Origin of the sequence: Streptomyces sp. NPDC019890, assembly GCF_044903445.1 — a bacterium.
In the GTDB taxonomy this organism is placed as follows: Bacteria; Actinomycetota; Actinomycetes; order Streptomycetales; family Streptomycetaceae; genus Streptomyces.
On sequence record NZ_JBJDQK010000005.1, the window covers coordinates 1 to 55023 of the forward strand.

Sequence of the window (55023 nt, forward strand, 5' to 3'; positions counted from 1 at the left end):
GCCCGGTCCCACGAAGCCGCCGTGCAGCGGCTCGTGCCCGGAGCCGCCGCCGGAGATGAGGGCGACCTTGCCCGTCCTGGTGCCGCCCGCGCGGGTGATCACCTTGTTCTCCGCGTCGACGCGGAGACCGGGGTGGGCGGCGGCGATCCCCGCCAGGGCCTCATCCAGCACCGCCTCGGGAGCGTTGATGAGCTTCTTCACGACAGGACTCCTTCGGCGGCCGCGACCGGCTTGGCCGGTCCCTCGGCCACGGTGGCGACGGGGCGGCGGGCGTTCAAGGCGGCGTAGAGCAGACCACCCGCGACCGCGCCGACGGCCTCGGCGATCAGGTACACGGGCAGTTGGTCCCAGTGGACCGTTCCGCCGAACAGCTGACCGATCGTCATGGGGCCGATGGCACGGGCAGGGTTGATGGCGGCGGCGGTGGAGGGCGCGACCGGGATGATGATCGCGAACACGGCCAGACCGATGGCGAGGCCGGCGAAGCCACCGGACGAGCGACGGTCGATGGCGCCGAAGACGACGAAGGCCAGGATGAGCGTGCCGACGGCTTCGGCGAAGAAGGCCTGGCCCGTACTGATGTCAGGGCCGTACGAGGCGATGCCCAGGCCGACGTCCACGGCCTTGTGGCCCAGTACGCCGACGATCGCCAGGGATCCCAGGAGTGCACCGATCACCTGGGCCGCGATGTAGCCGGGGACGTCCCGCCAGGGCATCTTCTTCGTGGCGGCCAGCGCCAGCGTGATGGCCGGATTGATCTGACAGCCGGATATGTGACCGATCGCGTAGACCAAGGCAATGACGGCCGTGGCGAACGCGAGCGAGATCATCCCCAGCTGCGCCATGGTGAACGGGGCGTCACCGCCGACGATGAGCGTTGCGGGGACCGAACCGACACCGATGAACACCAGCACCGCGGTGCCCAGCATCTCGGCGAGAAGCTTCTGAGGGTAAGTGTTCTCTTCCATGATGGCGCCCAGCGCCGGGCGGCGCGTTGGGCGTCTCACCTCCTCCGCGTGGAGCGGGCTGTGAAGGGAGGTGGCCGCCAGGCTGTGTCGGGGGCAGGGAGCCTGATGGCCGGCTCAGGGGAAACCGGAGAGGAACGTCCGGCGTATGTATTCATCATTGATGAACGTTGTTCGGACGTTAAACCTGGGTTTCGCGACTGTCAAGAGGTCCGGAACGCGGCCTTCCACCGCAGCGAAAAGGCCCACGGCGGGTGCCGTGGGCCTTTGTCGGGGGCGTGAGCGGGCTGCTCGGGCAGTCGTGGGCCGACTGCGGAGGGGTTCTCCAGGGTGCAAGGGATGCCCGCAGGGCGGGGCGCTTGCGCCCCGGGCGAGTCAGGTGTTCGCGCGGCGGGCGGTTCCCCGGGGCGCGCCCAGGTCACGGGAGAGATTGCGGGCGGTCTCGCGGACCGCGACAGCGAGCTCCTGACGTGCCGTTTCGGCCAGCAAACGCTCGACGGGACCCACAATGCCGATGGCACCGACCACCTCGCCGGAGCGGTCGAAGACGGGGGCCGCAATGCCCGCGTCGCCGATGGCGGACTCCTGGTCCTCCAGCGCGTAACCCGTGTGGAGAACTTCGCCCAGCTGACCTGCCAGCTCCTTCGGGTCGGTGATGCTGGTGCCGGTGAGGACCGCAAGCTCGCCGGCGAGCAGCCGCTCACGCTCGGCCGCCGGAGCGAAGGCCACGATGGCCTTGCCGAGGGCGCAGGTGCTCCACGGGATGCTGGCTCCCACTTCGAGGATCTGTACGGCGCCCTCCGGCCGGAAGGCGTGGTGCACCACCAGGACGTGGTCACTGGTGAGCACGGCCACCCAGACCGCCTCGTTGGTCCGGTTCGCGAGCTGGTCCGCCCAGGTCAGCGAGCGGGTCCGCAGCTCCTGGGTGTCCAGGTAGGCGTTGCCCAGCCAGACCAGGCCGGGGCCGAGCTGGTACTTGGAACTGTCGCGGTCCTGGACCACCATCCCCTCGGCCTCCAGCGTGCGGAGCAAGGCATGCACGGTCGGCTTGGCCACGCCCAGGCGGTCGGCCAGCTCGGTCACACCCAGCCGGGGGCCTGTGGTCGCGAGCTCCCGCAGGATCTGGGCCGCCCGCTGCACCGCCTGCACCATGAAGAAACTCCTTGTTCAGTATTGCTGAATCGTATTCCGAGATTTAACGTATACGTTCATGAGCACACTCGTCGGCATCGTACTCGTCTCCCACAGCGCCGAGCTCGCCGCGGGCCTTCGCCTGCTGGTGGAGCAGATCGGCTCCGATAATGTCCCCGTGGCCACGGCCGGGGGGACCGCCGAAGGCCGGATCGGCACCAGCTACGACCTCGTTCTCGCCGCGATCCGGGATGCCGATCGCGGAGGCGGCGTTGTCGTACTTCCCGACCTCGGCAGTTCGGTCCTCACCGCCCGCACCGTTCTGGAAGACCATCCCCGCTCCGACGTGCTGATCGTCGACGCGCCCTTCGTCGAGGGGGCTGTCGCAGCCGTGGTCACCGCCGCATCCGGCGCCGACCTGGAGACCGTTTCCAAGGCCGCCAAGGAGGCCCGCAATGTCCCCAAGCTCTGAGTCCACCGCAGACACCGCGACCACTGCCTACGGCGCGACCACCGCAACCACTGCGCCTGCCGCGGGACACGAGATCACCATCGTCCTGCCCGCCAACCTGCACGCCCGCCCGGCGGGCCGGCTCGCCCGCGCTGCTGCCGGCTTCACCAGTGCCGTACAGCTCGAGCACGCGGGCCGGACGGTCAACCCGACGGGCGTCCTTGCCGTGATGAGCCTGGGCGCCACCGCCGGAACCACGGTGACCGTGCGTGCCGAAGGCCCCGACGCGGACCAGGCGGTCACCGCCCTGGCGGATATCCTCGCCAACGCCGAATAGCCCGGCCCACCCGCCACCGCACCGGAAGAGCCGCCGACCATGCCCATGTCCCCCGCACGTCCCCAGGCGTCGATCGAACGGATGGGTCTCGGTCTGGCCGCAGTCGGACGGCCCGGCTACATCACCCTCGGACACGAGGGCGATCTGCCGGCCGGGCGCACTGTCGCCGCGATGCGCCGCCACGCGCACGAACTCCTCGACCTCGCCTACGCCCGCGGCATCCGCTACATCGACACCGCGCGCTCCTACGGCCGGGCCGAGGAGTTCCTCGCCGACTGGCTGAAGAGCCGAGGCACCCCCCGAGATCTGCTCGTCGGCAGCAAGTGGGGCTACACGTACACCGCTGACTGGCGCGTCGACGCCCCGACCCACGAGGTCAAGGACCACAGCGCAAGCACCTACGACCGGCAGCTCGCCGAGACCCGATCCCTTCTCGGCGAACGGCTCGACCTCTACCAGGTCCACTCGGTCACCCCCTCCAGCACCGTCCTCACCGACACCGCCTTGCACCACCGACTCGCCGAACTGGCCGCCCAGGGAGTCACCGTGGGCCTGTCCACGAGCGGCCCGAACCAGCGCGACGCCATCCGCGCCGCCCTTGACATCGCCGTCGACGGTGAACCCCTGTTCCGCAGCGTGCAGGCCACCTGGAACCTGCTGGAGCCCTCCGCCGGACCGGCCCTGTCCGATGCGTACGACGCAGGCTGTACGGTCATCGTCAAGGAAGCCCTCGCCAACGGCCGGCTCGCCCAGCCACAGCTCGCCCGTCACCTGGTCCTCGCACCGATCGCGGACGCGACCAACGCCTCCTGCGACGCCATCGCCCTGGCCGCGGCACTCCACCAGCCCTGGGCTCGTATCGTCCTGTCGGGGGCTGCGACAACCCGCCAGCTCACCTCCAACCTGGTGGCGACCACAGTGCACCTCGGCACCGACCAACTTGACGGGCTCACTGCCCTCGCCGAGACCCCGCACGCCTATTGGTCCAACAGGTCCCGGCTCCCCTGGAACTAGCACTGCCGGACCCGTCCGCTCACGCACGAGGCCGAGGAACAACAGAGCACCCCGACCGGCGGACGGCGGCCTGCTGTCCCTCGGCCTCAACCCGCAACGCCGGCAGTACCCGTAACGAAATGCGTAACGCACTGCGCCCCCTCTCACCTTCGGGTGGGAGGGGCGCGTTCGTGCGTCCAAGGTCAGACGTTCTTCTCGCCAAGGGCGGCGCGCAGCCAGTCCAGCGATCCCTGCGAGAGAAGCTCATCGGCGAGACGCTGCCCAGTCTCCGTCACGATTCTGCCGCGGCTGTTGTCGATCCACCGTTGCGCGTTCTCGTAGCCCTGCGCCTTGTATTCGATGCCCTGCAGCATGTAGAGAGACTGACGGCGAAGTAGGAAGTGGTCCCCGCCCCGCGCCTGTTCAGCAGTCCGGCGCATGCAAGGAGGACATGGAGCCGGTCTTCAACTGGACGCAGTACACCGGCCACGGCCCGGGCCCCGAACTGCTGGGCGCGCCGGAGAACGTGCTGGAAATCGGCTGCGGCACCGGCCGCGCCCTGGCCCACCTCGCCCAGCGCGGAGTCAGAGCCACGGGCGTGGATCTCTCGCCGGTCATGGTGAAGAAGACGACGGAACGGTGGGGACCTTCGGGGGTGGAGTTCATCTGTTCCGAGGTCCTCGACCACCTGCGCGAGAGCACCGAGATCTACGAAGCGATCTACTCGATCTTCGGCGCCGCCTGGTTCACCGACCCGGCCAAACTGCTGCCGCTCATCGCCGAGCGCCTGAAGCCTGGCGGCGTTCTCGCTATATCTCACCCGCCAGCCATCCCTGGCGCCTATGGACCGCAGGGCATGTACAAGGGCGGCTTCGCTGGCAAGGCAATGTTCACCTACCGCTACAGCTACACACCCAAGCGCTGGACCAGCATGCTCGAGCGGCACGGCTTCTGCGATGTCGAGGCGCGTGTGCTTGACGCTCCGGAGCCGGGGCACATCGGCACACTCCTGGTCCGCGCCCGCGGATAACGCCCGCCCGCCCCATCCCGCCCCGGTCTGCCTGTACCCCCGTCACGGACAGACCGGGGCTCTTTCATGTCTTGATCGTTTGCACTTCGGCCGAGCGGCGGCCGAGCTAACGATCTCCACGGCCCTTTAAACGCAGTCAGCCCCAGCACAGAGGTCCTCTGAGCTGGGGCTGAGTAGTAGGCCGTGTGGGACTCGAACCCACAACCAACGGATTAAAAGTCCGCTGCTCTGCCAATTGAGCTAACGGCCCTCGGCACAACACCCCTGAGCATAGCCGGACGGTGCCGGTGAGCCGATCGGGTATCGGATCACCGGCCCGTCGCCGTTCAGAAAATCAGTGCAGGTACCTGCCCTCGGCCCTGCCACCCCCGGATCAGAGCAGAGTGTCGTACACCTGTCAGCCGGTCCCGATCTTCACCCGCGCGCCGAACGTCCCGATCCCGGTGCCGTTGTAGCGCCAGAGCACCCCGGCCGTGTCCCGCGCCACCGGGTCCGGCTTGGCGTCGTCGGTGAAGTCGCCGGCAGCCGCGATCGCGTTGTACTGCTGCCACCCCGAGCCGATCTTCACGCGCTGTGCGAAGCTTCCCCGGCCGGTCCCGTTGTAGCGCCACAGCGCACCCGTCGCGTCCCGGGCCAGCAGATCGCCGTGACCGTCTCCGGTCGTGTCGCCTGCGCCGACGAGGGTGTAGCCGTTCCAGCCGGTGCCGATCCTGACCGGCGCCTGGAAGGTGCCGGTGGAGCGTCCCGGGTAAAGCATCAGTTCGCCCGTGGACTTCTTCCGTGCCAGCAGATCGGGCACGCCGTCACTCGTCAGGTCTCCCGGTGAGAGCAGTGCGTTGAACTGGCCCCAGCCCGTGCCGAGCTTCGCCGAGACGCCGTTGCTCGTCCCGTAGCAGTAGTCGTCGCGCCGGTAGAGCGTGCCGAGCTTCACAAAGAGAAGGTCGTTGCAGCCGTCCGCCGCAGGTCGCCCAGAAGATGGCGTGGAGGGACCAAGCACCTGTTCCGGCACCGGAATCTTGTTGAGCTGCCCCCCGGCAGAACCCCCACGCGAGCGGACGGATCGTAACAGCGGCCTCACAGCAGCAAACAGGGCCCGTACGACACCCAAGTGCCGTACGGGCCCTGCCAGTCAGACCGTCAGGTCAGGTCAGCCGTTGCGCTTCCAGCGCGGCTTGTCGTCACGGCGCCCGAAAGAGCCCGTGTTCGTGCCGGTGCTGCCACCACGGTGCTCGTCGCGGCGGCCGTACGGGCGGTCGCCGCCGGAGCGGAAGCCGCTCGAGGGGCGGTCGTCGCGGCGGTCGCGGTTGAAGGGGCGGTCGCTGCCGCGGTGGCCGGAGGGGCGGTCGTCACGGCGGAAGCCGCTCGAGGGGCGGTCGTCGCGGCGCTCGAAGGAACGGCCGCCACGGTCGTCACGGTCACGGTTGAAGCCACCCGACGGGCGGTCGCCGCCGGAGCGGAAGCCGCCGGAAGGACGGTCGTTGTCACGACGGAACCCACCACGGTCGCCGCCACGGTCGTCACGACGCTCGAAGGAACGGCCACCACGGTCATCGCGACGGTCGTTGTCCCGACGGAAACCACCGGAGGGACGGTCGTTGTCACGACGGAACCCACCACGGTCGTCACGACGCTCGAAGGAACGGCCACCACGGTCATCGCGACGGTCGTTGTCCCGACGGAAGCCGCCGGAGGGACGGTCGTTGTCACGGCGGAAACCACCACGGTCGCCGCCACGGCGGTCGAAGTTGCCCCGGTCGTCCCGGCGCTCGTACGCCGGACGCTCGGTCGGCTGCTCGGGCACCGATACCGCCGCCTCGACCTCGGCCTCAGCGGCCTCGGTCACCTCGGCCACCGCCGCCTCCGGGTCCTCGCCCCGCTCGCGCGCCGCGCGCGCCACCAGGCGGTCGGCCTCCTCGCGGAGTTCGGCCGCGCGGCGCTGCACGCGCTCCAGCTGCTTGGTGAGGTCGGCGACCTCGCGCTCGGCCTGCTTCGCGGCGTTGTTCGCGGAGTCGGCCTGGACCTCGGTCAGCGAACGGGCGCCGGTGATCTCGGCGACCTCCGGGTCGAAGGCGCCGGCACCGCCGACGATGTGGCGCGAGGCGTCGACGCCCGCGTCCTCCATCAGGCGGAAGATCTGGCGGCGCTGGTGCGGCAGGGACAGCGACACGACCGTGCCGGACTTGCCGGCGCGGGCGGTGCGGCCCGAGCGGTGCAGATAGTCCTTGTGGTCACCGGCCGGGTCCACGTTCAGGACCAGGTCGATGCCGTCGACGTGGATGCCGCGGGCGGCGACGTCGGTCGCGACGAGCGCGTTGACGTAGCCCTTCTTGAAGTCTTCGAGGACGCGTGTACGGGCGCCCTGCGTCATGCCACCGTGCAGTGCGTCGGCCTTGACGCCCGTGTCCTGCAGCTGCTCGGCGATACGGTCCGCGCCCAGCTGGGTGCGTACGAAGATGATGGTGCGGCCCTTACGGGCGGCGATGGCGGCGGTGACCGGCGCCTTGTCCTTCGGCTTCACGACGAGCACGTGGTGCGTCATGGTCGTGACGTTGCCCTGGGCGCTGTCGACCTCGTGGCTGACCGGGTTGGACAGGTAGCGCTTGACCAGCGTGCCGATCTCGTTCTCCATCGTCGCGGAGAAGAGCATGCGCTGGCCGCCGGCCGGAACCTGGTCGAGCAGCTCGGTGACCTCGGGCAGGAAGCCCAGGTCGGACATCTGGTCGGCCTCGTCGAGGATCGCGACCTGAACGTTCGCCAGGGAGCAGGCGCCGCGGTTGATGATGTCGCGCAGTCGGCCCGGCGTGGCGACGAGGATGTCGACGCCGCGCTCGAGCGCGTAGATCTGGTTGCCCATGGACGTACCGCCGCAGACGACCTTCATCTTGAGGCCGAGCACGTCGCCGTAGGGCTGGAGGGCGTCCGCGACCTGCATCGCGAGCTCACGGGTCGGGGTGAGGATGATGCCGCGGGGCTTCTTCTTCTCGGTGTGGCCGCCGGCCAGGGTGGCGAGCAGCGGGAGGCCGAAGGAGAGGGTCTTGCCGGAGCCGGTGCGGCCGCGGCCCAGGATGTCCTTGCCGGCCAGGGCGTCCGGAATGGTCGCGGCCTGGATCGGGAAGGGGACGGTCACGCCGTTCTGGGCGAGCTTGCGGACGACGCCCTCGGGCAGGCCCAGGTCGCCGAAGGTGACCTCGGGAGCGGTGTCGACAGCGGTCTCGACGGTGGTCTCGGCAGCGGCCTCGACGGTCTCGGGAGACGTCTCGACGACGGCCTCGGCAGACTCGTTCTCGGGCATGACGGCGTGATCAGTACTGAAAGTGGACATGCGAAATGCGAAACCTTCCGGAGTCTCGGCACGCGCCCAAACTCCGTGATTTCGCAATTCGACCGCCTCAATGCGGTCAGCCACGGCTAGGGAGAGTACGCGCCACGCGGCGCTCTTCTGTGTCGGCGCCGGGCAATGGGATCAAACGATCTACCACCATACGCACCCTCCCCCACCGAAGGCAAACCTGGCTCGAGTGACTCCCGTTACACGGGCCCCGCGAGGCCGTCGCGCGACTGATCACATGGGTCCTTGCTGGGGTGACGCGGCCGGTTCCGTACGCATTCCGTACCCCTGCACGTTCGCCGGCATCGCCCCTGCCCGCACCTCGGGCGCGGACGACGCAGGCGGCGGATCGGTCGGCTCGCTCGGCGGTGGTGTGGGACTCACCGGCGGCGGCTCGGACGGCGAAGGCTGCGGTTGCGGCTGCGAGGGCTGCGCGGAAGGGGAAGCTCCGCCTCGCGTCGGCTCGGTCCCCCGGGGCGGCTGCGGCCGCTGCTGTGCGGGGCCCGCGCTGGGGCCCGCCGTGCCGCTCGGGCTCGGCGACGCGCCCGCGCCCGCCGCGCCCCCGGACGCGTCCGAGCCGCCGTGCCCCACGCTGGCGTGCCGGCCGCCCGGCACCCCCTGCCCGCCGTCCGGCTCGGCCACCGTCCCACGCCGGTCCGTCGTCGAACGGGGCGCCGGCTTCCCGCCCTCGTCGTCGCTCACGCTTATACAGCCTGCCGAGGCTGCGACCGCCAGCACAGTGGCGATCCGGACAGCCAAACGACCAGGGGCGGACAACTGGCGCACGAGCGGCACCTCCGGGTCACGGGAGCACAGGTTTCACTGCCCAACTCCCTGTCCCCCACAAGGGTCACGCCCCACGTCGCACAAGGGACCCGGCACGCGCCACCGGAACAACTGCCCCTACTCCGTAAAGCCGCGCGCCAACTCCGCGCCCAGGAACACCGATCCGAGCCCCACCAGCAACGACGCGGCCACGTTCGCCGCCGCCAGGAACCTCCAGCCGCGCTCGGCCAGCCGCAGCGTCTCGTACGAAAACGTCGAGTACGTCGTGAGCGCCCCGCACAGGCCAATACCGAGCAGCGCGTACGTCGCCGAGGACACCGCCGCCCCCGACAGCACGCCCAGGACCAGGCTCCCCGCCGCGTTGACCACGAAGGTCCCCCAGGGGAACACCGAGTCGTGCCGCGCCTGCACCGCACGGTCCGTCAGATACCGCAGCGGCGCACCGACCGCCGCGCCCATCGCCACCAGGAGCCAGTTCACCGCGCTACCGCCCGGGTCAGGACCGCCCTGGTCGCCGAAGCCCCCAGCCACACCGCGCCCATCGCGCCGCCGACCGTCCCGACCGCGTACGTCAGCGCGGTGACGGCCTCCGCACGCTCCAGCAGATCGGTGAAGTCCAGTACATACGTCGAGAAGGTCGTGAACCCGCCGAGCACGCCCACGCCGAGGAACGGCCGCACCAGCGGATGCGCGGGCCTGCCACCCCGGCCGCCCTCGCTGACCAGCACCATCAGCACTCCGATCAGTGCGCAGCCCAGCACATTGACCCAGAGGGTCGCCCATGGGAACCCGTCGTCGGCCACGGGCCACATCCGCGACGCCGCGTACCGCGCCAAGGACCCGGCCACACCTCCCAGCGAGATCACCGCGAGCACCGGCCACTTGTGACGGCCCGCGGTCTCCGCGCGCTGCGCGGGCACATGCAGATCGACGTCCGGATCGATCGCCTCCGGCACGCCGGGGCCGCTCACCCGTACCCCAGCTCGTGCAGCCGCTCGTCGTCGATCCCGAAGTGGTGGGCGATCTCGTGCACCACCGTGATCTCGGTCTCCTCGACCACGTCCGCACGGGTCTCGCAGATCCGCAGCGTCGGCCCCCGGTAGATCGTGATCCGGTCCGGCAGCACGCCCGCGTACCACTCGCCCCGGTCGGTGAGCGGAGTCCCCTCATAGAGCCCGAGCAGCTCGGGGTCGTCGGTGGCGGGTTCGTCCTCGACGAACACCGCGACGTTGTCCATCAGTCGCGTCAGCTCCGGCGGGATCCTGTCCAGGGCCTCGGCGACCAGTTCCTCGAACTCCTCGCGCGTCATCTCCAGCACGTGGCCATTGTCACGTACGGCGCCCGGCCGGTCGCCCCGGCATGGCTGCCCGCCCGGATGGGCATACGGGACCAATGGCCCGCCAAGCCCCGGAACCGAACCGATCGATACCAGCTGCGCTCACCCGGCTCCGGCGCCACTACAGCTCGCGCCGCGCCGGCCCCACCAGCACCCTTGTCCCCACCCCGCACCCCTGGGTCCGTGCGCTGGGCCTCACCGCCGTGGTCCTGCTGGGCGCCTGGCTCGGCCTGCTGATCGTCGGCAGCGTCCGTGCGCCGGTCGGCCCGATGGACACCAGCATGACCCTGCGCCCGTCCCTGTCCGGCGGCACGAAGATCAACGTCTCCCCGCTCGGCGCCCTGGAGTTCGACTCCCATGTCGCGCCGATCCGCCTCGACGTCGACGTCGACCGGCTCGACCCGGCCCGCTCCGAGGCCCTGGTCGAGCATCCCGAGCGGCTCTCCGGGCTCCAGGACGAGGTCGCCCGCGACGTGGCGGACGGCACCACCGAGCTGGCCGTACGCTCCTGCGTCGCCGTCGTCTCCGGCGCGACCGCCCTCGGCCTCGCCGTCTACCGCCGCCCGCGCCGGGCACTCGCCGCCGGCGGTCTGGCGCTCGCGCTGCTCGCGGCCTCCGGCATCTGTGCGTACGCCACCTGGAACCCGAAGTCCGTCCTGGAGCCGAAGTTCTCCGGACTGCTCTCCAGCGCCCCGTCGGTCGTCGGCAACGCGCGCTCCATCGTCACCGAATTCGACGTATACCAGCAGGAGTTGGCGCGCCTGGTCACCAACGTGACCAAGCTGTACGACGCGACATCGACGCTCCCCACGTACCGGCCGGACCCGAGCACGATGCGGGTGCTGCACGTCTCCGACATCCATCTCAACCCGGCGGCGTGGCACATCATCGGCTCGCTCGTCGAGCAGTACGGAATCGACGTGATCATCGACTCCGGCGACACGATGGACCACGGCACCGCCGCCGAGAACGGCTTCCTCGACCCGATCGCCGACCTCGGCGCGCCCTACATCTGGGTGCGCGGCAACCACGACTCCCGCATCACGCAGGCGTATCTGTCGCGCATGAAGAACGTGCATGTGCTCGACGACGGCGGGGCGGTCACGGTGGCGGGCCTGCGCATCGCGGGCTTCGGCGACCCCCAGTTCACACCCGACCGCTCGATCGTCGCCCAGGGCGACCCGGCCGAGCGCATGACGGGCATCCGCTTCGCCTCGGCCCTGCGCGACCAGGCCCGCGCGCATACGCCCGTCGACGTCGCCGTCACCCACAACCCGGTCGCGGCCCGCGAGACCGACGGCGAGGTCCCGCTGGTCCTGGCGGGCCATGTCCACCACCGCGAGACGGAGGTGCTCGCACTCGGCACCCGCCTGAAGATCGAGGGCTCGACGGGCGGCGGAGGCTTGCGCGCGGTCCAGAACCAGAAGCCGGAGAAGGTGCGTGCGTCGGTGCTGTATCTGGACCGTACGACGAGGCGGCTGCAGGCGTGGGACGAGATCACGCTGGGGGGCCTGGGCCTGACGACGGCCGAGGTCAGCCGCCATCTGCCGGAGGAGAACCACCCGGGCGCCACGCCGTCCCCGAGCCCGGGTTCCCCCACCTCCTCGCCCTCCCCCACTGCGTTGTCCTGGGGGCGACCTCCAGACCCCCGTAAACCGTTTTGGCGATAGCTCCCCGCATCCCATATGCTTCTCACGTCCCCGACGCGCTGCGAAGCGCCCAGGTGGGCCCTTAGCCCTCATCGTCTAGTGGCCCAGGACGCCGCCCTTTCAAGGCGGTAGCACGGGTTCGAATCCCGTTGGGGGCACGCATTACCGTGTGCGAGACTTGTGCTCGCACATTGCTTGGTCCTGTGGAGCAGCTTGGAGTGCTCGCCACCCTGTCAAGGTGGAGGCCGCGGGTTCAAATCCCGTCAGGACCGCTGCGGCTCGCGAGAGCCGCGTGGCTGGGTAGCTCAGTTGGTACGAGCGATCGCCTGAAAAGCGATAGGTCGCCGGTTCGACCCCGGCCCCAGCCACCACCCGAAAGCCCCGGCCTCAGCGGACCGGGGCTTTCGTCGTACCTGCCGGGGGCGCGTACCCCCGGCCGCGTAGCCCGGGCCACAGAGGGTGTCCGGTCGGCCGAGGGCCGTATGAGCGTGATTCCTCTTGCTGTCGAAGTTTTTCGGAAGTTGCTTCGGAAGTGGACGGATCTGGTCCACACCGCACCGCTCGGGGGCTAAATGCGTTCGCCAGTGGTTTCCCGGGGGTGCGATCCTGGGGTCCGTATGTCTACTTCCTTCACAGACCTTCAGACCCTGCTGGCCGGGGCGTCACTGCGCGACGCCCACCGGCTCGGCCGCCGTCTCGAAGGCGCCCGCCGCATCCGTAAGCCCGAGGCTCGGCAGGCCGTGCTGGACGAGATCGCCGCCGAGGCCGAGCATTCCGCCGCCCGCACGGCCACGCGCGCCGCCCGGGTGCCGGAGATCACGTACCCCGAGCAGCTGCCCGTCAGCCAGAAGCGGGACGAGATTCTCGAGGCGATACGGGACCACCAGGTCGTGATCGTCGCGGGCGAGACCGGCTCGGGCAAGACGACCCAGATCCCGAAGATCGCTCTGGAGCTCGGCCGGGGCGTACGCGGCATGATCGGCCATACGCAGCCGCGCAGGATCGCCGCCCGCACCGTCGCCGAACGGGTCGCGGAGGAGCTGCGGACCCCCCTCGGCGAGGCCGTCGGCTGGAAGGTCCGCTTCACCGACCAGGTCAGCAACGACACCTTCGTCAAGCTGATGACGGACGGCATCCTGCTCGCCGAGATCCAGACGGACCGCGAGCTGCGCGCGTACGACACGATCATCATCGACGAGGCCCACGAGCGGTCCCTCAACATCGACTTCCTGCTCGGCTATCTCGCCCAGCTGCTGCCCAAGCGCCCCGATCTCAAGGTGATCATCACCTCCGCGACGATCGACCCGGACCGCTTCTCCCGGCACTTCGGCAACGCCCCGATCGTTGAGGTCAGCGGCCGTACGTACCCCGTGGAGGTCCGCTACCGCCCGCTCCTCGAAGAGGACAGCGACGACTCCGACCGGGACCAGATCACCGCGATCTGCGACGCCGTCGAGGAGCTCCAGACCGAGGGCAAGGGCGACATCCTGGTCTTCCTCTCCGGCGAGCGCGAGATCCGCGACACCGCGGACGCGCTCAACAAGAAGCAGTACAGATTCACCGAGGTACTGCCGCTGTACGCGCGGCTCTCGCACGCCGAGCAGCACCGTGTCTTCCAGCCCCACACCGGCCGCAGGATCGTCCTGGCCACCAATGTCGCCGAGACCTCGCTGACCGTCCCCGGCATCAAGTACGTGATCGACCCGGGCACCGCCCGTATCTCCCGCTACAGCCACCGCACCAAGGTCCAGCGCCTGCCCATCGAGCGGATCAGCCAGGCCAGCGCCAACCAGCGCAAGGGCCGCTGCGGCCGTACGTCGGACGGCATCTGCATCCGGCTGTACGACGAGGACGACTTCCTCTCCCGCCCGGAGTTCACGGACGCCGAGATCCTGCGGACGAATCTGGCCTCCGTCATCCTCCAGATGACCGCGGCCGGCCTCGGCGACATCGAGAAGTTCCCCTTCATCGACCCGCCGGACCACCGCAACATCCGTGACGGCGTCCAGCTGCTGCAGGAACTGGGCGCGTTCGACCCGGCGCAGAAGGACCCCAGGAAGAAGCTCACCCAGCTCGGCCGCAAGCTCTCGCAGCTGCCGGTCGACCCGCGGCTGGCCCGGATGGTCATCGAGGCCGACAAGAACGGCTGTGTACGCGAGGTCATGGTGATCGCGGCCGCGCTCTCCATCCAGGACCCGCGCGAGCGGCCCGCCGACAAGCAGACGCAGGCCGACCAGCAGCACGCCCGCTTCAAGGACGAGACCTCCGACTTCCTCGCCTACCTCAACCTGTGGCGGTACATCCGCGAGCAGCAGAAGGAGCGCGGCTCCTCCAGCTTCCGCCGGATGTGCAAGCAGGAGTATCTGAACTTCCTGCGCATCCGCGAGTGGCAGGACATCTACGCCCAGCTGCGTACGGTCGCCAAGCAGATGGGCATGCATCTCGAGGAGCCCTCGGCCGACGCGGCCGCTCCCGAGCAGTCCGTGCACACCTCGCTGCTGGCCGGCCTGCTCTCGCACATCGGCCTCAAGGACACCGACAAGAACGAGTATCTGGGCGCGCGCGGCGCCAAGTTCGCGGTCTTCCCCGGCTCGGCGCTCTTCAAGAAGCCCCCGCGCTTCGTCATGTCGGCGGAGCTGGTCGAGACGTCCCGGCTGTGGGCCCGCGTCAACGCCAAGGTCGAGCCCGAGTGGATCGAGCCGCTCGCCGGGCATCTGATCAAACGCACCTACAGCGAGCCGCACTGGGAGAAGGACGCGGCCGCCGTGATGGCGTACGAGCGGGTCACGCTGTACGGCGTGCCGATCGTCGCCCAGCGCAAGGTGAACTACGGGCGCATCGACCCCGAGACCTCGCGCGATCTCTTCATCCGCAACGCGCTGGTCGAGGGTGACTGGCGTACGCACCACAAGTTCTTCGCGGACAACCGCAAACTCCTCACCGAGGTCGAGGAGTTGGAACACCGCGCCCGCCGCCGCGACATCCTGGTGGACGACGAGACGCTCTTCGACTTCTACGACCAGCGCGTTCCCGAACATGTGGTGTCCGGCGCGCACTTCGACTCCTGGTGGAAGCACAAGCGCAAGGACTCGCCCGAACTTCTCGACTTCGAGCGCGAGATGCTCATCAACGAGAAGGCCGGGTCGGTCACCAAGGACGACTATCCGGACTCCTGGTGGCAGGGGCGGCTGAAGTTCCGTGTGACGTACCAGTTCGAGCCGGGCGCGGACGCGGACGGGGTGACCGTCCACATTCCGTTGCAGGTGCTGAACCAGGTCACTTCCGAAGGCTTCGACTGGCAGATCCCGGGCCTGCGCGAGGACGTGGTGATGGAGCTGATCCGCTCGCTCCCCAAGCCGATCCGCCGGCACTACGTCCCGGCTCCGAACTACGCGAAGGCCTTCCTGGAGCGGGCTGTGCCCCTCCAGGAGCCGCTGCCCACCACGCTCGCCCGTGAGCTGCAGCGCATGGTCGGCGTCCCGGTCACCGCGGACGACTTCGATCTGGGCCGGATCCCGGACCATCTCAAGATCACGTTCCGGATCGTGGACGAGCGCCGTAAGAAGCTCGCCGAGGGCAAGGACCTGGAGGCGCTGAAGCTCCAGCTGAAGCCGAAGGCACGCCAGGCGCTGTCCCAAGCCGCGGCGGCGACCGCGGGGCCCTCGGGCGAGTCCATCGAGCGCTCGGGCCTGAAGGACTGGACGATCGGCACGCTGTCGCGCGTCTTCGAGACCCGGCGCGCCGGCCAGCCGGTCAAGGCATACCCGGCGCTGGTCGACGACGGCGAGAGCGTCTCCGTACGCCTCTTCGACACCGAGGCCGAGCAGCAGCAGGCGATGTGGCGGGGCACGCGGCGGCTGATCCTGCTCAACATCCCGGTGAATCCCGCCAAGTTCGCCTCGGACAAGCTGACCAACCAGCACAAGCTGGCGCTGTCCCGCAATCCGCACGGCTCGATCCAGGCGCTCTTCGACGACTGCGCGATGGCGGCGACGGACAAGCTGATCGCCGACCACGGCGGGCCCGCGTGGGACGAGGAGTCGTTCCGCAAGCTGTTCGACAAGGTCCGGGCGGACCTCGTGGACACGACCGTACGGACGGTGGACCAGGTCCAGCAGATCCTGGCCGCGTGGCAGGCGTGCGAGCGCCGTCTGAAGGCCACGAACAGCCTGGCGCTGGTCAAGAACGTCCAGGACGTACGGGAGCAGCTGGCGGCCCTGATGCCGGCCGGCTTCGTCACCGCGACCGGTCTCCGCCGCCTGCCCGACCTGATGCGCTACCTGGTCGCCGTGGACCGCCGCCTGCAGCAGATGCCGACGGCTGTCCAGCGCGACACGACACGCATGGAGAAGGTGCACGAGATGCAGGACGAGTACGCCTGGCTGCTGGAGCAGATGCCGCAGGGGCGCCCGGTTCCGCAGGAGGTCCTGGACATCCGCTGGATGATCGAGGAGCTGCGGGTGAGCTACTTCGCGCATGCGCTGGGCACGGCGCAGCCGGTCTCGGACAAGCGCATCGTGAAGGCGATCGACGCGGCGGCGCCGTGACGGCGGGGCGGCTTGCATCGGGTTCGACCGCACGACCTGAGCTGCTGTACAGTCTCTCTCGCAGCCAACGCACATGAGGGCTGCGAAACCTGGTCCTGTGGAGCAGTTTGGAGTGCTCGCCACCCTGTCAAGGTGGAGGCCGCGGGTTCAAATCCCGTCAGGACCGCAGTGATGACGAAGGCCCGCATCCAGCGATGGACGCGGGCCTTCGGCGTGTGCGCTGCGCCGGGCCGTGTCCGGCGGCTTTCCCTGCCCCGCCCCTTCCCGCTGTGTCGAGGTTGCGGCTCCGCCGCGTGGTGGGGCAGGCCCCCAGGCCCCCGCGCGCCGGCTTCGCGGCGTGGCCCCCAGGGCTTCACCCCTGGACCCCGGTACGCCCTTCGGGCGTTGTCCTCAATCTCCCCCAGACTTCGCCCGGAGGGACCCCCAGACGGGCTGAATTTCCGCCCGTCCGGCGATTGAGGACCGGGTCCGGGGCGGAGCCCCGGCTCACCCTGCCCACGCGTCACACCCGCCGCAACCGTCGTCCCGCCGTCTTGACGGCGTCATCTGCCACCGGTACCCAATCCATAAGGGACGGCACACACCGGAGGTGACGTGCATGGCGGCGTCCGCAGCGAGGCAGCACGAGACCAAGGCGCTTCTGCGCGCCCATCTGAAGGCCGCATCCGGCTATCGCCACCTCACGCGGCACTGCCCCATCTGCCATCGCCTCCAACGGTTCGCCATGGAACCCTCCGCAAGCACCCCGCAGCCGGAGGACCGAGGCCCAACCCCCTGACTGACGGGCCCTGAGATGGCAAGAGTTGTGCAGTGTGACGGGTGTCACCGAATCCGTTTCCGGAACCGGGTAACTTACCCCCTTCCTACAACCAACCAATTTAATATGTGCAATTGCACCACCTGCTGAGCACCTCCCCGGGCAACCGCGCGCCCCCCTTCCCCACCCATCCAGACGCATCCCCACCCATCCCCGGGCACAAAGAAAAATCGCGCTGGACCCGGCGGAGTCCAGCGCGATCAATGACGAAGTGTCCGTTGGGGCAGACGACCGTCATGTGGAGCTATAGGTGGGCTTGCCGGGATGGGGGTCCCGAAAATGCCCGATCAGTGGGTGTTCAGGCCTCGCTACGCTGCTGCGGAATACCCGCAAGCAGTGCGCGGACCTCTGCCTCGCGGTACCGACGATGTCCACCGAGCGTGCGGATGGACGTGAGCTTGCCTGCCTTGGCCCAGCGGGTGACCGTCTTCGGGTCCACGCGGAACATCGTGGCAACCTCAGCCGGGGTCAGCAGCGGCTCGGCATCAGGGGTGCGAGCGGTCATGAGCGGCCTCCTCGGGAGAACCGAACCTTCTCGGTTCTTTCCTCTAAATTCTGCACCTTGACCCGCGTTGCCCGAAATGGCGGACGCGGGTCGAGTCGGTTATAGGACGAACGGCTTGTCCTCGGCACTACAACTACACCATCCGTCCAGCCACGTCGGCCAAACCGATGGAATTGCCCTCTGAGGTGTCCATCAACGGCGGAAGTCCGATGGACCATGCCATAGCGGACAGTCACGCCACAGTGACGATCAGTCACAGAGCGATCAGGAGTCACCAGACCCCCCACAGTGCGCAATGCCGAGAATTCCGACCATAGTTGGACGGAAGGAGCCTCCCCCGGGCTCCTTGTCCTATTTTGACACGAGGGTAGGTGATGGGCGCAAGGCCCAGGTAAGTGCCGTCCGTCACGCTTGAGACAAAGGCCCGGTACGGGACCTACGTCCCGGGCCGAGGGAGTCAATGATGCTCAATGATCGCCAGAAACGCTCAGTTGGCGAACTGAAGGTCCCTCACAGCGCGCCATCGATCGACCAGACGGGCGTATGCCTCGCCCGCCCCCTCGCCGTCGCCGGCCTGCAGCGCCGCGATCCCCGCGGCCAGATCTGCGGCCGAGTGATCCTCGTCGAGCTGCACTCCGGTCAGAGCGTGCACCAGGCCGCCGTAGTCCAGCTCGACCAGGGAACGGGGATGGAACTCCTCCAGCCACCGCCCCACATCTACCAGGCCCTCGGTCAGCGGGCCCTCGTCGATCGTGTCCCGCAGCGTCTTCAGCGCCCGCGCCACCCGGCGCCTGGCCTGCACCATGGGCGTCCGGTAGCGCATGCGCGGGGCAGCCGTCCCGGCCGGCTCGTACTCCCGCTCGTCGTCCGAGAAGAGCACGAACCAGCGCACCGGCACCTGCCAGACCGCCGTTCTGATCCACGGCCGGGCGTCGGGGTTGCGCTCGCGCCACTGCTCGTAGTCCGCGGCCGCCTGCCCGCGCACCACCGGCGGCAGCACCGCGTCCAGCAGCGGCGCCGGAAGCTGCTCGGAGAGCTCCTCCAGCGCCAGCCAGCCACGCAGCCGGGTCCGCCAGGGGCAGACGCACACCACCCCGTCCACCTCCGCCACAAAGGCGTCGCCGCTCTCGTGGACCGGCACAGGGACCGGCGGGGTCGGCAGCAAGTCGGCCAGCGAGCGTCGCAGTTCGTCCTGCGCGGTGGGGGTGCGCTCCCGGCGGGCGTAGCGGGCCCAGTGGCCCCGTTCCGGCTCGGGAAAGGCCGCCAGCGGCTCGTACACCCGCAGGTAGGCCGCGTACGGGACGAGGACCGAGGACAGCGCTGGCATGCGGCAAATCCTTCCACGCCGGTACTCCGCCAGGGGGTGATCCTCAGCACTGCGTCGGATCTACGCACGCGTAGGACTTACCCTCATCCCCAACTGGGCCTTCCCCACCCGCAGGAGGCCCTTCATCCGCCGCTTCGTACTTGGGAGTCACCACCGTGACCGATCTGACCGACGGCGTCCTGCACACCCTGTTCCGATCCGACCAGGGCGGCCACGAGCAAGTCGTGCTGTGCCAGGACCGCGCCTCCGGCCTGAAAGCCGTCATCGCCATCCACTCGACCGCCCTGGGCCCGGCCCTCGGCGGCACCCGCTTCTACCCGTACGCCACCGAGGAAGAGGCCGTCGCGGACGCGCTGAACCTCTCCCGGGGGATGTCGTACAAGAACGCCATGGCCGGACTCGATCACGGCGGCGGCAAGGCCGTGATCATCGGTGATCCCGAGCGGATCAAGACCGATGAGCTGCTGCTCGCCTACGGCCGCTTCGTGGACTCCCTCGGTGGTCGCTATGTGACGGCCTGCGACGTCGGTACGTACGTCGCCGACATGGACGTCGTGGCCCGCGAGACACGCTGGGCCACCGGTCGCTCCCCCGAGAACGGCGGCGCCGGCGACTCGTCCGTGCTGACCGCCTACGGCGTCTTCCAGGGCATGCGGGCCTCCGCCCAGCAACTGTGGGGCGACCCGACGCTGCACGGCCGCAAGGTCGGCATCGCGGGGGTCGGCAAGGTCGGCCGCCACCTGGTCGAGCATCTGCTGCAGGACGGCGCCGAGGTCGTGATCACGGATGTGCGCGAGGAGTCCGTACGCGGGATTCTCGACAAGCACCCGCAGGTCACAGCGGTCGCGGACACCGCAGCCCTGATCCGTACGGCTGGTCTGGACGTCTACGCCCCGTGTGCGCTCGGCGGCGCGCTGAACGACGACTCCGTGCCCGCGCTCACCGCCAAGGTGGTCTGCGGCGCGGCCAACAACCAGCTCGCGCACCCGGGTGTCGAGAAGGACCTCGCGGACCGCGGGATCCTCTACGCCCCCGACTATGTGGTCAATGCCGGCGGAGTGATCCAGGTCGCCGACGAGCTGCACGGCTTCGACTTCGACCGCTGCAAGGCGAAGGCGGCGAAGATCTTCGACACCACGCTGGGAATATTCGCGCGTGCGAAGGAAGACGGCATTCCGCCGGCCGCCGCGGCGGACCGGATCGCCGAGCAGCGCATGGCGGAGGCCCGTCGGCGCTGACCCTTGCCGGGCCCGGCCCGCCGACCTGGGAGACAAGACTCACCCCGGTCGGCGGGTCGACTGCCAAGAAGAGGTTAAAATCGCAGTTGACCAGCGAGGACGGGGCTCCTCGCGGGTTCTGCGAAGTGGCGCGTCATGCGGGCGGCGTACCGTATGGCCGCGGAAGCAGGTACCGTTGAAGCCCTACGGACCGGTCTCTCCACGGAGAGCCCGTTCTGAATCATGAACGCGTGTCAAGACTCTGGGGCCGTCGAGCCCCGTCACCGAGGGGGTCGAGCCATGGGGCGCGGCCGGGCCAAGGCCAAGCAGACAAAGGTCGCCCGCCAGCTGAAGTACAACAGCGGCGGGACTGACCTGTCGCGTCTGGCCAACGAGCTGGGCGCTTCGACTTCGAGTCAGCCTCCGAACGGCGAGCCGTTCGAGGACGACGACGAGGAAGACGACCCGTACGCACAGTACGCGGATCTGTACAACGACGACGATGACGAGGACGACGAGTCCGGTCCGTCGTCACAGCGCCGCGGCGCTTGACGTTGCACTGACACACCGACCCGGTCCGGGGCTGCCCCCGGACCGGGTTCTGTGCTGTTCAGCTTGCGGCCGCTCTCACTGTGCGTAGGTACCCGTCAGGGTCGCGCCGGTCGCGTGGTCACCGCGCTCGGTGATCTCTCCGGCGACCCATGCGTCGACGCCACGGTCCGCGAGCGTGGTCAGCGCCGCGTCCACCGACTCCTCGGGGACGACGGCGATCATGCCCACGCCCATGTTGAGGGTCTTCTCCAGCTCCAGACGCTCGACCTGACCGGCCTTGCCGACGAGGTCGAAGACCGGGCTCGGGGTCCACGACGAGCGATCCACGATCGCGTGCAGCCCGTCCGGAATGACCCGGGCGAGGTTGTTCGCGAGACCGCCGCCGGTGACGTGGCTGAAGGCGTGCACCTCGGTGGTCCGGGTGAGCGCCAGGCAGTCCAGCGAGTAGATCTTGGTGGGCTCGAGCAGCTCCTCGCCCAGCGTCCGGCCGAACTCCTCGACCTGCTGGTCCAGGGACATGTTCGCCCGGTCGAACAGGACGTGGCGGACCAGCGAGTACCCGTTGGAGTGAAGGCCGGAGGACGCCATGGCGATGACCGCGTCACCCGTACGGATACGATCCGCGCCCAGCAGGCGGTCGGCCTCGACGACTCCCGTACCGGCGCCGGCGACGTCGAAGTCGTCCTCGCCCAGCAGCCCGGGATGCTCGGCGGTCTCGCCGCCGACCAGCGCGCAGCCGGCCAGGACGCAGCCCTCGGCGATGCCCTTGACGATGGCGGCAACCCGCTCGGGGTGCACCTTGCCGACGCAGATGTAGTCGGTCATGAAGAGCGGCTCGGCGCCGCAGACGACCAGGTCGTCGACGACCATGCCCACGAGGTCGTGGCCGATCGTGTCGTACACGCCCATCCTGCGGGCGAGGTCGACCTTCGTGCCGACGCCGTCGGTGGCGGAGGCGAGCAGCGGGCGCTCGTACCGCTTGAGGGCCGAGGCGTCGAAGAGACCGGCGAAGCCGCCGATGCCGCCGAGGACCTCGGGGCGCCGGGTCTTCTTCACCCATTCCTTCATCAGCTCGACGGCGCGGTCGCCCGCTTCGATGTCGACGCCCGCGGCCGCGTAGCTGGCACCGGTGCCCGCGTGCGGAGCACGCTCAGAAGATTCAGCAGGCATGCTGGAGAACTTTCGTGTCGTACTGCAGGGGACTACGGGCGACGGAGCGCGTCGGCGGCGTCGGTGCCGCCCGCCAGCTCGGTCTCCAGGAGCTGCTTGCCGAGCAGCTCGGGGTCGGGAAGCTCCATCGGGTACTCGCCGTCGAAGCAGGCGCGGCAGAGGTTCGGCTTGTCGATCGTGGTCGCCTCGATCATGCCGTCGAGCGAGATGTACGAGAGCGAGTCCGCGCCCAGCGACGCGCCGATCTCTTCGATCGTCATGCCGTTCGCGATCAGTTCGGCGCGGGTCGCGAAATCTATGCCGAAGAAGCAGGGCCACTTGACCGGCGGGGACGAGATCCGGATGTGGACCTCGGCGGCGCCCGCCTCGCGGAGCATCTTGACCAGGGCGCGCTGGGTGTTGCCGCGGACGATCGAGTCGTCCACGACAACCAGGCGCTTGCCCCGGATGACTTCCTTGAGGGGGTTCAGCTTGAGGCGGATGCCGAGCTGGCGGATCGTCTGGGACGGCTGGATGAAGGTGCGGCCGACGTAGGCGTTCTTCACCAGACCGGAGCCGTAGGGGATTCCACTCGCCTCGGCGTAGCCGATGGCGGCGGGGGTGCCGGACTCCGGCGTCGCTATCACCAGATCGGCCTCGACCGGGGCTTCCTTGGCGAGCCTGCGGCCCATCTCCACGCGGGAGAGGTAGACGTTCCGGCCCGCGATGTCGGTGTCCGGGCGCGCCAGATAGACGTACTCGAAGACACAGCCCTTGGGCTTCGCTTCTGCGAAGCGGGAGGTGCGGATGCCGTTCTCGTCGATGGCGATGAGCTCACCCGGCTCGATCTCGCGGACATAGCTGGCGCCGCAGATGTCGAGGGCGGCGGACTCGCTCGCGACGACCCAGCCGCGCTCGAGGCGGCCGAGCACCAGAGGGCGGATGCCCTGCGGGTCGCGGGCGGCGTACAGGGTGCCCTCGTCCATGAAGACCAGGGAGAACGCGCCCTTGACGTCCGGGAGCACCCTGGCGGCGGCCGCTTCAATGGTCAGCGGCTTGCCGTCGTCGTCGACCTGGCCCGCGAGGAGGGCGGTGACGAGATCGGTGTCGTTGGTGGCGGCGACCTGGGTGGCCCGGCCGTTCTCCTTGGGGAGTTCCGCGACCATCTCGGCGAGCTGGGCGGTGTTGACCAGGTTTCCGTTGTGGCCGAGCGCGATCGAGCCGTGGGCGGTGGCCCGGAACGTCGGCTGAGCGTTCTCCCACACGGAGGCGCCCGTGGTCGAGTAGCGGGCGTGACCGACCGCGATATGGCCCTTGAGGGAGCCGAGGGAGGTCTCGTCGAAGACCTGCGAGACCAGGCCCATGTCCTTGAAGACGAGGATCTGGGAGCCGTTGCTCACCGCGATTCCCGCGGACTCCTGTCCTCGATGTTGGAGGGCGTAGAGCCCGAAGTAAGTGAGCTTCGCGACCTCTTCACCCGGAGCCCAGACACCGAAGACGCCGCAAGCGTCCTGGGGGCCTTTCTCACCGGGGAGCAGGTCGTGGTTGAGTCGTCCGTCACCACGTGGCACGGCACCGAGTGTAGGCGAGATCGACCACTGGTCCGAATTGGGGATCCGGACGGGGCTCGCGCGGGGGCGGCCGGAGTCGGCCTTCGCCCGTGCGTCGGGGCCAGTTGGGGGTTCATTCGGGCGTCCGCATGGCGGGACGATCGTTGGCAGGTACGCGGCGTTTCGGACCGGCGTCTGGCCCATGCAACCTTCTTGGTGACCGGACGGTCACGCTGGTGGAGCGCCGGCACGTTGACCTGGTCCGTGTCGCGAGCGCGAGCTGTCGCTGCGTGTAGTTGCTTGCTGACGCGGGTTCGGGGGCCCTTTCGATTCCGGTTCCGTGGTCCGGTCTGTCCATAGGGCAGCCGGTCCGCCCCGTGTTGCGCATTTCACACTGCCGCTCCCCTTTGGAGCGTGGCGATTCAGGTGTGGAGAGCCGGCGCCGTCGCCGACAGTCCATTGCCGTTCGCCGCGGTGAGGGTCAGGCTCCGGTGCTGCAGCTTGTACGTCACATCGCCCTTGAGGACCTTCAGCAGGTGGCTCTCCAGCAGCTGCGCCGTGCCCGCGCACATCATCCGGGTGGTGGCGAGGCGGCCGAAGGTGATCGTGGAGCCGGAGATCTTGACGGTGCCGGTGAAGTTGTTGCAGCCGAGGTTGCCGCGTACGGAACCGTCCTTGCCGAAGGTCAGGTGCGCGTTCTTTTCCGTGCCGGCGGGCAGCGAGGACGCGGTGTCGCCGGTGACAACGGAGTTCACGGACCACTTGGTGCCGACCAGCGGGGCCGACGCCTCGCGGGTGAGGGCGATCGAGTTGCCCTTCTCGGTGGTCAGCGTGAGCCGGCCGTCGGCGATCTTCGCCTTGAGCTTGCCGGAGAAGGCGGACCGCAGCGCGTCCTCGAAGCCCATGACGCGCTTGTCACAGGCCATCTCGGTCATCACGGCGTCGCCCACGGTGATCGTGTCGCCGTTGACCGTGACATCGGCGCCGAAACTGTTGCAGCCGTAGCTGCCCTCGGCGCGGCCCTTGGAGGTGATCTCGACATGCGCGCCGGCCGGGGCCGCAGACTTCCTGCCGTCGACGGTCACGCTGTCGACGGTCCAGTGGACGCCGGTGAGAGGCAGGTCGGTCCTGACCGAAGCGCCTCCGTCGCCGCCGGCACCGGAACCCGATTCCGTGCCGCAGGCGGCGAGTGCGAGGAGAGCCAGGGCGGTGACGGGAATGCTCAGCTGCTTTCGCATACCCCTGGGACGGGGCTGCTGGGGCTCCGGTTCCCCGCCGGGGTTCAGCCGAGAATCGGCAGCAGCCCCGACAGGTCCGCCCGCTCCCCGCTCGCGCTGACCTTCGCCGCGTCCAGTTCCTCGGCCCATCGAGTACGCCCGGTGGCGAGCCGGATCCAGGTCAGCGGGTCGGTCTCCACGACATTGGGCGGGGTGCCGCGGGTGTGCCGCGGGCCCTCGACGCACTGCACGACGGCGAACGGCGGCACCCGTACCTCCGTGGAGGCCCCCGGCGCCTTCGCCGCGAGCGCGTCGGCGAGCAGACGGGTGCACGCGGCGAGCGCCTGCCGGTCGTACGGGATGCCGAGCCCGGTCGCGGCGTTCAAGTCATCAGTGTGGACGATGAGTTCGACGGTACGGGTGACGAGGTAGTCGCCCAACCGCATCGCTCCGACACGGGTGGTGAGCAGCCGTTCGTCGGAGGCCTGGGGCAGAATTTCGGCGAGCCGGGCGGCGGTTCGCGCGTACAGTTCCTCCGGCTCGGCGCCTGCCGCGATCTCCTTGGTGTCGTCGGAGATGCCCCCGGCGTGCGCGGCGGTCGCGAACGGCCAGTCCAGCAGCTCGACTTCCCGCTTCGCGGGCGTCGGCTGCTCAAGACTCCGGCTGACCGCGCCGACCGCCATGGCGATGTGCCCGGCCAGATCGCGCACGGTCCAGTCCCCGAGCCGGGTGGGCAGGGCGAGCTGCTCGGGCGGGAGGGTGCCGACCGCCTGGTGTACCTGCCCGAACTGAGTGAGGACGGCGGCACGGATCTTCGCGGAGTCGTAGCTGCGGGTGCGCTTCTTCGCAGGTGGCATGCGAGGAGACTAACGGCCGGTCAGGACCGGATGGCTCAGTCGCCGAACCTGTTCTCCACCGGGGCTCCCGAGTCCGCAGAGGTCAGGGAGCCGGCTGTCGCTCGACGGTGAACGCCTCGCCGGCCGGCGGCACTCCGATCCCGCGCCACCTGAAGGGCATGCCCCGGGCCGAGTCCAGGTCCGGGCCGTCCATCAGCTGGAAGTGCACATGCGGCTCGGTGGAATTGCCGGAATTGCCGCAGCGGGCCATCTCCACTTGACCCTCCCCGGTCCGGGAAGGCCGACCACATAGCCGGGCTTGTCGGCCCACACCGTGACGGTCTTGACGAACTTGCGGTTCCGGATCTCCTGTGCGCCGGTTCGGCAGGGCGCCCCCTGGGTCTTCGACCGCTTCTGGGACTGTGCTGCCGCCGCGTTGGCGACCGTGTCGGCGGACCGGGTACGCGGTTCGGCTCCGCGGAAGGCGTCAGTGGTGGCGGCGATGCCGCCGGCCAGCAGGCCGGTGACGACAGCGGCTATTGCCAGGGGGCGGGGCCGCCACGAACTCTGCCCGGTCCGTGCCCGCCTGCGGTTGCGGCGACCCGTTGTCCACCGTCGTTCCCCCCGCTGCTCTGTCAGTGCTCATTCACTTCGGGCAGCTTGGATACCGACGCCGGTCGAGGAGGCTCGGTTCGGCCGGACAGGGCCCACGGCCGCGATCTCGGCTCAAAGCACTGCGTCCCACGGCCGGGTGGCAGCGGGACGCAGCAGAGCAGTGGGGCGTCAGACCAGCAGACCGGGGATGGTCTCCTCGTGAGCCGTGCGCAGTTCGCTCAGCGCGATGCTGAACTCGCCCTGCACATCCACCTCGTCACCGTCCACGACACCGATACGGGTGACGGGCAGACCCCGCGCCCCGCACATGTCGTTGAAGCGGAGCTCCTCGCTGCGCGGCACCGAGACGACCGCGCGCCCCGCCGACTCGCTGAACAGGAAGGTGAAGGCGTCCAGACCGTCCGGCACGACCAGCCGGGCGCCCGTGCCGCCGCGCAGGCAGGACTCGACGACCGCCTGGATCAGACCGCCGTCCGACAGGTCGTGCGCCGCGTCGATCATGCCGTCGCGGGACGCCGAGATCAGGATCTCGCCGAGCAGCTTCTCGCGGTCCAGGTCCACGGCCGGCGGCAGTCCGCCGAGGTGGTCGTGGATCACCTGGGACCAGGCCGAACCGCCGAACTCCTCACGCGTGTCGCCGAGGAGGTAGAGCAGTTGCCCTTCCTCGCGGAAGGCGATCGGCGTACGGCGGTTGACGTCGTCGATCACACCGAGGACGGCCACCACGGGCGTCGGGTGGATCGCGACCTCACCGGTCTGGTTGTAGAGCGAGACATTGCCACCGGTGACCGGCGTGCCGAGCTGCAGACAGCCGTCCGCGAGACCGCGCGTGGCCTCCGCGAACTGCCACATCACGGCCGGGTCCTCGGGCGAGCCGAAGTTCAGGCAGTCCGAGATGGCGAGCGGCCTGGCGCCGGATGCGGCGACATTGCGGTACGCCTCCGCCAGCGCGAGCTGCGCGCCCGTGTACGGGTCGAGCTTCGCGTACCGGCCGTTGCCGTCGGTCGCCATGGCCACGCCCAGGTTCGACTCCTCGTCGATCCGGACCATGCCCGCGTCCTCGGGCTGGGCGAGCACGGTGTTGCCCTGCACGAAACGGTCGTACTGGTCGGTGATCCACGCCTTCGACGCCTGGTTCGGCGATGCGACCAGCTTCAGGACCTGCTCGCGCAGTTCCTCGGAAGTCGCGGGCCGCGGCAGCTTGTTCGCGTCGTCGGCCTGGAGCGCGTCCTGCCACTCCGGGCGGGCGTACGGACGCTGGTACGTCGGGCCCTCGTGGGCCACCGAACGCGGCGGCACATCCACGATCTGCTCGCCGTGCCAGAAGATCTCCAGGCGCTCGCCCTCGGTCACCTCACCGATGACGGTGGCGATGACGTCCCACTTCTCGCAGATCTCCATGAACCGGTCGACCTTGTCCGGCTCGACGATCGCGCACATGCGCTCCTGCGACTCGCTCATGAGGATCTCCTCGGGCGAGAGGGTCGCATCACGCAGCGGGACGGTGTCGAGCTCGACGCGCATACCGCCGGAACCGGCGGAGGCCAGCTCGGAGGTCGCGCAGGACAGACCCGCGCCACCGAGGTCCTGGATGCCCGCGACCAGCTTCTCCTTGAAGATCTCGAGCGTGCACTCGATGAGGAGCTTCTCCTGGAAGGGGTCACCGACCTGGACGGCGGGACGCTTGGCCGGGCCGGTGCTCTCGAAGGTCTCCGAGGCAAGGATGGAGACACCGCCGATGCCGTCGCCGCCCGTGCGGGCGCCGTACAGAATGACCTTGTTGCCGGGGCCCGACGCCTGCGCGAGGTGGATGTCCTCGTGCTTCATCACGCCGATGCAGCCCGCGTTGACCAGCGGGTTGCCCTGGTAGCACTCGTCGAAGACGACCTCGCCGCCGATGTTCGGCAGGCCGAGGCAGTTGCCGTAGCCGCCGATGCCCGCGACGACGCCCGGCAGAACGCGCTTGGTGTCGGGGTGGTCGGCGGCGCCGAAGCGCAGCGGGTCGACGACCGCGACCGGACGGGCACCCATGGCGAGGATGTCGCGGACGATGCCGCCGACGCCGGTGGCCGCGCCCTGGTAGGGCTCGATGTAGCTCGGGTGGTTGTGCGACTCGACCTTGAAGGTGACCGCGTAACCCTGGCCGACGTCGACGACGCCCGCGTTCTCACCGATACCGACGAGCATGGCGTCGTTTTCGGGAACCTTCTCGCCGAACTGCTTCAGATGGACCTTGCTGCTCTTGTACGAGCAGTGCTCGGACCACATGACGGAGTACATGGCGAGCTCGGCGCCGGTGGGACGGCGGCCGAGGATCTCGCGGATGCGCTCGTACTCGTCCTGCTTGAGGCCGAGTTCCTTCCAGGGCTGCTCGACGTCCGGGGTTCCGGCCGCGTGCTTGACCGTATCCAGGCTCATGCTGCGGCCCTTTCGTTCTCCCCCAGAGCTGACGCCTGGGTGGTGCCCCCATCTCCGCCCGCGCGGTGCAGAGGTGCGGCTTGCTTCTTCGTCTGCAGCCCGGCGGCCACGCGTGCGTCGCTCACAGGGAGACCAGCTTCTTGAGGATCGAGGTGAAGAAACCGAGACCGTCGGTGCGGCCGGTGCCGATCAGAGGCTCGACGGCGTGCTCCGGATGCGGCATCAGACCGACGACATTGCCGGCGGCGTTGGTGATGCCCGCGATGTCACGGAGCGAGCCGTTCGGATTGCCGTCGAGATAGCGGAAGGCGACCCGGCCCTCGGCCTCGAGCTCGTCGAGGACGCGCTCGGCGGCGACATAACGGCCGTCGATGTTCTTGAGCGGTACGGAGATCTCCTGGCCCTTGTCGTAATCGACGGTCCAGGCGGTCGATGCGTTCTCCACCCGCAGCTTCTGGTCACGGCAGATGAAGTGGAGGTGGTTGTTGCGGAGCATTGCGCCCGGCAGCAGATGCGACTCGGTGAGGATCTGGAAGCCGTTGCAGATGCCGAGAACCGGCAGTCCCGCCCTGGCCTGGTCGATGATCGTCTCCATCACCGGCGAGAACCGGGAGATGGCTCCGGCGCGCAGATAGTCGCCGTAGGAGAAACCTCCGGCGAGGACCACGGCGTCGACCTGCTTGATGTCCTTGTCGCGGTGCCAGAGCGAAACAGGCTCCGCACCGGCGAGGCGGACGGCGCGCAGGCTGTCCTTGTCGTCGAGCGTGCCGGGGAACGTGACGACTCCGATACGGGAAGTCACGACTCCACCTTTACGACGAAGTCCTCGATGACGGTGTTGGCGAGGAACGTTTCGGCCATCTCATGGATGCGGGCGAGGGCGGCTTCGTCGACCGGCCCCTCCACCTCCAGCTCGAAGCGCTTTCCCTGACGTACGTCCGCGATCCCGTCGAATCCGAGGCGGGGCAGTGCGCGCTGCACCGCCTGTCCCTGGGGGTCGAGGATCTCGGGCTTGAGCATGACGTCGACTACGACGCGTGCCACGGGCACTCCCGGTGGTGTGTTGCGAGGGCGGTTCCCTCAGCGTACCCGTCCGAAAAATCTACGCGAGTAGATATCAAGAGAACGTCCAGGGGAACGGAACGAGGAACACCCGGGGAAAATCCTGGGAAAAACCTCGCCCGCCATTGCGCCTGACACGCGCATGTAATTGGCTGGGCTTCACAATGCGTGCTCCGTCGCTGTACAAAGGAATACAGAGGAAAGCAGCATTGCCCCTCACCGGCCGGAAAGCCGGTATCACCGCATGTGGGAACCCGTGCCAGAACCGGTGATACCGCAGGAAAGGACCGATATCCGTGGCTCAGCGAGTAGTGGTCACGCTCTCCGACGACATCGACGGCGGAGAAGCGGCGGAAACGGTCGCGTTCGCGCTGGACGGGAAGTCGTACGAGATCGACCTCAATCCCTCCAATGCAAAGAAACTGCGCAAGGCCCTGGCTCCGTACGTGGCCGCGGGGCGAAAGCGGTCAAACGCCAAGAAGCGTGACAAGTCCCGCATCACCTACCGGCACACCTCGCTCGAGCCCGCCCCGGCGGCCGTGCGGGCCTGGGCGCAGTCCAACAAGATGGACGTGCCGGCCCGCGGCCGGATCCCCAAGGCGGTCTACGAGGCCTTCCGCGAAGCCAGTTGAGAGGTCCGGGCGCCATCGAGTTGCACTGCACCCCCGCTGATCGGCTAGAGTCTGAAGCACGCCGAGGAGCGAGGCCGCAAGGTCCGATCCCACGCAGCGTGCGGGTGTAGTTCAGTAGCAGAACATCCCCCTTCCAGGGGGAAGGCGCAGTGTGCAATTCCTGTCACCCGCTCTCATCGTTTTACCGGCCGCTGATGTGGATCAGGTAGAGTGGTGCACGCACCGCCCAGTGAGAGCTGAGCGGCAGCAATGCGGACGTGGCTCAGTTGGTAGAGCATCACCTTGCCAAGGTGAGGGTCGCGAGTTCGAATCTCGTCGTCCGCTCAGAGTGAAGGCCCCGGTCTAATCGACCGGGGCCTTCGTCGTTTCCCTGCGGCCGGGTCCGATGACATTTGTCATGGGCAGTGGTGACAGCGTGCACTGCCCGTTGCTCCCGCTCGGCGGAAGCCTTGAGCCATGACCACAGACCAGTACGTCATCGAGGCGGAGGGGCTGCGCCGGACCTACGCGGGCGGCTTCGAAGCTGTGACCGGAGTCTCCTTCTCCGTGGCGCGCGGCGAGATCTTCGCCCTGCTCGGGACCAACGGCGCGGGCAAGACCTCGACGGTCGAGCTGCTCGAAGGCCTCGCCGCCCCCGACGGCGGGACCGTGCGCGTCCTCGGCCACGACCCGTACCGCGAGCGCGCCGCCGTCCGGCCGCGCACAGGCGTGATGCTCCAGGAGGGCGGCTTCCCCTCCGACCTGACGGCCGCCGAGACCGCCCGCATGTGGGCGGGCTGCACCAGCGGGGCACGGCCCATCGGTGAGGCGCTGGAGCTGGTGGGGCTCGAACGGCGCGCCGGCGTGCGGGTCAAGCAGTTGTCGGGCGGCGAGCGGCGGCGGCTGGATCTGGCGCTGGCCCTGCTCGGGCGGCCGGAGGTGCTCTTTCTCGACGAGCCGACGACCGGTCTTGACGCGGAAGGGCGGCTCGACACCTGGGAACTGGTGCGGACGCTGCGGGAGGGCGGCACCACCGTGCTGCTGACGACGCACTACCTGGAGGAGGCCGAGTCGCTGGCCGACCGGCTGGCGATCATGCACCGGGGACGGATCGTGACCGCGGGGAGCCCGGCCGAGGTGACGGCCGCCCGGCCGTCACGCATCCGGTTCCTACTGCCCGAGGGGGTGGCTGCGGGACGGCTGCCGCTCTCGCTGCGAGCCGCCGCGGACGGCCGGCGGATCGAGATCCGTACGCACCAGTTGCAGCAGGCGCTCGAAGAACTGCTGCGGTGGGCGCGGGAGTCGGACGTGCGGCTCGAAGAGCTGGATGCCCGCACCGCCTCGCTCGAAGAGGCCTTCCTCGACATCGCGCGGGGCGCGGCGCAGGACACCGCGCAGGGCATCGCGAAGACAGAAACGGCAGGTGTGTGACATGACCGCGACGGCCGGACGGCTGACCGCTCTCGGGCGGGCCGAACTGACTCTTCTGCTGCGGAACCGGACCGCACTCGCCGTGGCGCTGGTGATGCCCGTGGCAACGGTCGCGGTGATCAAGTCATCACTGGACCAGATCGATCCCGACAAGGCCGGGATGAGCCTCGCGGAGGCGGCGATGACGGGCGGGATCGGGATCGTGCTGATCCTCGTCGTCCATCTCAACCTCGTCTCGGCGTATGTGGCGCGGCGCGAGGAGCTGGTTCTCAAGCGGCTGCGTACGGGGGAGGTGCCGGACCGCGAGATCCTCGCCGGGACGGCGCTGCCCGCTGCCGGTCTCGCGCTCGCGCAGTGCGTGCTGATCGTGGTGACTGGCGTCGCCTTCCTGGGTGTGGGGGCGCCGAAGCGGCCCGAACTGCTGGTCCTGGGTGTGCTGCTGGGGATCGTGCTGCTGGCCGCGCTGGCGGCCGCCACGTCCGCGGTGACCCGGACCGTGGAGAGCGCTCAGCTCACCTCGCTGCCGATGCTCTTGATCTCCTATGCCGGCTCCGGCCTGTTCATACCGCTGGAAGTGATGCCGCAGGACCTTGTGTCCGCGTGCAAGCTGCTGCCGGTGACCGGGGTGATGACGCTCGTACGGGCCGGCTGGCTGGGCGGTGCCGACGCCCATGACGTGGTCGGGGCCGCGGTGACGGCTCTGGCCTGGACCGCACTCTCGGTGTTTGCTGTGCAGCGGTGGTTCCGCTGGGAGCCCCGCCGCTGACTTCGGGAGTTTCTGTGCGAGTGAAGGGCTGGAGCGGCCGCAGCGGACTGGCGAAGGTGGACCTTTATACGCGCGGCACGGTCTATCTGATCCCGTGGGCGGGGGTCCTCGGGCTGACCTTGCTGCTGCAGGCTCGGCCGGTCCACGAGGACGGGCAGCTGATGCTGATCTTGAGCGCCTCGCTGCTCGCCGTCGCGGAGGGGGTGCTCTGCGGACGGCTGGCCCGGCACGCGATGGATGCCTATCTGGGGCAGGGGCAGGTGCCCCGGAGCCTGGTCTCGCGGGCGGCGGCGGTGACGGCCGCGACGACGGCCGCCGTGGTGGCGCTGGCGTCGACGGTCGATCTGACAGGGCTGCTGCCGACGATGCTGGCGGCGGGGCTGGCGCCGTTCCTGACCGTCCACTGTCTGCTCGTACGCAACCGGACCACGGCTCTGATCCAACTCGCGGTGCTGGCCGTGGTGGGCGGGCTGGTTGCGCTGACCGGCCGGACCGCCGCTGAGGCGCTGTTCGCCGTAGTGACGACCGGCTTCGTGACCGCCTGGATGGCGTTCACGGCCCGGGCGTCCATGTGGGTACTGGCGGTGATGTGGGAGCTGCGCGAGGCGCGCGACGTACAGGCGCGGCTCGCCGTCGCCGAGGAACGGCTGCGCTTCGGCCGCGATCTGCACGACGTACTGGGCCGGAACCTCGCCGTCATCGCGCTCAAGAGCGAGCTGGCGGTGCAGCTGGCCCGGCGCGCGCGGCCTGAGGCTGTCGACCAGATGACAGAGGTCCAGCGCATCGCCCAGGAGTCGCACCGAGAGGTACGGGACGTGGTGCGCGGCTACCGCGAGGCGGACCTGCGGGTGGAAGTGGAGGGCGCGCGGGGCGTGTTGGCGGCGGCCGGGATCGCCTGCACCGTCGAGTGGGGGGAGGCGGAACTGCCCGGCGCTGTCCAGTCGGCGCTGGGCTGGGTGGTCCGGGAGGCCACGACGAACGTGCTGCGGCACGGGGACGCGCGGCGCTGCACGATCTCGGTGCGCACCGCGGACGACACCGTCGTCCTGGTCGTCGAGAACAACGGGGTGACCGAGGCGGGATCGAGTGACGCCCCGGGCTCGGGGCTCGCGGGCCTGCGGGAGCGGCTGTCCGCAGTGGGCGGCACGCTGGAGGCCGGACCGTGTCGGGGCGGACTCTTCCGGCTGACGGCCCGCGTTCCCCTCGATGACGGCAGAAACGACGGGGGCGACGGGGACGACCTGGTCGGGGATGACATGAAGGAGGCGGTGTGACCGTACGCGTACTGCTCGCCGACGACGAGCATCTGATCAGGGGCGCCCTGGCCGCCCTGCTCTCGCTCGAAGACGATCTCGTGGTGGTCGCCGAGGCTGCCACGGGCGGTGAGGCCCTGGCCATGGCTCGGACGCACCGGCCCGATGTCGCGGTCCTCGACCTTCAGATGCCAGGGCCGGACGGTGTGAGTGTGGCCACATCCCTGCGGTCCGAACTGCCCGAGTGCCGGACGATGATCGTGACCGGTCATGGGCGGCCCGGACACCTCAAAAGGGCGCTGGCTGCGGGTGTGCGGGGGTTTGTCCCCAAGACCGTGAGCGCCCAGCGGCTGGCGGAGATCATCCGTACGGTGCACGCCGGAAACCGTTATGTGGACCCGGAGTTGGCGGCCGACGCGATCTCGGCGGGGGACTCGCCGCTGACCGGCAGGGAGGCGGAGGTGCTGGAGCTGGCGGCGGACGGGGCACCCGTCGCGGAGATCGCCGAGCGGGCCTCGCTGTCGCAGGGGACCGTACGGAACTACCTGTCGTCGGCCGCCTCCAAGCTGGGCGCCGAGAACCGGCACACGGCGGTACGTCTCGCTCGGGAGCGAGGTTGGGTATAGTGGTCTCCGCGCAACGGCGCATGCGGACGTAGCTCAGTTGGTAGAGCGCAACCTTGCCAAGGTTGAGGTCGCCAGTTCGAACCTGGTCGTCCGCTCAGCTTGAAGGCCCCGGTCCTTTCGACCGGGGCCTTCTTCGTTGTCTGCCGGTCGTGTCTGCCGGTCGTGTCTACGACCAGCTCAGGCCGGTCAGCAGCTCGTACGCCTCGATGTACTTCGCGCGGGTCGCCTCGACGGTCTCCTGCGGGAGGGCCGGCGGCGGCTGCTCGCTCTTGCGGTCCCAGCCGGAGGCGGGCGAGGTCAGCCAGTCGCGGACGTACTGCTTGTCGTACGAAGGCTGGGGGCGGCCCGGCCGCCAGGAGGCGGCGGGCCAGAAGCGGGACGAGTCCGGGGTCAGCACCTCGTCGGCGATCACAAGGTCATCGCCGTCGAAGCCGAACTCGAACTTGGTGTCCGCGAGGATGATGCCGCGATCGCGTGCGATGTCGCGGGCCCTGCTGTAGACGGCGAGGGTCGCCTGGCGCAGCTGGGCGGCGGTCTCGGCACCGGCCTGGTGGGCGACTTCCTCGTACGAGACGTTCTCGTCGTGGTCGCCGACTGCCGCCTTGGTGGCGGGCGTGAAGATCGGGGCCGGGAGCTCGGAGCCGTCGGAGAGGCCCTCCGGCAGCGCGAGCCCGCAGACCGTGCGGGACTCGTTGTACTCGACGAGTCCCGAGCCGGTGAGATAGCCGCGGGCGACGCACTCGACCGGGACCATGCGCAGGGACTTGCAGACGAGGGTGCGGCCCGCCCAGTCGGCTGGAGCGCCGGCGGGCAGATCTGAGCTCAGGACGTGGTTTGGGACGAGGTCCTCGAGGCGCTCGAACCACCAGAGCGAGAGCTGGGTGAGAACCCGTCCCTTGTCGGGGATCTCGGTGGGCAGCACCCAGTCGTAGGCGGAGATGCGGTCGCTGGCGACCATCACGAGGTCGCCCGCCTCGTTCTGGTACAGATCGCGCACCTTGCCGGTGTGCAGATGTACCAGGCCCGGGACCTGAAGCGGTTCGGGCTTTTCGACGAATCCGGACACGGTTCCTCCCCGTGGTTTTGTGCAATGGCTCCGATTCTCCCGTACGACGGGAGCGGGGGCCTGGTCAGGGGTGGCTGACCGGTCCTGATCGGTCCCGATCGCGTCCTCGTCGCGTCCCGTCGCTTCCTCGCGCCCTAGTCGCGTTTGCAGATGCGGTCGAGGAGATTGGCCGTCGCCCGCTGGACGCGGGTGTCGACATGGCCGGGCCGGTCCAGCGCCGGGGACCAGGCAAAGGTGCCGGACGCGAAGACAAGGGCACCGGAGGGTGCGCGGTACAGGGACGTCTCCTGGTGGCGTACGACGCCTTCGCCGTCCCGGTACGGCGAGTGGGCAAGCAGGATCCGGCTCTGGTGCTCCGGGAGCGAGGTGCGCGGGAAGTACCGGTCGGCCTCGCCGGCGACCAGGCCGGGAAGCTCGTCGCCGTCGCCTGCGCCGGTCGCCTCCCAGAGCCAGTGGTCCGCGTTCCGTACGACCAGGGGATACGGCTCGGGGACCCGGCCCGCGTACTGGATGCCCAGCATCTGCTGCTCGGCCCGGTCGATCTCGCGCCAGAGGGCGGCCTTCCCCGGGCCGCGGCGCTTGCGACAGCTGAGGAGGCGGTGGAGGACGCCGGAGGGGGACGGAGCGAGCTCGACCTGCCAGTACATGGTGTTGGCGGAGAGGAAGACGAGCGAGGTGCCGCGGTCGCGGGCGCGCTCGACGGTGCGGCGCATGGGGGCCGACCAGTACTCGTCGTGGCCGGGGAAGACCAGACCGCGGTAGCGGGCGGGGTCGATGCGGCCGGCGTGGAGGTCGCGGGTGTCGGCGTAGGCGATGTCGTAGCCGTAGCGCTCGGCCCAGCGGATGAAGTCGTAGGCGTGGCCGACGTGGAGAGGCAGGCCCGCGCCGGCGTACGGGCGGTCGAACGACACCGTGACGGCGGCGTCCTCCTCGCCGAGGAGACAGCCCTGTTCGTCCCAGGCGTGGTAGAGGCTGGCGCCGGTACGGCCGTCCTCCGGGTAGAGGTTGTACGCCTGCCAGGTGATGTCGGGGAGCAGCAGGAGCAGGTCGGCCGGGTGGTCGTCGCGGACGGTGAAGGGGATGTGGGACCGGTAGCCGTCGGCGGTGGTGAGCACGGCGACGTAGGCGCCGACCGACCAGTACGAGGGGATCTGAAGCCGCCAGGAGAGCCACCAGTGGTGGCAGGAGACGGTGCGGTTGGCGGTGAGCGGGGGCGGCTGCACGATGCCGGAGAGGCGGGGGCTGGTGGTGATCTTGGCCGCGCCGTCGCCCGCGTAGTGCCCGATGCGGTAGACGTCGACGGAGAACTGCTGGGGCGGGTCGACGGTGATGTGGAAGTCGATCGCCCCCCCGGGGGCGGCGGCACCGGTGGACGCGAAGCCCTTGATCTGGCGGTGTACGTCATCGGCGGTGCGGGGGCCGCGGACGCTGTTGCCGCGGTCTGGGTCCGCGTACCAGGGGACGACGTGGCCGGTGTCGTCGAAGTAGTTCTCGCTGCCCCGGAGCCAGGGCAGGGGGCCCTGGCCGAAGGGATCCGTCACGGCGTGTGCGAGGGCGCCCGATTCCCATCGCCGGATCTGTTCCGCCCCCATGCTGCGCCCTCCCTCGATGTGCCCTGGGACAACTGTGATGCGCCGACTGTTCAGCGTCGGTCTCCAGCACATCACATAACGCACGCACTCCGTCACCCTTCGTCGCGGATTGACGGGAACGGAACGGGGGCCGGGGGTGCGGGTCGCCGCGGTCGGGCTCCCCCGACCCGCTCCGCGGGCACGCTTCCACGCCGCTCCGCGGCTGGAATCGTGTTGTGGGCAGGCTCAGACCAGGCGGACCGGCTTTTCTGCGCGGATGCCCAGTTTTGTGAGCCAGGTGCGGAGAGGGGACACGTCGCCGTCCTCCGTGAGGCTCAGGACAGCGGCCGCAAGGTCCCCGCGTCGTTCGCCGTGGATCAGGAGGGCCGGGCCGTCGAGCCAGTCGAGGCCGGGGGCCGCGCCGGCCGTGTCGATCGCCGCACAGCAGACCATCGCGGTGACATGGTCCGCGAGCAGTTCGCGCCCGGAGCGGGGCGGCTGCAGAGGGAAGAGGGGGAGCGGGTCCGCGCCCCAGCCGTTCAGGGCGTCGCCCGGGCTCTTGGGGAGCGGCGGGATCGCCGCCTCCTCACGGGCAACCTCCGCGCTGATCCCGGCCGCCAGCGTCTCGCCGACGTCCTCGCCGCGGCCGGACAGGTGGTCCATCACCCGCGCGAGCGTCGGACCGTCCGGGCCGGTCGACGGTGGCACGCCCATCTCGTCCAGCACCCGGTGGAGGCGCGCCGCTTCCGTACGCCACTTACGGTCGACGACCTCTTCCGGGTACTGCTGCCAGCCCACCGGGGACCAGTCGGGACCTGCCTCGGCGGGTCCGCCGTGGAAAAGGCGCGCGGCCAGCAGCGACGCGGCCTCGTCTATCGCGCCCGGCTCTTCGAGCAGGTCGCACGCGGGGCGCTCGCCCAGGCGGGAGGTGAAGCCCTCGGCCAGCCGGTCGCGGCGGGAGAGTTCGGTGAGGGCGGAGACGACGCCCGCGTCGAGCCGGGACGGCCAGCGGCCCATCCGCCAGGCGGGCAGTGCGACCCGGGTCAGCAGCCGGTCCCAGCCCGCGTAGGCCAGGCCGACCTGCTCCTGGGCGACGATCCGCAGGCCGTAATCCACAGCCTGTGCACGCTCGGACGCGGCGGCCGCGACCCCCCGCTCCATCTCGGCGGCGGGCGCCTGGCAGCTGCGCAGCAGCACCCGGCTGATCAGGCCGACGAAGCCGAGCGCCGGCCTGCCTATCGCCCCCCGCCCAGAACCCGCCGCGACCGCGACGGCCGCATCCAGGCCCCGTACGAAACGGCGTGCGGCGGCTATGTCCGGCTGCGCCGACGGCGCGGTCCCGGCGACGACCGGCGCCAGCACCGCCCGCAGCTCGGCGACCCGCATCCACCACAGGAACGGCGAGCCGATCACCAGCACGGGCGCCTCGGCGCCGCGGCGGCGTCGCCCGCCCCGTATCGCATGGGCCGGGTGCGTGCGATCCTCGAGCCAGCTGTCGCAGTCCGGGGTGAGGGCAAGCGCGGAGGGCGCGGGCACCTCGAGGCGCTCGGCCACGTCCCTGACCAGCCGGTACAGATCGGGGGCCGACTCCTCCGAGAGCTCGACGGTGGGACTCAGCGCCGGACTGGCCCGTACGATCACGGCTGCGACCGCAGCCGCGAGCACCAGCACCAGCACGGCGAAGAGCGTCACAATCCAGCGCGCGGTGTCCCAACTCCCGCCGCTCATATGCCCCGTGGTACCACCGGTGAGCAGCACGACGGCGACGGCCGCGGGCAGCAGCGCCACGGCCAGCGCCCTGCTGCGGACGCGCAGCACGGCGAGGGCCCGCGAGCGCGCGGCCTGCGCACCCAGCGACTCACCGAGACCGGTACCGGACACGGCTGGACCTCACCCCCTCTGCCCTGCGACGGTGTTGCTCACTCCCCCACTGTGGCACCCACCACTGACATCGCAATGCCGGTGGGCCAAGTGCCGGAACGCTTGCGCCGCACCCTAGTTGGGGCTTCGGCGGGCGTCATCCGGATGGCTCAGCCGTCACTCGATGGAATGGCTTTGGGTAAAGGTGATGACGGTAATCAGGCCCTAGGGGTTCACTCCCCGGCGGCCTCGCGTGCGATGTCCGTACGGTGCTGCGAACCGTCGAGCCGGATCCGGGCCACCGCCTTGTACGCCCTCTCGCGCGCCTGCGACAGGTCCTTCCCGGTCGCCGTGACCGAAAGCACCCGGCCGCCGGCGCTCACGACCGCCTCGCCGTCCCGCTTGGTCCCGGCGTGCAGCACGTACGCATGGGGCGCATCCTGCTCCGCGACGTCGTTCAGGCCGTCGATCGGGTCGCCGGTGCGCGGGGTGTCCGGGTAGTTGTGCGAGGCGACGACCACGGTCACAGCGGCGTCATCCCGCCACCGCAGCGGCGGCAGCAGGTCGAGGGTGCCCTCCGCGGCGCTGAGCAGCACGCCCGCGAGCGGCGTCTGCAGGCGGGCCAGGACCACCTGGGTCTCCGGGTCGCCGAAGCGGGCGTTGAACTCGATGACACGTACACCGCGCGACGTGATCGCCAGACCCGCGTACAGCAGCCCCGAGAAGGGTGTGCCACGGCGGTGCAGCTCGTCGACGGTGGGCTGCAGGACGGTCGCCATGACCTCGTCGACCAGCTTCGGGTCGGCCCAGGGGAGCGGGGAGTACGCACCCATGCCGCCCGTGTTGGGGCCCGCGTCGCCGTCGAGCGCGCGCTTGAAGTCCTGGGCGGGGGTGAGCGGGACGACCGTCTCGCCGTCGGTGATGGCGAAGAGGGAGACCTCGGGGCCGTCGAGGTACTCCTCGATGACGACGCGATCGCAGGCCAGCGCGTGCTCGCGGGCGGCGACGAGGTCGTGGGTGACGACGACGCCCTTGCCGGCGGCGAGACCGTCGTCCTTGACGACGTACGGAGCGCCGAAGGCGTCGAGGGCTTCGTCGATCTCCTCGGGCGTCGTACAGACATAGCTGCGGGCCGTGGGCACTCCCGCCGCCGCCATCACCTCCTTGGCGAAGGCCTTGGAGCCCTCCAGCTCGGCCGCCTCGCGGGAGGGGCCGAAGCAGGGGATGCCCGCGGCCCGTACCGCGTCGGCGACACCGGCGACGAGCGGCGCCTCGGGGCCGACGACGACGAGCTCGGCCGCCAGCTCGGTGGCGAGCCGCGCCACGGCCGCGCCGTCCAGCGCGTCGACCGGGTGCAGCTGGGCGACCTCGCCGATGCCGGCGTTTCCGGGCGCACAGTGCAGCGCGGTGACGTCGGGGTCGAGGGAGAGAGAGCGGCACAGGGCGTGTTCGCGGGCGCCGCCGCCGATGACGAGGACCTTCACGGCAGTCAGCCTAACCGCCGGGAGCGGCTGCTCCTGTACGGGCCTCCGAGGCTCTCCCCTCTATTCGTTTGTGTATTCCTCCACGACCGTGGCGCCGAGCTCGCGCACGATGAGGTCGTGACCGGAGAGCGCGGAGTCGACGAGGTCGGGGTCGTCCTCCTCCGGCACGTCGTCCTCGGGGGCGACCGGTGGCGGAGTCTGTACGGGGGCGGCGCGCGGCGGCTCGGGGGCGGAGGACCGCGGGGCGGGGGCCGACCGGGGAGCTGACGGGGCCGGTCCGGGGGCGGGGGTCGCGGAAGCTGCGGGCCCGGGGGCGGGAGCATGGTTCTGTGCGGCCTGGGCCTGCGGGGCGGGGGCCTGTGAGCCCCGTCCGCCGCCGTAGCCGCCGCCTCCGCCCAAGCCGCCGCCTCCGCCGGACGGGGGCTGGGCGCCACCGCCGGGGCCGCCCGCGCCGCCCGACGGGTCGATGATCGCCTCGACCTTCCACTGCACGTTGAACTGCTCGGCAAGCGCCTGCTTCAGCACCTCCTCGCTACCGCTGCTCGCGAAGTTGTCCCGGGCACCGGCGTTGATGAAGCCGAGCTGGAGAGTGGTGCCGTCGAAGCCCGCCACCTGCGCGTTCTGGCTGAGCAGGATCCAGGTGAAGCGACGGCGGTTCTTCACGGCCTCCAGGATGTCCGGCCACATGTTCCGTACCTGTCCGGCGCCCTGGACCATGGCTGCGCCCTGCGCGGCGGGGGCGGGGGCGGCCGGGGTGGGCGCGGGTGCCGCAGGCGCGGCGGGCGCGGGGCCCTGTCCCGGGGCCGACGCCGTGGGCCAGCCGCCGGGACGCCGCCCGGCCGTCTCAGCGGCGGGTGCGGCGGGTCCGGCCGCGGCGGGCCAGGCTCCGGGACGCTGGCCGGCCGACTGCGGCTGCTCGGCCGGGTCGGCGGCAGGCGCGGGCACGGGCGCGGGAGTGGTGGGCGCGGCCTGAGGCGCCCCGGCCGCCGCACGCGCCGCGGCCGGACCTCCGCCCTGCGGCACGTTCGCCGCGGGCGGCGGCACCGGAGCGTGGGCCCCCGCCTCCGGCCCCGGTACGTACCCCATCGCCGGCGCGGAACCTCCGGTCGAGAACGTCGCCCCCCGCTCCAGCCGGTCCAGCCGTGCCTGCACCGAGCGCTCGTCGTCGAACGCGGCGGGCAGCAGCACCCGCGCGCAGATCAGCTCCAGCTGCAGCCGCGGCGAGGTGGCGCCACGCATCTCCGTAAGTCCCGTATTGACCAGATCCGCGGCGCGGCTCAGCTCGGCGGCACCGAAGACGGAGGCCTGCGCCTGCATCCGCTCGACCACGTCGGCGGGCGCGTCGATGAGCCCCGTCTTCCCCGCGTCCGGCACGGCGGCCAGGATCACCAGGTCCCGCAGCCGCTCCAGCAGATCGGCGACGAAGCGCCTCGGGTCGTTGCCGCCTTCGATGACGGTGTTCACGACCTGGAAGGCCGCGGCCCCGTCGCCCGCCGCGAAGGCGTCCACGATCGAGTCGAGCAACGACCCGTCCGTGTACCCGAGGAGGGCGGTCGCCATGGTGTACGTCACGCCCTCCTCGGTCGCACCCGCGAGCAGCTGGTCCATGACGGACATGGAGTCACGCACGGACCCCGCGCCCGCCCGTACGACGAGGGGCAGCACGCCGTCGGCAACCGGGATGTTCTCCTTGCCGCACACCTCGCCCAGGTAGTCGCGGAGCGTCCCCGGGGGCACCAGCCGGAACGGGTAGTGGTGCGTACGCGACCGGATCGTGCCGATGACCTTCTCCGGCTCGGTGGTCGCAAAGATGAACTTGAGGTGCTCCGGCGGCTCCTCGACCACCTTCAGCAGAGCGTTGAAGCCCTGCGGGGTGACCATGTGCGCCTCGTCGATGATGTAGATCTTGTACCGGCTGCTCGCCGGCCCGAAGAACGCCTTCTCCCGAAGATCACGCGCATCGTCCACACCACCGTGTGAAGCGGCGTCGATCTCGATGACATCGATCGACCCCGGCCCGTTCCTTGCGAGGTCGCGGCAGGACTGGCACTCGCCGCAGGGCGTGGGCGTGGGTCCCTGCTCACAGTTCAGACAGCGGGCGAGGATGCGCGCGCTGGTCGTCTTGCCACAGCCGCGCGGACCGCTGAACAGGTACGCGTGATTGACCCGGTTGTTCCGCAGGGCCTGCTGCAGCGGGTCAGTGACATGCTCCTGCCCGATGACCTCGGCGAAGGACTCGGGGCGATAGCGGCGGTACAGCGCAAGGGACGACACGCCTACGAGGTTATCGGGGCCCACTGACAAGCGTCGCCGCCCGCCGATGCCCACGACGGCCCGGCCCTGCCCGGCCTGCCCGGCGGCGCCCGCTCGCCCCGGCGCCCACAGCGCCCATGAACGCAAGCGCCCCCCACGCACCCGCCAGAGCCGACCTACCCTTGCTGCCTTCCGGCCCTGGGGGAGTTCAGTCAGATAGCGCCACGTGAGGGGCTCCGCACAGGGTACCTGATGGCAGGGGGTGGGAACGAGTTCGCTAGCACTCCTCAACGTCTTGTATTGTTTGCGGCGGAGGATTCGCCTAGTGGCCTAGGGCGCACGCTTGGAAAGCGTGTTGGGGGCAACCCCTCACGAGTTCGAATCTCGTATCCTCCGCCATTGCTCTCACCGGGCAATACGTTGAAGGGCCCCACCGTTCGCGGTGGGGCCCTTCGGCGTTGGCAGTCTCTTTCCGTCTCAATTCCCGTCTTCCGTCTCAGTTCCCGTTCCAGTTGGGACCACGGTCGCAGCTGTGTGACGGGCGTCACAGGAAGCAGTCGGTGCCTGCCGACCGGAACTCGACGACACTGACCGGCTGGGCCGGGACCGGCCGGGCCGGTTGCCCGTACGCTGACGCAGGTGACGCGCTTGATCGTGGCAGCAGGTGGAGGAGGCGACGCGGTCGCCGCTGCAATGCTCGACGCCGCCCTGTACGGCAACGAGAGACCGGCCGTGATCCTCACCTACGCGTGGGACCGCCTCCTGATCGACCCCGTGCCCGGTCCAAGGGGCCCGGCCAACTTCACCGGACTGCGCCCGCTCACCAGAAGCGTCCAAGCCGTACCCGCCGACGCGAGGCCGGTAGCACCCGCCGGTTCGACACTCCCCCGGCTCGCCGCCGAGCTGCCGCACACCTTCGTACTGATCGACCCGCACCACGGTGCCGAAGGCATCACCCGCCAGCTCGAAGAACTCATCCAGCAGCTGGCTCCCGAGTCGATCGACCTCCTGGACGTCGGGGGCGACATCCTGGCGCGGGGCGACGAACCCACCCTCCGCAGCCCGCTCGCCGACGCCCTCACCCTCGCGGCGTGCTGCCAAGTCAACGCCCGCGTACGGCTCTTGGTCGCCGGCCCCGGACTCGACGGCGAACTGCCCGCCGACGACCTACGAGACCGCATGGGCCCACCCGTTCTGATGCTCACTGCTGAGCACGTCGAGCCGGTCGGCTCGGTCCTGGAATGGCACCCCTCCGAAGCCACGGCCATGCTCGCGGCGACAGCCCGAGGAGTCCGCGGCCTGTGCGTAGTCCGGGACGCGGGGTTGCCAGTACCCCTCACCGACGAGGGGCCCACCGTCCATGAAGCCGACCTGGACGACGCCCTCAACCGCAACGAGCTCGCCCGAGCCCTCCTCGTCACGGAAACTCTCGACGAGGCCGAGCAGCGCAGCCGCGAAATCTGCGGCCACTCCGAGATCGACTACGAACGCGACAAGGCCAGTCGGCTCGGCAGCCGGCCTGAACGGAAGCTCGACCCCGATGCCGCACTCCGCCAACTCGACGAATTCGAGGCCGAGGCCCGCGACCGCGGCATCACCCACACAACGTTCCGCCGCATCACCGAGGCCCTCGGCCTGGGCGGCAAGCAGCGCCAGGACTTGAGAGCCCTCCTGCTCAGCAGCCGACCGGAGCAGTACCAAGCCCCTCTCTGGCACATCTCGTCCTGACAGAGCGCCCGGCCGGCACCGCATGGCGCTGCGGCCGGGCCTACCGCCCGGCCGCAGCGCCGATGTTCGGGGTGGTGCTCAGTGCGCAGGGTGCCGCGTGCTCAGCCGCCGATCTCCGCGGGCTTGACGACGATCCAGTTGCGGTCGGCGTCGACGCGGACTCCCGCCTCCTTCTGCTCGTCGGCCCGCTTGGCCTTCTCCAACTGCAGCGCGTCGGTGTACTTCTGCTTGCGGTTGACCCACACCCGTTCTCCACCGGCCTGCACATCGGTGTCGAAGAGCATGAACCAGTCGCTGGGTGCGTCACCGGCGACGAGCACCGGACGCTTGTAGTGGGCGATGTACTCCTTGATACCGGCGAGCTTGCCGACGTACCACGTGCCCGGGGTCCACAGGTACGGCGTGATCTCCATCCGCATGTGCTTGCTCTTCGGGTACTCCGCGTCGAGGAAGTGCCCCTTCTCGATCTGCTTGCGTGCGGTGGTCAGTTCGCCGGTCGCGGGATCGCGCAGCAGTGTGGTGACACCGATGACGTTCTTCGGATCGATGCCGAGGCCGTAGGCGGGGTCGGAGACCACCATGCGCACCAGCTCCTCATGAGCGGCGGTCATGACATAGACGGTGATCCCGTGCTTGCGCAGCTCGTTGATGAGTTGGCGCTGGCCGGGGTAGATGCGCGGCGGGTTGACCGTGCTGTGCACGGTTTCGCTGCCCTCGTAGTACGTGACCGGTATGGGCTTGCCGTAGGCGAAGAGATCGTCGACATGGCCCTTGAGTGTCTCGAGGGTGAGCCCGGAGAAGACCTGTGCGACCCACGGGTAGCAGACCTTGTCGTCGATTTCGCACAGCCGCACGTAGTACGAGTAGAGGCTCTCGCCGTCGCGGAAGGGGATCAGTTTCAAGGACGGATCGAGGTGGTCCCGGTCCAGCACGCCCTTCATCTCGAGGTAGGGCAGCAGTGATTCCTCGAGGTCGTAGCGCCAGATGGTGTTGTCGGCGTCGAAGACGGCGTAGTCGCCGTGGTCGGAGAACTTGGAGATGAGTTTCTGCAGCCGTTTTTCCTGGACGTGCGGCCAGGAGCTCAGGTCCGCGTGGCGGCTGTCCCCGGCGGCGCCGACGGGACCGTCGGCGGCCTGTGCCAGCACGGGGCCGAGCGTCAGCGCAGCAACAGCGGTGACGGCGCTGAGGATGCAGACCAGAAAACGCCGGGCAGTGGGCATGGAACTACCGCCTCTCGGGGTCGGTCACGGTTCCGCATTACGCAATGCCATGTGGCATGCGCAACGAGGGAAGCGGATCCGGGCGAGGGGTGTCAAGAGTCAGGACGCCCCCTTTACGCCGGCGACTTGAAGCGGGCCGGAGTCCACGAGTGAGGGTCGGTGGCGCGATCCGGCACCGGGTGCCCTCCTTGGCGCACCCGGCCGCGGGTGCTCGCCTACTGAAATCGAACAGACGTACCATTCCGGTGTGGCTGAAACGTACGACTTCCCCGACGACCTCCGGGCCGCGCAGCTCGACCTGCACCGGACGCATGCCGAATACGCGGCGCTGTGCCGGGCACTGCCGTGGTCGGTGACCCCGGAGCCCGGCTGGACGAGCGAGAAGCACGTACTCGGCGACCGGGTGGTGTCCTTTCCGGACAGCCCGGGTTACACCGACGAGCAGGCGGCCGAGGTGGAACGGCTTCGCCGGCGGCTGCTCGATCTGTCGGTCACCGTGAGCACGCATCCGTACTGGGCGACCCTTTCGGCGGGCGTGGTCGATGCCCGGATGGCGCTCAAACACGTCCATGAGCAGGCCGAGGGCAAGGCGGCGTGACCGTCATGGCCGAGCGCCCACCATCGCGGCTGGAGCTACTGCGCTTCCTGGAGCGGGTCCAGCTTCAACAGCTCCAGCAGACAAAACGCTGGCTGGAGCAGGAAGAGGACCGAGCCCTGCGCGCTACCCACGTACCACCACCGCAGCCGGAATGGAAGATCGAAATGAGTCGCGGCGGGCGGCACCCCATCGCGGTTCATGCGGGGGACTGCACCCACGGCGGGGCACCGCGAGCCAAGCCGATCAGCCGTGAGCAGGCACTCGCCGCCCTCGCCGAGCATGTCGAACCGTGCACGATCTGCCGTCCCGACCGAGACCTCGGCATGCTGTGACCGGCCACGCGTCGCAGCCTGGAGGCATGAGAGGCGCCCCGATCGTCGTGCACCGGATCTCCCCGACCGGCGGCCGGCGGGTCACGGTGCGGGACCAGATCATGGGCCTGGCCCACTCCGACCGGGACCTGCTGGAATTCCTCCGCCAGGCAGGCCTGCCCGACGCTGAGGACCTGCTGGACGACCCGACCTGGGTCGATTGGGTCGGCGGCAGAGCACACGAGTACCAGCCGGACGGTCCTCCGTGAGCCCTCAACCGCCCACCAGGGCAAACGAAAGGCTCCGACCGATCATGGTCGGGGCGGTCGCCCGCGCAGCGGACCCGGACCCGAGTTCGCGAGAAAGTCGCTGGTCACGCGCGGGTTGTGCGAGCCACGCGCGGAGTACAGTGAAAGGACCGGGAGTACTTCGCACACTGGCTCCGCGCTGGTGCCGTTCTCGGCGAGAAATAGCACCGGGGACGTTGAAGACGCGCCCGGGGACGGGTCCGCGCCATGACCGTCACGATCGACCGTACGCACATCAATGAGCGCGTCGCCTCACCTCCGGCCCGCCTGTCCCTGACCCCCGCGGGCCCGATGCCAGGCCTTCTGGACGGTGCGTGGTGGCCTCGCTCCCGCGATCTCCTGCGTGAACTCCCGGCGCTGACAGACGTGCTGGACTCGCGCTGGGGGCGGATCACTCGCGTCACCGTGAACCCGGCCCACTGGCCCGTGATCCCCCGCAAGGTGCCCGTGACCGGGCATACGGTGCACGTCGGCTGGTTCACCGACGAGCAGGACCCGCACAAGCTGATCCTGCTCTCCTACACCGCAGGCCGCTGGGACCTGTTGGTGATCCCGCCGGAAACCGATCCGGCTGCCGCTGCCCGGCTGATGTCCGCCGCGGCCGCCCCCGGAGGCATCGTTGCTGCCAGCGGTCTGATGGCGAGCGAGGACACCACCCGTGACGCCAGTGAGTCGCTGAGCCGGGAAGAGGAGTGGGAGACCGACGGCGGAGCCGCCTCAGCGGCCGGGAACCCGAACCCGATCCACCCGGCCGGGCACCCCAACCTGTTCGGCCCCCTGAGCTGCGCCCAAGGGATGTGAGGACGTGGAGACTGCCATAACCGTGGCCGTGATCATCGCCATGATCGTCGTCGGAGTCATGCTGATCCATCTGCTCAACGGCCAGCACGAGGCACGGATCGCGGCATTCCACTACGGCGACATCATGCCGGGAATCGGCCGACGGACCCGGAAGAGCCGACGGCCGGCAACGCCTGACGGACCGCCCACCCCCACTCACCACGAACACAGCAACGGGTCCGCGGATGACGTATGACCTTGTGCTGACCGGGCCGGTGGGTGTGGAGCTGCGGCTCATGCCCACCGACACGTCGTCCTGATGAATGAGGTCACCATGAAGCCACTGGAACTGCCCCTGGCCGGGCGGGCCGACGTGCGCATCGTTGCCGCGTCCCCCGAGGTCGCCCGCCGGGTCGCAGAGGTACTCCGGCACTGCTTCGCCGCCACCGAACAGCGCAGTTACTCCGCCAGTGGCGAAGGCGGAACCCGCCTCCACCTCACCGTGGACACCACCCAAACAGCCGAGCGGGCGCAGTCCTGGCTGGTGACCAGCCAGTCCTCGTCGGGGGATCGCGGACACGCGGACGAAATCTGAAGCGATGCAAATCCGAAGCGGTGCAAATCCGAGGCGATGGAGTGCCCGCACGAGTGGGCGGACGTCATGGCAACACTGCAGGAGCGAAAGCACTACCGCGAAGCGATCATGAAGACCCTGTACGAGGCCACGGAAGGAAATCGCCTCCTCGGCGTCACCGGGGCGAAGCTGCATGACGACCTCCAGGTCCCTGAGGAGGATCTGGCCGCCGCCTGCGCATATCTGGATGGCGAAGGGCTCATCACCGTCGACTGGGCACAAGGAAACACACCCGCGATGGTCATGCTGACGCATCAGGGGATCCGGCTGATGGAGGCCGAGGAGGAGGCACACGACTGACGCGGCGCGGGGCCGTTTCCGCACATCAGGAGCGAATTATTCGAAGAATCCCTGATGCCGGAAGTGCGTCGCGGTCATAGCATGATGAGTGGGTCGTGCACTCTCACGTGTGGCGGCCCGGAAGGGCGGCCCCGGTGTGTATACGCCGGGGTCGTTATGTCACCTTCGGCACGTGGCAGGGAGCAGGGAATGATTCGTTCAGCCGATATCCGCGAGTGGCGCGACCGCGACGTCGTCGACCCGAAGGGGCGCAAGATCGGCGCGCTGGAGGCGATCTACGTGGACACCGCCACCGATCAACCAGCCATGGCCACCGTCCGTACCGGCCTGCCCACCCGGCAGCGCCTGGTTTTCGTCCCCCTCGACGAAGCGATGCTGGGACCGGGATACGTCAAGGTCGCGCACGCCAAGGCACTGGTGAGGCATGCCCCGTCCATCGGCACGGACGACATCCTGCCCGCCGAGCGGGAAGAATCGATCTTCAAGCACTACGACATGCCCTACCGGCCGGGCGCCAACGGCGAACGACAGCTCGCGCGCCGCTGATCTCCCGTCGCCCGGTCCGATGAAATCGGCCGGCGAGTCCTTTCACACCTGACCCGACAGGTCACACCTGACCCGACAGGCGCCTCACCCATCAGGCGGTGGAGAGCGTCAGCTGGTACTCATGGGTGCGGCGGTAGGCGCGGAAGCCCAGCTGTTCGTTGACGGCGAGCATGTGGGTGTTGTCCGTCGCGTTGTCGGTTTCGACCTCGGTGAGGTGCGGGTGCTCCGCCCGCAGCCACTGCAGCATCGACGCCTTGACCCGGACGCCGAGGCCATGGCCGCGGTGGGCGGGGACCACCGCCGTGTCGTACTGCTGGGCCCGGGGGCCGGTGCCGCCCGGGATCACGATTTCGGTGAAGCCCGCCATGTCGCCGTCGTGCAGCGCGGCGACGGTCAGGAGCGTATCGCCGCGGTCCGCGACGACCTCGGCCATCCTGACGACCCGGTCGGCGTCCCAGCCGACCGTGCCGTAGTCGACCTCACCGGTGGGCATGTCGTTCATCGCGGACTTGGCGGCCGCGAAGGCGGGGGCGAGTTCGGCGGGGACGGTGCCGCGCCACCGGGTGAGGCGGTAGCCGGGGTGGTCTGCCGTGGCCAGCCTGTCGAGACGGGCTGCGTCCAACTCGTCCAGGGGCAGGATCAGATGATCGAGCGTCAGAGCAGGGGTGAATCCGTGGCTCACGCAGAAGCGCTGGGCCGGGGTGTCCGCCGGGGTCTGAGTGATGACCGTGCGGCGGGCCTCCGCCGACGCCCCGGCCAGCAGTTCGCTCAGCAGCCTCGATCCGATGCCCCTCTTTCGCAGGTCCGGACGGACATGCAGCTCCGCCTCCGCGAGATGGTCCTGGCCGGCTCCGGTGAACAGACGGAGCGAGGCGACACCCACGACCCGGCCGTCCGGCTCGGTGGCCAGCCAGCTGAGGACCCGGCTGCGCAGCTGGCTGCCGGCGAGGCGGGCGTACAACTCCTCGGCCGTGGGCGGCGGTACGCCGGGCAGGTCCAGGGCCATCGATGCGGCGACCACCGCCTGCCAGGCTTCGGCCCGGGCGGGGGTGAGCTGCGGCAGCGATGCGATCTCGAAGGCGGAGTCCATGCCGTCACTCTTTCAGGACGCACGCTCGACAACGACCCGAAAACAGCCCGCCTGTTGAGTGTGCGGGGGCCCCAGCGCCGCAGGGCGACGGGGCCCCCGCCTTCGTCGGCTGTCAGCCGCTCCAGCACGCCAGGGCGGGGCGCTCGGCAGCGTGCAGCAGGCTGATCAGGGAGCTGCGGGCGCGGGCGACGCGGGAGCGGACCGTGCCCACCGGGCAGCCGCTGACCAGGGCCGCCTCGGCGTAGGGCAGGCCCAGCAACTGCGTGAGGACGAAGGCCTCACGGCGCTCGTCGGGGAGCGTCGCCAGCAGCTCGGCGAGGGCGATGCCGTCGTCGAAACCGGGCAGGTTCCGGTGCTGGGCGCGCTCGGCGGCCGACTGCCAGTCGTCCGTGTCCGCGAGCCGCGGGCGGGCCGCGGTGTGGCGGAGGCTGTCGATCACCGCCCGGCGGGCTATCGAGAGCAGCCAGGTGCGGGCCGACGAGCGGCCCTCGAAACGGTGCAGGCTGCCCAGCGCCCTGAGGAAGGTGTCCTGGGTCAGATCGTCGGCGGCCTGCGGGTCGGCGCTGAGGTAGGCGACGTACCGGCGGACGTCGCGGTGGAGGGCGCGTACGAATTGCTCGACGGCCAGGGGGTCGCCACCGCGGGCGGCGAGCGCCCACGCCGTGATCGCGTCGTCGTGGGGATGGGTGGTTCCGGTACATCGGGTCGTGGTCGGCAGGGGCGTGGTCGGCCGGGGCATGGTGGGCCGGGGCATGGTCGAGGGCAGGGCAGCGTTCATCGCCTGGTGTCCTTCTCGGGAATCCGGTGGAACCGGTGAGTCGTACGGCCGCGCGAGGGCGCGACCGGAGCCCGGACCGCCGGGGTGTGAACCCCATGGCGCGGCCGGGGAGCCGGCTGTCAGCTGACAGCGGTCTCCGCGGGCGGACCCCGAGTGGTGAGAGCGTGAACGAGCAGCAGCTGCCTGGGCGTACGCACGCGCCGGGCGCGGCGGACGCGGATGCGCGGGCGGGCGGGCAGCACGGGGACGATGACCGGCAGACGCAACGGTGCGGCCAGCCACCCCCCGACGGCGCGCAGGATCCGGAACGCCGCCCGCTCTCCGTACGCGAGCCAGAGGCCGCTGAGGAGCGCGGCCAGCAGGTGGGCGGCGAGCATTCCGGCCGAGGAGGTCGGTGAGATCGGTGAGGTCGGTGACAACGGCATGGCGCTCATGCCGTCCATGGCGTGCATCGCACCCATGTCGTGCGCCATCGAGGGCGCGGCGCCGTGCCCGTGCGTCGCCGGTACGGGCTGCGCCAGCGAGAACGCGGTGTGCAGTGCCGCCTGCGTGGCCATCGTGATCGCCACGACCGGGAGCAGACCGCGCTCCCGCTCGGCCAGACACCACCCCGCGCCGCCACTCACGCCCGCCCCGGCCGCCAGCGCCCACCAGGGGACGCCCGTCTGCGACATCAGTACGTGGCCCATGGCTGCGAGCAGCACACAGACAGCCGCGAACACCGCAGCCCGCACCCCGCGCACACCCCGTCCAGCACTCATGGCGGGCTCATCCTTGCATCCGGCTCGTGGACTTCAAGGGTGGGTACGCAACTTCCCGAGCGAGGCTCAAGGAACGTCGGGTGATTCAAGCCACGGAAATTCCCGGGAACTTGGCGGCTGCCGCGAACGACTCCTGGCACGGCCCGGGTGACTTCCGGGGGAGCCAGGAAACGGAGACGCAGCGGTGGGGACAGCGGAGCAGAAGGAGACGGCCGCAACTGGTGTGCCCCGCCCGCCGGATGGCCCGGCGCATGGCCCGACGCGTATGCCGACGGCGCTGCTGACCTGCGCCATGGCCTTCTCCATGATGCAGCTGTTCCTGCTCGGAGCGCTGGGCCCACGGCTCGTCGACGAGCTCGACGTGTCACCGACGCTGCTGGGCCTGACCACGACCATCGGCTTCGGAGCGGCCGCCGTGCTCTCGCCGGTCGGCGGCAGAGTCGTCGACCGGGCGGGACCGCGCCGCTGTCTGGTCGCGCTGCTGCTGGTCTCCGCCGTGGCACTCGCGCTGATCGGTGCCGCGCCCGGCATCGGGCTGCTGCTGGCGGCGGTCGCGCTCGGCGGGCTGCCGCAGGCGCTCGCCAACCCGGCCACCAACAAGGCGATCCTGGTCACCGTGCCGCCCGAGCGGCGCGGCTCGGTGACCGGGATGAAGCAGTCCGGCGTACAACTCGGGGCCTTCGCCGCCGGGCTGCCCCTCGCGGCGCTGGCCGGGGTCGCGGGGTGGCGGGTCGCGGTGTGGACTGCGGCGGGGGCTGCGGTCGTGGCGGCGGTGTGGGCGGCGCGGGTGCTGCCCGTGGACGCCGAAGCCACGGTCGGCGGGCCGTCGCCGATGCCGGGCCAGGGGTCCGGGCCCCGACCGAGCGAAGGATCCGGGCCGCGACCGGGCTCCCCACCGGCTTCCGAGCCCGGCACCTCGCCCGCTTCCCGGCCGCGCTTCTCCCTGGGGCCCCGAGGTGCGATCGCCTGGCTCGCCGTCTTCTCGCTGCTGCTCGGCTGCGGTATCGCATCCGTCAACACGTACCTGGCGCTGTACGGCGCTCAGCGGCTCGGCCTCGGCCCCACGGCCGCGGGCGCGCTCGTGGCCGTGCTCGGCATCGCGGGCGTCGCGGGCCGCGTCGGCTGGTCGAAGGTGGCCGGGCAGCCCGGTCGTGCGGTCTGGCTGCCGGGCGGCCTGGCCGCGGGCTCGGTCGGGGCCGCGCTGCTCCTCGCGGGCGCGTCCTTCGTGCACCCGCTGGCATGGGTCGCGGCGGTCGCCGTCGGCGTCTTCGCGGTCGCGGCCAACGCGGTGTCGATGGTGCTGGTCATGCAGCGCGCGGCTGCCGGGCGGGCGGGAGCGGACTCGGCGCTGGTCTCGGCGGGGTTCTTCGCCGGATTCGCCGTCGGGCCCCCGCTGTTCGGCCTGCTGGCGGAGTCCGGGCGCTACGGACCCGGGTGGCTGCTGGTCGCCGGAGAGTTCGCGGGCGCATGCGCGGTGGCGCTGTGCTGGGCCGTACGGGACGGGCGCGAGGTGCGCGCATGAGTGCGCCTGAGTGGGCCGGGCCGGCCCTGGCCAGAGTTCTCGACCGGATCGCCGTCACCCGGGCCGAAGTCGGCGACCGTTTCCCGCTGTTCGCAGATCCGAAGTCCGGGCGCTGGACGACGACCCGGCGCGGTTCCTGGACCGGCGGGTTCTGGGCCGGGCTGCTGTGGCTGCGGGCACTCCACTCCGGTGACGCATCGGACCGGCGGGCCGCGGCGGAGTGCACCGCACGGCTCACCGACTGGGTCGACGCCGACACCGCCGCCCGTGGGCTGATCCTCTGGTACGGCACCGCCCTCGCGGACGACGCCGGGTCCCTGGCGCTACGAGAGCGCGCCGCACGCGCCTGCCTCGCTGCGTACGACCATGAACTCGGCCTGGTCCCCTGGGGATCGGCCTTCGGCGGCCCCCGGCTCGTGGCGCGCGTGGACGGCGCACCGGGCATGGTGCCACTGCTCGCGTCGGTGAACGCGAAAGCGGCCGAATCCCATCTGCGCACCCATCTGGAACTCGGCGCGCCAGAGTGGAGCCGTGGCCGTGCCTGGTTGCTGCTCGCGGTGGCGGACGCACTGCGGTGCTTGGATGTGCCCGATCTTCGTGGTGCTGCGCCGGAGTTGACGCCCTCGCGACATGTTCCACCGGCCACCGAGGAGCATCCCGACGGGCCGCTCGACACGTCCGCCGCGGCCATCACTGCGGTAGCGCTGCTCAAACTCGGGCAGCGCGACCGTGCCACCGCGCTGCTGGAGAAGCTGGTACGGGTACATCTGGCGGACAGCGGCGCACTGTTGGACGGCTGCTACGACCTCGGCGGCGGCGTTGGCGCCCGGCATGAGCTGGTGTGGGGCGACTTCTTTCTCGCCTTCGGTCTTGCGGTGCTGACGGAGCTCGTCGACGCCCACGCCGCCTAGGAATTACGCAGCACCCGCCGTGCCACCGAGGTGATGTGCAGCTCGTCCGGGCCGTCCAGAATCCGCGCCGCCCGGCCGGTACGGAAGAGCGCAGGCAGCGGAGTGTCGGGTCCCAGACCGGCCGCGCCGTGCACCTGGATCGCCGCGTCCGCGACCTGCTGGAGCATCCGGGCCGCCGCCACCTTCGCCAGGCTCACCTCCACATGCGCGTCGCGTCCCGCACCGAGGTGCGCCACGGCCTCGTACACCAGCGGGCGCGTCGTACGCAGGGCGAGCAGCGACTCGAAGATGTGGCGCTGGACGAGCTGGAGGTCACCCAGTGGCCCGCGCGAGCGGGTGCGGGTGAGGGACCGCTCGCGCATCAGCTCGAAGGCGCGCCTCGCCTGGCCGAGCCAGCGCAGACAGCGCAGGGTGCGGCCGAGCTGCAGCCGTTCGCCGGCGATCGCCAGGGCCTTGCCGCGCTCGCCCAGCAGATGGTCGCCGGGCACCGCCACCTCGTCCAGGGCGATCTCCCATTGGCCGCCCGCCCCCAGCACGGGAAGTTCGCGCACCACGCGGAAGCCCGGCGCGTCCGCAGCGACGAGCAGCAGGGAGAGGCCTTCGCGGTCGGGCGGTGCGCCGTCCGTGCGGGCGAGGACGGTCACCAGATCGGCGTCGGCGGCCGCGCTGGTGAACCATTTGCGGCCGCTGACCGTCCAGTTGCCGTCGTCCGAGGGCGTCGCCGCGGTCTCGGTGAGGAAGGGGTCGGTGCCGGGGGTTTCGGGTTCCGTCATCGCGTAGGAGGTGCGCAGCTCCCC

The 55023-nt window shown here is 70.0% G+C and carries 54 protein-coding genes, 9 tRNA genes, 1 other RNA gene and 2 pseudogenes (1 of these 66 only partly in view); 34 read left to right on the plus strand and 32 right to left on the minus strand.

The genetic code is table 11. From position 1 onward, the window contains the following. From ACI2LP_RS14900 to ACI2LP_RS14910, 3 genes are all read right to left on the minus strand, one after another. A partial coding sequence (locus ACI2LP_RS14900) for a dihydroxyacetone kinase subunit DhaK (protein WP_404724946.1) occupies positions 1-201 on the minus strand: 201 nt, incomplete at its 3' end. Then, a complete protein-coding gene (locus ACI2LP_RS14905; protein WP_404724947.1) occupies positions 198-968 on the minus strand; it encodes an MIP/aquaporin family protein in 771 nt (256 codons plus the stop codon). The genes ACI2LP_RS14905 and ACI2LP_RS14900, both read right to left, overlap by 4 nt. Positions 969-1340: 372 nt before the next feature. Next, complete coding sequence (locus ACI2LP_RS14910) at positions 1341-2117, minus strand: IclR family transcriptional regulator (RefSeq protein WP_404724948.1); 777 nt, start codon at positions 2115-2117, stop codon at positions 1341-1343. 58 nt (positions 2118-2175) lie between these two features. Between ACI2LP_RS14910 and dhaM the strand changes: the two genes are divergently transcribed. Genes dhaM through ACI2LP_RS14925 form a run of 3 tightly spaced genes read left to right on the plus strand, consistent with a single transcriptional unit; the run spans position 2176 to position 3898 of the window. After that, on the plus strand, positions 2176-2568 hold the full coding sequence (gene dhaM, locus ACI2LP_RS14915) for a dihydroxyacetone kinase phosphoryl donor subunit DhaM (RefSeq protein WP_404724949.1): 393 nt from the start codon (positions 2176-2178) through the stop codon (positions 2566-2568). Then, positions 2552-2884 (plus strand): HPr family phosphocarrier protein, encoded by a 333-nt coding sequence (locus ACI2LP_RS14920; RefSeq protein ID WP_404724950.1) that lies wholly within the window; start codon positions 2552-2554, stop codon positions 2882-2884. The genes dhaM and ACI2LP_RS14920 overlap by 17 nt, the downstream gene beginning before the upstream one ends. Positions 2885-2929: 45 nt before the next feature. Further along, positions 2930-3898 (plus strand): aldo/keto reductase, encoded by a 969-nt coding sequence (locus ACI2LP_RS14925; protein WP_404724951.1) that lies wholly within the window; start codon positions 2930-2932, stop codon positions 3896-3898. Positions 3899-4080: 182 nt separating this feature from the next. On the opposite strand, the pseudogene ACI2LP_RS14930 reads toward ACI2LP_RS14925, so the two are convergent. Further along, positions 4081-4251: pseudogene (locus ACI2LP_RS14930) on the minus strand (HAD family hydrolase); the annotation flags it as partial. Between the two features lie 77 nt (positions 4252-4328). Between ACI2LP_RS14930 and ACI2LP_RS14935 the strand changes: the two are divergent. Continuing rightward, complete coding sequence (locus tag ACI2LP_RS14935) at positions 4329-4907, plus strand: class I SAM-dependent methyltransferase (protein ID WP_404724952.1); 579 nt, start codon at positions 4329-4331, stop codon at positions 4905-4907. A gap of 177 nt (positions 4908-5084) precedes the next feature. On the opposite strand, the gene ACI2LP_RS14940 is transcribed toward ACI2LP_RS14935, so the two are convergent. From ACI2LP_RS14940 to ACI2LP_RS14970, 7 genes are all read right to left on the minus strand, one after another. Next, positions 5085-5157 (minus strand) — tRNA-Lys (locus ACI2LP_RS14940). A gap of 147 nt (positions 5158-5304) precedes the next feature. Beyond that, entirely contained in the window at positions 5305-5838 is a 534-nt protein-coding gene (locus ACI2LP_RS14945) for an FG-GAP repeat domain-containing protein (RefSeq protein ID WP_404724953.1), read from the minus strand. Between the two features lie 216 nt (positions 5839-6054). Next, positions 6055-8229 carry a DEAD/DEAH box helicase gene (locus ACI2LP_RS14950; protein ID WP_404724954.1) on the minus strand — a complete coding sequence of 725 codons (2175 nt, stop codon included), beginning with the start codon at positions 8227-8229 and terminating at the stop codon, positions 6055-6057. Between the two features lie 240 nt (positions 8230-8469). Further along, positions 8470-8937 carry a hypothetical protein gene (locus ACI2LP_RS14955; RefSeq protein ID WP_404724955.1) on the minus strand — a complete coding sequence of 156 codons (468 nt, stop codon included), beginning with the start codon at positions 8935-8937 and terminating at the stop codon, positions 8470-8472. A gap of 201 nt (positions 8938-9138) precedes the next feature. Beyond that, positions 9139-9501: a fluoride efflux transporter FluC gene (locus ACI2LP_RS14960; RefSeq protein WP_404724956.1), complete on the minus strand. Its 363-nt coding sequence runs from the start codon at positions 9499-9501 to the stop codon at positions 9139-9141. Further along, positions 9498-9992: a fluoride efflux transporter CrcB gene (gene crcB, locus ACI2LP_RS14965; RefSeq protein WP_404724957.1), complete on the minus strand. Its 495-nt coding sequence runs from the start codon at positions 9990-9992 to the stop codon at positions 9498-9500. The genes ACI2LP_RS14960 and crcB overlap by 4 nt, the downstream gene beginning before the upstream one ends. Continuing rightward, the gene (locus ACI2LP_RS14970; RefSeq protein ID WP_404724958.1) at positions 9989-10339 is read right to left on the minus strand and encodes a metallopeptidase family protein; all 351 of its coding nucleotides are present in this window, start codon (positions 10337-10339) and stop codon (positions 9989-9991) included. The genes crcB and ACI2LP_RS14970 overlap by 4 nt, the downstream gene beginning before the upstream one ends. 74 nt (positions 10340-10413) lie before the next feature. On the opposite strand from ACI2LP_RS14970, the gene ACI2LP_RS14975 reads away from it, so the two are divergent. The 7 genes from ACI2LP_RS14975 (at position 10414) to ACI2LP_RS15005 (ending at position 17331) form a co-directional block, all read left to right on the plus strand. Further along, entirely contained in the window at positions 10414-12027 is a 1614-nt protein-coding gene (locus tag ACI2LP_RS14975; protein ID WP_404724959.1) for a metallophosphoesterase, read from the plus strand. A 64-nt stretch (positions 12028-12091) separates the two neighbouring features. Further along, positions 12092-12164 (plus strand) — tRNA-Glu (locus tag ACI2LP_RS14980). A 39-nt stretch (positions 12165-12203) separates the two neighbouring features. Next, a tRNA-Asp gene (locus tag ACI2LP_RS14985) sits at positions 12204-12278 on the plus strand. A gap of 22 nt (positions 12279-12300) precedes the next feature. Next, positions 12301-12377, plus strand: a tRNA-Phe gene (locus ACI2LP_RS14990). A 246-nt stretch (positions 12378-12623) separates the two neighbouring features. Further along, positions 12624-16553 (plus strand): ATP-dependent RNA helicase HrpA, encoded by a 3930-nt coding sequence (hrpA, locus tag ACI2LP_RS14995; RefSeq protein ID WP_404724960.1) that lies wholly within the window; start codon positions 12624-12626, stop codon positions 16551-16553. 91 nt (positions 16554-16644) lie between these two features. Next, positions 16645-16719: transfer RNA gene (locus ACI2LP_RS15000), tRNA-Asp, on the plus strand. Positions 16720-17151: 432 nt separating this feature from the next. Continuing rightward, entirely contained in the window at positions 17152-17331 is a 180-nt protein-coding gene (locus ACI2LP_RS15005) for a DUF6274 family protein (RefSeq protein ID WP_404724961.1), read from the plus strand. Positions 17332-17668: 337 nt separating this feature from the next. Here the strand turns inward: ACI2LP_RS15005 and bldC are convergent, their stop codons facing one another. After that, positions 17669-17875, minus strand: a complete 207-nt coding sequence (gene bldC / locus ACI2LP_RS15010) for a developmental transcriptional regulator BldC (protein WP_003949541.1) — start codon at positions 17873-17875, stop codon at positions 17669-17671. 487 nt (positions 17876-18362) lie between these two features. Continuing rightward, entirely contained in the window at positions 18363-19202 is an 840-nt protein-coding gene (locus ACI2LP_RS15015) for a hypothetical protein (RefSeq protein WP_404724962.1), read from the minus strand. Positions 19203-19357: 155 nt separating this feature from the next. On the opposite strand from ACI2LP_RS15015, the gene ACI2LP_RS15020 reads away from it, so the two are divergent. Together ACI2LP_RS15020 and ACI2LP_RS15025 are read left to right on the plus strand one after the other, a co-directional pair. Continuing rightward, complete coding sequence (locus tag ACI2LP_RS15020; protein ID WP_404724963.1) at positions 19358-20440, plus strand: Leu/Phe/Val dehydrogenase; 1083 nt, start codon at positions 19358-19360, stop codon at positions 20438-20440. Positions 20441-20719: 279 nt separating this feature from the next. Next, a complete protein-coding gene (locus ACI2LP_RS15025; protein ID WP_360873139.1) occupies positions 20720-20971 on the plus strand; it encodes a DUF3073 domain-containing protein in 252 nt (83 codons plus the stop codon). A gap of 75 nt (positions 20972-21046) precedes the next feature. On the opposite strand, the gene purM is transcribed toward ACI2LP_RS15025, so the two are convergent. Both purM and purF read right to left on the minus strand, forming a co-directional pair. Then, positions 21047-22141 (minus strand): phosphoribosylformylglycinamidine cyclo-ligase, encoded by a 1095-nt coding sequence (gene purM, locus ACI2LP_RS15030; RefSeq protein ID WP_404724964.1) that lies wholly within the window; start codon positions 22139-22141, stop codon positions 21047-21049. Positions 22142-22173: 32 nt separating this feature from the next. Next, entirely contained in the window at positions 22174-23691 is a 1518-nt protein-coding gene (gene purF / locus ACI2LP_RS15035) for an amidophosphoribosyltransferase (protein ID WP_404724965.1), read from the minus strand. Between the two features lie 128 nt (positions 23692-23819). Between purF and ACI2LP_RS15040 the strand changes: the two genes are divergently transcribed. Then, a complete protein-coding gene (locus ACI2LP_RS15040) occupies positions 23820-23966 on the plus strand; it encodes a putative leader peptide (protein ID WP_404724966.1) in 147 nt (48 codons plus the stop codon). A gap of 126 nt (positions 23967-24092) precedes the next feature. On the opposite strand, the gene ACI2LP_RS15045 is transcribed toward ACI2LP_RS15040, so the two are convergent. From ACI2LP_RS15045 to purS, 6 genes and pseudogenes are all read right to left on the minus strand, one after another. Continuing rightward, on the minus strand, positions 24093-24908 hold the full coding sequence (locus ACI2LP_RS15045; protein ID WP_404724967.1) for an META domain-containing protein: 816 nt from the start codon (positions 24906-24908) through the stop codon (positions 24093-24095). 44 nt (positions 24909-24952) lie between these two features. Continuing rightward, positions 24953-25744, minus strand: coding sequence for a sterol carrier family protein (locus tag ACI2LP_RS15050; RefSeq protein ID WP_404724968.1), 792 nt, complete (start codon positions 25742-25744; stop codon positions 24953-24955). 82 nt (positions 25745-25826) lie between these two features. Beyond that, positions 25827-25997 (minus strand): annotated as a pseudogene (locus ACI2LP_RS15055) (M23 family peptidase); the annotation flags it as partial. 509 nt (positions 25998-26506) lie between these two features. Next, on the minus strand, positions 26507-28756 hold the full coding sequence (purL, locus tag ACI2LP_RS15060; protein ID WP_404724969.1) for a phosphoribosylformylglycinamidine synthase subunit PurL: 2250 nt from the start codon (positions 28754-28756) through the stop codon (positions 26507-26509). Positions 28757-28877: 121 nt separating this feature from the next. Next, entirely contained in the window at positions 28878-29558 is a 681-nt protein-coding gene (gene purQ, locus ACI2LP_RS15065; protein WP_404724970.1) for a phosphoribosylformylglycinamidine synthase subunit PurQ, read from the minus strand. Further along, a complete protein-coding gene (gene purS, locus ACI2LP_RS15070) occupies positions 29555-29800 on the minus strand; it encodes a phosphoribosylformylglycinamidine synthase subunit PurS (RefSeq protein WP_078076409.1) in 246 nt (81 codons plus the stop codon). Before purS ends, purQ begins: the two co-directional genes overlap by 4 nt. A gap of 314 nt (positions 29801-30114) precedes the next feature. Here purS and ACI2LP_RS15075 point away from each other — a divergent pair, with 314 nt between their 5' ends. The 8 genes from ACI2LP_RS15075 to ACI2LP_RS15110 all read left to right on the plus strand — a co-directional run bounded on the left by ACI2LP_RS15075 (position 30115) and on the right by ACI2LP_RS15110 (position 34600). Continuing rightward, a complete protein-coding gene (locus ACI2LP_RS15075) occupies positions 30115-30450 on the plus strand; it encodes an Lsr2 family protein (protein WP_404724971.1) in 336 nt (111 codons plus the stop codon). Positions 30451-30550: 100 nt separating this feature from the next. After that, positions 30551-30622 (plus strand) — tRNA-Gly (locus ACI2LP_RS15080). Positions 30623-30701: 79 nt separating this feature from the next. After that, positions 30702-30774: transfer RNA gene (locus ACI2LP_RS15085), tRNA-Gly, on the plus strand. A gap of 132 nt (positions 30775-30906) precedes the next feature. After that, positions 30907-31860 (plus strand): ABC transporter ATP-binding protein, encoded by a 954-nt coding sequence (locus tag ACI2LP_RS15090; protein ID WP_404724972.1) that lies wholly within the window; start codon positions 30907-30909, stop codon positions 31858-31860. Between the two features lies 1 nt (position 31861). Beyond that, a complete protein-coding gene (locus ACI2LP_RS15095) occupies positions 31862-32626 on the plus strand; it encodes an ABC transporter permease (RefSeq protein ID WP_404724973.1) in 765 nt (254 codons plus the stop codon). A 20-nt stretch (positions 32627-32646) separates the two neighbouring features. Beyond that, positions 32647-33900 carry a sensor histidine kinase gene (locus ACI2LP_RS15100; RefSeq protein ID WP_404724974.1) on the plus strand — a complete coding sequence of 418 codons (1254 nt, stop codon included), beginning with the start codon at positions 32647-32649 and terminating at the stop codon, positions 33898-33900. Next, positions 33897-34505, plus strand: coding sequence for a response regulator (locus tag ACI2LP_RS15105; protein ID WP_404724975.1), 609 nt, complete (start codon positions 33897-33899; stop codon positions 34503-34505). The genes ACI2LP_RS15100 and ACI2LP_RS15105 overlap by 4 nt, the downstream gene beginning before the upstream one ends. A 22-nt stretch (positions 34506-34527) precedes the next feature. Next, a tRNA-Gly gene (locus tag ACI2LP_RS15110) sits at positions 34528-34600 on the plus strand. Between the two features lie 71 nt (positions 34601-34671). Here ACI2LP_RS15110 and ACI2LP_RS15115 read toward each other — a convergent pair. The 6 genes from ACI2LP_RS15115 to ffs form a co-directional block, all read right to left on the minus strand. Continuing rightward, on the minus strand, positions 34672-35571 hold the full coding sequence (locus tag ACI2LP_RS15115; RefSeq protein WP_404724976.1) for a phosphoribosylaminoimidazolesuccinocarboxamide synthase: 900 nt from the start codon (positions 35569-35571) through the stop codon (positions 34672-34674). A gap of 134 nt (positions 35572-35705) precedes the next feature. Next, entirely contained in the window at positions 35706-37163 is a 1458-nt protein-coding gene (locus tag ACI2LP_RS15120) for a N,N-dimethylformamidase beta subunit family domain-containing protein (protein WP_404724977.1), read from the minus strand. A gap of 225 nt (positions 37164-37388) precedes the next feature. Beyond that, on the minus strand, positions 37389-39023 hold the full coding sequence (locus tag ACI2LP_RS15125; RefSeq protein WP_404724978.1) for a hypothetical protein: 1635 nt from the start codon (positions 39021-39023) through the stop codon (positions 37389-37391). A 212-nt stretch (positions 39024-39235) separates the two neighbouring features. Beyond that, complete coding sequence (gene purD, locus ACI2LP_RS15130; protein WP_404724979.1) at positions 39236-40486, minus strand: phosphoribosylamine--glycine ligase; 1251 nt, start codon at positions 40484-40486, stop codon at positions 39236-39238. A 60-nt stretch (positions 40487-40546) separates the two neighbouring features. Further along, complete coding sequence (locus tag ACI2LP_RS15135; RefSeq protein ID WP_404724980.1) at positions 40547-42760, minus strand: DNA polymerase III subunit gamma and tau; 2214 nt, start codon at positions 42758-42760, stop codon at positions 40547-40549. A 119-nt stretch (positions 42761-42879) separates the two neighbouring features. Then, positions 42880-42978: signal recognition particle sRNA small type (ffs, locus tag ACI2LP_RS15140), an RNA gene on the minus strand. A gap of 72 nt (positions 42979-43050) precedes the next feature. Here ffs and ACI2LP_RS15145 point away from each other — a divergent pair. Then, positions 43051-43138 (plus strand) — tRNA-Ser (locus tag ACI2LP_RS15145). A gap of 240 nt (positions 43139-43378) precedes the next feature. After that, positions 43379-44467, plus strand: coding sequence for a DUF1152 domain-containing protein (locus ACI2LP_RS15150; RefSeq protein WP_404724981.1), 1089 nt, complete (start codon positions 43379-43381; stop codon positions 44465-44467). A gap of 101 nt (positions 44468-44568) precedes the next feature. Here ACI2LP_RS15150 and ACI2LP_RS15155 read toward each other — a convergent pair whose 3' ends face one another. Next, positions 44569-45687 carry a haloacid dehalogenase-like hydrolase gene (locus tag ACI2LP_RS15155; RefSeq protein ID WP_404724982.1) on the minus strand — a complete coding sequence of 373 codons (1119 nt, stop codon included), beginning with the start codon at positions 45685-45687 and terminating at the stop codon, positions 44569-44571. 247 nt (positions 45688-45934) lie between these two features. On the opposite strand from ACI2LP_RS15155, the gene ACI2LP_RS15160 reads away from it, so the two are divergent. The 8 genes from ACI2LP_RS15160 (at position 45935) to ACI2LP_RS15195 (ending at position 49164) form a co-directional block, all read left to right on the plus strand. Next, entirely contained in the window at positions 45935-46285 is a 351-nt protein-coding gene (locus ACI2LP_RS15160) for a hypothetical protein (protein WP_404724983.1), read from the plus strand. A gap of 5 nt (positions 46286-46290) precedes the next feature. After that, positions 46291-46617 (plus strand): DUF6233 domain-containing protein, encoded by a 327-nt coding sequence (locus tag ACI2LP_RS15165; RefSeq protein ID WP_404724984.1) that lies wholly within the window; start codon positions 46291-46293, stop codon positions 46615-46617. Between the two features lie 26 nt (positions 46618-46643). Next, positions 46644-46865 carry a hypothetical protein gene (locus ACI2LP_RS15170; RefSeq protein WP_404724985.1) on the plus strand — a complete coding sequence of 74 codons (222 nt, stop codon included), beginning with the start codon at positions 46644-46646 and terminating at the stop codon, positions 46863-46865. 246 nt (positions 46866-47111) lie between these two features. Continuing rightward, the gene (locus ACI2LP_RS15175; protein WP_404724986.1) at positions 47112-47705 is read left to right on the plus strand and encodes a DUF5994 family protein; all 594 of its coding nucleotides are present in this window, start codon (positions 47112-47114) and stop codon (positions 47703-47705) included. Positions 47706-47709: 4 nt separating this feature from the next. After that, a complete protein-coding gene (locus tag ACI2LP_RS15180) occupies positions 47710-47940 on the plus strand; it encodes a hypothetical protein (protein ID WP_404724987.1) in 231 nt (76 codons plus the stop codon). Positions 47941-48018: 78 nt separating this feature from the next. Further along, positions 48019-48279 (plus strand): hypothetical protein, encoded by a 261-nt coding sequence (locus ACI2LP_RS15185; protein WP_404724988.1) that lies wholly within the window; start codon positions 48019-48021, stop codon positions 48277-48279. 66 nt (positions 48280-48345) lie between these two features. Beyond that, on the plus strand, positions 48346-48618 hold the full coding sequence (locus ACI2LP_RS15190) for a hypothetical protein (protein ID WP_404724989.1): 273 nt from the start codon (positions 48346-48348) through the stop codon (positions 48616-48618). Positions 48619-48807: 189 nt separating this feature from the next. Next, a complete protein-coding gene (locus tag ACI2LP_RS15195; RefSeq protein ID WP_404724990.1) occupies positions 48808-49164 on the plus strand; it encodes a PRC-barrel domain-containing protein in 357 nt (118 codons plus the stop codon). Between the two features lie 91 nt (positions 49165-49255). Here ACI2LP_RS15195 and ACI2LP_RS15200 read toward each other — a convergent pair whose 3' ends face one another. The 3 genes from ACI2LP_RS15200 to ACI2LP_RS15210 all read right to left on the minus strand — a co-directional run bounded on the left by ACI2LP_RS15200 (position 49256) and on the right by ACI2LP_RS15210 (position 51793). Then, positions 49256-50254: a GNAT family N-acetyltransferase gene (locus ACI2LP_RS15200; RefSeq protein ID WP_404724991.1), complete on the minus strand. Its 999-nt coding sequence runs from the start codon at positions 50252-50254 to the stop codon at positions 49256-49258. Positions 50255-50366: 112 nt separating this feature from the next. Continuing rightward, positions 50367-50993: a sigma-70 family RNA polymerase sigma factor gene (locus ACI2LP_RS15205; RefSeq protein ID WP_404725384.1), complete on the minus strand. Its 627-nt coding sequence runs from the start codon at positions 50991-50993 to the stop codon at positions 50367-50369. A gap of 158 nt (positions 50994-51151) precedes the next feature. Then, positions 51152-51793 (minus strand): hypothetical protein, encoded by a 642-nt coding sequence (locus tag ACI2LP_RS15210; RefSeq protein ID WP_404724992.1) that lies wholly within the window; start codon positions 51791-51793, stop codon positions 51152-51154. 265 nt (positions 51794-52058) lie between these two features. Between ACI2LP_RS15210 and ACI2LP_RS15215 the strand changes: the two genes are divergently transcribed. Both ACI2LP_RS15215 and ACI2LP_RS15220 read left to right on the plus strand, forming a co-directional pair. Beyond that, the gene (locus ACI2LP_RS15215) at positions 52059-53315 is read left to right on the plus strand and encodes an MFS transporter (RefSeq protein WP_404725385.1); all 1257 of its coding nucleotides are present in this window, start codon (positions 52059-52061) and stop codon (positions 53313-53315) included. Continuing rightward, the gene (locus ACI2LP_RS15220) at positions 53312-54226 is read left to right on the plus strand and encodes a sugar ABC transporter permease (RefSeq protein WP_404724993.1); all 915 of its coding nucleotides are present in this window, start codon (positions 53312-53314) and stop codon (positions 54224-54226) included. The genes ACI2LP_RS15215 and ACI2LP_RS15220 overlap by 4 nt, the downstream gene beginning before the upstream one ends. On the opposite strand, the gene ACI2LP_RS15225 is transcribed toward ACI2LP_RS15220, so the two are convergent. Next, a protein-coding gene (locus ACI2LP_RS15225; RefSeq protein WP_404724994.1) for an acyl-CoA dehydrogenase family protein crosses the window boundary here: on the minus strand, positions 54223-55023 show its 3' portion. Its footprint extends 384 nt past the window's final position; the window shows 801 of its 1185 coding nt (coding positions 385-1185); the start codon falls outside the window, past its right edge; the stop codon is at positions 54223-54225. The genes ACI2LP_RS15220 and ACI2LP_RS15225 overlap by 4 nt on opposite strands.

What these genes read in the sequence shown, in the direction of transcription:
- purL (WP_404724969.1), bottom strand. Translation starts at nt 28,756, where the DNA reads ATGAGCCTGGATACGGTCAAGCACGCGGCCGGAACCCCGGACGTCGAG.
- ACI2LP_RS14910 (WP_404724948.1), bottom strand. Translation starts at nt 2,117, where the DNA reads ATGGTGCAGGCGGTGCAGCGGGCGGCCCAGATCCTGCGGGAGCTCGCG.
- ACI2LP_RS15190 (WP_404724989.1), top strand. Translation starts at nt 48,346, where the DNA reads ATGGCAACACTGCAGGAGCGAAAGCACTACCGCGAAGCGATCATGAAG.
- ACI2LP_RS15210 (WP_404724992.1), bottom strand. Translation starts at nt 51,793, where the DNA reads ATGAGTGCTGGACGGGGTGTGCGCGGGGTGCGGGCTGCGGTGTTCGCG.
- ACI2LP_RS14925 (WP_404724951.1), top strand. Translation starts at nt 2,930, where the DNA reads ATGTCCCCCGCACGTCCCCAGGCGTCGATCGAACGGATGGGTCTCGGT.
- ACI2LP_RS15155 (WP_404724982.1), bottom strand. Translation starts at nt 45,687, where the DNA reads ATGCCCACTGCCCGGCGTTTTCTGGTCTGCATCCTCAGCGCCGTCACC.
- ACI2LP_RS14975 (WP_404724959.1), top strand. Translation starts at nt 10,414, where the DNA reads ATGGCCCGCCAAGCCCCGGAACCGAACCGATCGATACCAGCTGCGCTC.
- ACI2LP_RS15095 (WP_404724973.1), top strand. Translation starts at nt 31,862, where the DNA reads ATGACCGCGACGGCCGGACGGCTGACCGCTCTCGGGCGGGCCGAACTG.
- ACI2LP_RS15175 (WP_404724986.1), top strand. Translation starts at nt 47,112, where the DNA reads ATGACCGTCACGATCGACCGTACGCACATCAATGAGCGCGTCGCCTCA.
- ACI2LP_RS15025 (WP_360873139.1), top strand. Translation starts at nt 20,720, where the DNA reads ATGGGGCGCGGCCGGGCCAAGGCCAAGCAGACAAAGGTCGCCCGCCAG.
- ACI2LP_RS14905 (WP_404724947.1), bottom strand. Translation starts at nt 968, where the DNA reads ATGGAAGAGAACACTTACCCTCAGAAGCTTCTCGCCGAGATGCTGGGC.
- dhaM (WP_404724949.1), top strand. Translation starts at nt 2,176, where the DNA reads ATGAGCACACTCGTCGGCATCGTACTCGTCTCCCACAGCGCCGAGCTC.
- bldC (WP_003949541.1), bottom strand. Translation starts at nt 17,875, where the DNA reads ATGACCGCTCGCACCCCTGATGCCGAGCCGCTGCTGACCCCGGCTGAG.
- ACI2LP_RS15195 (WP_404724990.1), top strand. Translation starts at nt 48,808, where the DNA reads ATGATTCGTTCAGCCGATATCCGCGAGTGGCGCGACCGCGACGTCGTC.
- ACI2LP_RS15220 (WP_404724993.1), top strand. Translation starts at nt 53,312, where the DNA reads ATGAGTGCGCCTGAGTGGGCCGGGCCGGCCCTGGCCAGAGTTCTCGAC.
- ACI2LP_RS15170 (WP_404724985.1), top strand. Translation starts at nt 46,644, where the DNA reads ATGAGAGGCGCCCCGATCGTCGTGCACCGGATCTCCCCGACCGGCGGC.
- purM (WP_404724964.1), bottom strand. Translation starts at nt 22,141, where the DNA reads ATGCCTGCTGAATCTTCTGAGCGTGCTCCGCACGCGGGCACCGGTGCC.
- ACI2LP_RS14920 (WP_404724950.1), top strand. Translation starts at nt 2,552, where the DNA reads ATGTCCCCAAGCTCTGAGTCCACCGCAGACACCGCGACCACTGCCTAC.
- ACI2LP_RS15120 (WP_404724977.1), bottom strand. Translation starts at nt 37,163, where the DNA reads ATGGGGGCGGAACAGATCCGGCGATGGGAATCGGGCGCCCTCGCACAC.
- hrpA (WP_404724960.1), top strand. Translation starts at nt 12,624, where the DNA reads ATGTCTACTTCCTTCACAGACCTTCAGACCCTGCTGGCCGGGGCGTCA.
- ACI2LP_RS15040 (WP_404724966.1), top strand. Translation starts at nt 23,820, where the DNA reads ATGGCGGGACGATCGTTGGCAGGTACGCGGCGTTTCGGACCGGCGTCT.
- ACI2LP_RS15045 (WP_404724967.1), bottom strand. Translation starts at nt 24,908, where the DNA reads ATGCGAAAGCAGCTGAGCATTCCCGTCACCGCCCTGGCTCTCCTCGCA.
- ACI2LP_RS15165 (WP_404724984.1), top strand. Translation starts at nt 46,291, where the DNA reads ATGGCCGAGCGCCCACCATCGCGGCTGGAGCTACTGCGCTTCCTGGAG.
- ACI2LP_RS15005 (WP_404724961.1), top strand. Translation starts at nt 17,152, where the DNA reads ATGGCGGCGTCCGCAGCGAGGCAGCACGAGACCAAGGCGCTTCTGCGC.
- ACI2LP_RS15205 (WP_404725384.1), bottom strand. Translation starts at nt 50,993, where the DNA reads ATGCCCCGGCCGACCACGCCCCTGCCGACCACGACCCGATGTACCGGA.
- ACI2LP_RS14935 (WP_404724952.1), top strand. Translation starts at nt 4,329, where the DNA reads ATGGAGCCGGTCTTCAACTGGACGCAGTACACCGGCCACGGCCCGGGC.
- ACI2LP_RS15200 (WP_404724991.1), bottom strand. Translation starts at nt 50,254, where the DNA reads ATGGACTCCGCCTTCGAGATCGCATCGCTGCCGCAGCTCACCCCCGCC.
- ACI2LP_RS15050 (WP_404724968.1), bottom strand. Translation starts at nt 25,744, where the DNA reads ATGCCACCTGCGAAGAAGCGCACCCGCAGCTACGACTCCGCGAAGATC.
- ACI2LP_RS15185 (WP_404724988.1), top strand. Translation starts at nt 48,019, where the DNA reads ATGAAGCCACTGGAACTGCCCCTGGCCGGGCGGGCCGACGTGCGCATC.
- ACI2LP_RS14950 (WP_404724954.1), bottom strand. Translation starts at nt 8,229, where the DNA reads ATGTCCACTTTCAGTACTGATCACGCCGTCATGCCCGAGAACGAGTCT.
- ACI2LP_RS15015 (WP_404724962.1), bottom strand. Translation starts at nt 19,202, where the DNA reads ATGCCAGCGCTGTCCTCGGTCCTCGTCCCGTACGCGGCCTACCTGCGG.
- ACI2LP_RS15215 (WP_404725385.1), top strand. Translation starts at nt 52,059, where the DNA reads ATGCCGACGGCGCTGCTGACCTGCGCCATGGCCTTCTCCATGATGCAG.
- ACI2LP_RS15090 (WP_404724972.1), top strand. Translation starts at nt 30,907, where the DNA reads ATGACCACAGACCAGTACGTCATCGAGGCGGAGGGGCTGCGCCGGACC.